A 57,671-nucleotide genomic window follows, 5' to 3' on the forward strand; every position below is an offset into this window, starting at 1 on the left:
CTTCAATTAAATATATCGAAAAACTTTTATGAATCGTCGGTTGACACTCTTAACGAGTGCCCACACAGATTGTCTTGTTATAAATTTTTAAAGAACAATTGCTAACCTCGGCTAGCCGCTTCAGCGTTTCACCCTGAAGCGGGACGCGCATTCTACGCGCTTCGTTTTCAGTGTCAACAACTTTTTGAAATTTAATTTCTCAAGTGTTTTCAGTGAAAACTGTTATAAATAACTATTATTAAGTTCTTATAACGACTTCTTCGTGGACCGTCTGACGTTCCCCGTCGAAGTGGTGCGCATTCTACGCATCAGAGATTTTTCGTCAACCCCTTTTTTATCCTTTTTGACCTTTTTCTTCGAATTCGAACTCAAACGCCTGGTTTTCCAACAAAAGTCTATTTTTCATTGGTCTTTCGTCTACTATTTCATCAGACCATTGTTCAATTTGTTACAAATGAGTAAACTATGAACAGCCTCCAACGTTTCACTAAAATAATTAAAGGTAGGTTTATGAAAGTAGGCTTTATTCAATGCGCAGTAATTAGCGCGGTATTCGCAATCGCAGGTTATCTCATCGTTTCTTCCGCTAGTCTGGAAGCGAGTCTTCCTGTCACCGTTGCAGTGTCTTTGCTTATTAGCGGTATCGTTACACCCTGGCTTGCATCTCTGCTGAGTTCGTCTTCAACGTCCTCTACAGTGAATGCTGATGTGACTTCTGATACTTCCGGAGAAACAGCCACTTTATATGTAGGTAATCTTCCATATAAAGCGAACGAAGATGCAGTGAAAGAATATTTCAAGGATTACATCGAAGTTCAGAGTGTTCGTCTTATGAAGGACCGTCGTACTGGAAAACGTAAAGGGTATGGATTTATCGAAGTCATTACCCGCGACGTAGATTCAGCTATTACGGAACTAAACGATAAAGTATTTCTGGAAAGAACATTGAAAGTACGTGCTGCAAGGGAGAAAGGAGAAACCGAGTAGTCGTACTACACAAACATAAAAGAACCCCGGCATGCCGGGGTTCTTTTTTATCTGAATATTGAATTGGGCATCACTACTTTAATAGTCCGCCCGTATCTTTCAGCTTTCGCTTGCCGGAGGCTCTACAGGCTGAGTTTTCTGTTGCTCGCCCGGCATTGCGTCAAGTAAACGCTGATTGAAACTATGGAAACGATTTATAGCTGTGACTAAATCCGGTACCTGTACATCCTTCATTTCGTTGATCAGGCCATTTATCAGAGTGTTGAAGTCTTCACCTGAAGCTAGTTGTTGTCTCGCCGAATCAAAGACGTTAAGCATCTTATTCAGATATTGTGCCACAGGCTTCGCTTCATCGCCGTGGGAACCGGACTCGCTGCCGTCACGATAATGCTGAATAGCACCGTAAGTTTTCACAACTTCCGTTTGCTGCGTTCTGTTCAGTTGCAATGCGTAACCCGTAAGTTCCTGATCATCAAATCCCAGTTCCAGCGCTTTCTCAAACGCCTTATCCAGATCGCCACCAAAGAACGTGTCAGCCAGATCGTTAACGGATTCCACTAAATCAGCAATGGCCGTTAATTCACCTTCATCCAGCTCGCCTTTCAGAGAGAAACTGATCCCCTGACGATCAAAGTACGAGTAAGAGGTACTGTCTGTAGCAACGACATTCTGAAAACCATTATCATCACCCCCCTGCCCCTGCTCAGTCGTATAAGCGACGGTTTGCTGGCTGGCATATTGATAAGCCCTCAGACTCTCAAAGCTCAACTGCACTTCATCACCATCTCTGGTACGAATTGTCAGACTGGCAGACTCTGAGTTGCTGCTGTTAACGTTCAAAGCTGATTCAACACCGCCTGCGGCAAGTTGATCTTCATTCTGAATACCGAGCAGATCAGACTCCAGTGCATTAATGCGGTTTTCGATGAGACTGCGGCTTCTGTCGATGCCCGTTGAGATATCATCATTCATCAGGCCTCCCAGATCTTTTTCCGCCATGGCAATTCCCCGGGAAACCCCTTCTCTCGCCTGCGAAAAAAGATTACCGAGTTTCTCTTCATCCGCACCACCTCTTGCAGCACCCTGAATGACCCCACCGACAAAACGCATAACGTTTTTTGCCACTTCCTCAAAATCAAATAAAGAGGTTTCCTTCTCTTTATCTGACGTATCATCTTTTGCAAACTTTCCACGCTGTCCGTCAACGGTAATCTGTTGCTCCATTGACGAACTGTAGACTTTCAGGCCAATGGTCGTCTGCGAACTACTGACGCTTACCATTGCGGTTTGCCGCTGCTGAAATTCAGCAGCCTGACGAAGTCCATCCTGCTGTAACTGCTTTTTGATTGCTTTGTTAGGGTCTTCAGGTGCCTTCTGCTCTGCAACAGCCGGCTTCTGCTCACTAACAAATGCCTTAATTTCACCCACGTTCATAATGTTGTCCTCACTAACCTCACATTAGTTATCGGCAGACTTAACGAATTGTTTAATTTTAATGCAATCTCAGAACAGTGTTTGCACAAATAATTTAAGACACTACAATGCGCAGCCCGGCAAACAAGATGAAGCAACTACCATGACAACTCAGACACACAGTCAGCAATATACCGCGCAGTTAGACGAAAAGATCTCGCGACTGTCACAACTACTTGATCAATATGGTCAAACTGAGATGTCTGTGTTTGCCTCTGAAGAAACCGGCTACCGCATGCGTGCAGAATTTCGGGTATGGCATGATGGCGATGACTTGTATCACATCATGTTCAACAGCGAGACGAAAGAAAAGTATCGCGTTGACACCTTCCCGCCGGCAAGCGATACCATCAATGCCGCTATGCAATTTTTAATGACAGCACTTCGTTCAAGCCCGGTACTGAGAAAGAAGTTATTTCAGATTGATTATCTGAGCGGACTTTCGGGTGAACTGGTGATAAGCCTTCTGTATCACCGTCAGCTGGATGATGAATGGGAAACGGCTGCCAGGGCACTGCAAGATACGTTGTCAGACACCTTCGGCACAGTGAATGTTATCGGCCGGGCACGTAAGCAGAAGAAAATTCTGGGCAATGACTTTATCATCGAATCGCTGCCGGTAAACGGACGACACTATCAATTCAGGCATATCGAAAACAGCTTTACCCAGCCGAATGCAAAAGTGAACTGCCGCATGATCGAATGGGCATTGTCTGTGTGTGAAAACACCAGCGGCGATCTGCTTGAAATGTACTGCGGAGCCGGTAATTTCTCACTGCCTATGGCCAGCCAGTTTCGCAAAGTCATCGGCACTGAAATCGCCAAACCTTCGGTTAACGCTGCGCAATTTAACATTGAAGTGAACAACATAGACAATGTGGAGATTGTTCGTCTGTCTGCAGAAGAGTTTACAGAAGCATTAAGAACCGGACGTCAGTTTTCCCGCCTTAACGGCATTGATTTATCAGAATACAACTTTACGACTGTACTGGTTGACCCGCCAAGAGCCGGTCTTGATGAAGAATCACTGAAGATGATTCAGGACTATCCGGAAATTATTTATATTTCCTGTAATCCCGAGACGCTGGCAGCGAATCTGGCGACATTGTCGCAAACCCACGATCTGGTGGCGTCTGCCTTGTTCGATCAATTCCCTTTTACGCACCACATTGAAGCCGGCGTAAAACTGGTTAAGAGAAACCGTTAATTACTCACTTTTGACTTTCCGGGGGGCGATAGACTTTTGCCCCCAACTGTACAAAACGCAATTGCGCTTTTACCCTGTGACCAATTTCCTGCCTCAACGGCACATCCACTTCTAATGCTTCAGCTCCGGCACTGAATACAAGCCGGACCATGGCTTCTGCCTGAAGACTTGCCAGTTGATGCTCTGCCCCCTGACTTTCAACAATATAATCAGCCAGTTCTTCAATAAAATGCTGAATTTCCCTCAGTACTGCCATCCGGTAAGCAGTTGAGGTGCCGGTGTGTTCACGGAGCAGTAATCTGAAGACGTTAGTATTGGCGGTAATAAATTCCATGAAGGTATCAACCGACGTATCGATAACCCCGCCGCCACTGGCGATACGGCGTCTTGCCTGACGCATCAGTTGACGGAGTGCAAGACCAGCCTCGTCCACCAGCGTCAGACCGAGTTCGTCCATATCTTTGAAGTGACGGTAAAAAGAAGTCGGCGCAATGCCGGCTGCACGGGAGACTTCACGTAAACTGATAGCAGACAAACTGCGCTGCTCATCAAGCAAACCAAAAGCAGCATTGATAATATTCTGGCGGGTTTTTAATTTTTGCTCCTGACGACTCACCGCCAACTCCTTCTTTTCATTCCGGATACCTGTAAAACGGTATCGATTGTACCTTACCCCGGCGATGACGGCACATCAGTTTCACAGAATCTGCACTATACTTAAAGCTGAAAATGTCGCTTTTCCCTTGCCTGCGCCCGGTGAAAACGATAAATTAGCGTACAGTTGTAAGCCGAGTTGTTATCATGAAAAAACCACCAATTATCCTGACCAATGTTCTGGTATTTATTATTACCGGTGCAATTGCGTTACTGGCAGTGCCCCTTTGGGCGGTCACCATGGGATTCGACACCACGGAAGTGGTGACGGCTGTCGTATTATTTTATTTCACCGGTATGTCTATTACTGCCGGCTATCACCGTCTGTGGTCTCATAAAACCTATAACGCCAATATTGTTGTACGGGTCATTCTCGCCATCGGTGGTGCAATGGCATTGCAAAACAGTATCCTGCACTGGTCTTCCGATCACCGTATCCATCACCGTCATGTGGATCAAAACGACAAAGACCCGTACTCAGCTAAAAAGGGCCTCTGGTTCGCCCATATTGGCTGGATGCTGAGAGAATATCAGTCTCATCGCTATGACGATTACAGCAACTGCCGGGATTTACAGAAAGATCCGGTGGTTATGTGGCAACATAAGTATTACCTGCCTATCGTGCTTATCGCAAACTTCGGGATCACAGGTTTGCTGGGCTGGTTGAACGGCGATGTACTGAGTATGATTCTTTTTGCCGGTGTATTCCGTTTATTCATGGTCCACCATGTCACTTTCTTTATTAACTCGCTTGCTCATTTCTGGGGCAGTCAGCCTTATACCGATAAAAACACAGCCCGTGATAACGGTATCCTGGCATTTTTTACTTTCGGAGAGGGGTATCATAACTACCATCATATTTTTGAATATGATTACCGCAACGGTATTTACTGGTGGCAGTTCGATCCGACCAAGTGGCTGATCCGTGGCCTGTCTTATATGGGACTGACTACAAATCTGCGCCGTGTACCGGAAGAACGGATTGAAAAGGCCCGTGCAGCCATGCAGCTTCAGCAAGCCAATGCCAGACTTGCCGCTCTGCCGGATGCCGATGAGCTATTACAAAAAGTGCAGGCCGAGTACGAGTTGTTAGTGCAGAAGATGTCTGCCTATTATGCCGCGAAAAAACGTCTTATGAATGTACGTAAACGGTGCCTGAAGCGCTCGGTTGAGCGACTGGAAATTGACTTTCATTATAAGGAACTCAAACACGCACTGGCCCTTCAGAAAGAAAAGTGGCTCCAGTTACAGACACTTTCACCACAGCTGGCCTGAACTCAGCCCGAAACGCCGCTATTTAGCGGCGTTTCTGTTTCTCCTTCTTGCAAAATCAATAATATAGGCAACACTTAGGTGATGGATTGCTCTTGCTGTTTTCTCTGTATTTTTTGAAATAAGACTCCTCGCTTTTCCTTTATCAGTACGGACGGATGCATGAGTGATGAACAGCTTTTTACCTTTTCCCCGGAACCTGAACCGGACGACAGTAATACTCAGTCAGGAGAATGGTTAGTTCTTAGTGTTGAAGACGATTTGGGCTATCAGCAATCCCTCAAACTGGGCTTAAGCGGCCTTAAGGTCCGGGGCAAACCGCTTAAGTTTCTGACCGCTAATTCTGCAGCTCAGGCCTCAACCATTCTGGCAGAAACCGACGATATTGCGGTGATCCTGCTGGATGTTGTGATGGAGCAGGATAACGCAGGCCTGTTTCTGGTAAATACCATCAGAACCGTGTTAGGTAATTCCCGCGTGCGGATTATCCTGCTCACCGGCCAGCCCGGTATGGCTCCCCGTCAGGACACATTTAAAGAATACGATATTGATGAGTACTGGAACAAAGTTGAGCTGACAGAAGAAAAGCTGAGAGGCATTGTTTCCAGTAACATTAAAACCTGGTCTAATCTGAATGAATTGTACGTGGCCAAGCGCGGACTGCAGATGATTGTGGATGCCTCCAGAGCCCTGACGTCAAAGCAGGATGTGGGCGAGTTTACGTACACCGTGCTCAATGAAGTATCCCGTGTCATTGGCATTCCTGAAACTGGTGGTGTGGTGTGCGCCTACCGTCCGACCATGGCGTCAATGGAACAATGCGAAGTGGTAGCATCAAGTGGTGACTTCAGTCGTTCTGATGCCACTATGCTTTCAGACTTATTAGGTGAATATCAGGCTCACGCGAGTTCCGGATTGCTGAAGGCCATCGACACCGCTCTGCACACCCATGAGCATCAATTTTATGAAACCTGGTCAATTCTCTATTTCAATACGGCAGATGTAGACAACAATCACTATCTTGTCATCGTCCAGTCCCCCATGCCTCTGGAGCAAAGCCACATTACACTGCTGATGGTGTACAGCGAAAACATCGGTAATGGTTTCGTTAACCTGGCATTGCTCAACAAACTGTCCATGCTGGCTTATTTTGACGAAACTCTGCAAATTCCGAACAAAAACTGGCTGCACCGCGAAATAGTGAATATGTCACTGTCTGACTTGCATTCAACCTCACTGGTGCTGGTGAATATGACGGATTTCTCAACCAGTGAAATCACACTGGGCACAGATTTCAGCCATGCCCTGCTTGCCGGCTGTCTGAACGAAATGAAAAAGCGCTGTCAGAAAGCGATGACAATTTGTTATCTGGGAGATGGTTTTTTTGCGCTGCTGTATAAAACGGAAAAAGTGTCTCAGGAACCTTCACTGAGTCAGTTAGCCGAGCTGTCGGTGTATGTCGATAATGTTGAGCAACGGGTCACGAATCGTATCAGCCATCTGGCAGTGAAAGATTTAGAGCTGGATGATTTACGTAAGTCGTTGAAGACGGCGCAACTGGTGCATAACTCACGGAAACGGCGGGACCATTCCGTACAGACCATTTCACGACAATTGCTGGACGAAATGGGCACCCGCCACAAGCTGCTGAAATCTTTGTCTGATGCCATTGCCGACTCTCACCCGTTCTTTCTGGTTTTCCAGCCGAAAGTGGATCTGAAAACCGGTGTGACAACCGGACTGGAAGCACTTATTCGCTGGCGCACAGGAAGTAACGAAATCATTCCGCCCAATGTGTTCATCCCTCTTGCTGAAGCATCCGGGTTAATCACCCGTCTGGACAGCCTGGTGATGGAGCTTGCTGTCTACGCTGCAAAAGTGCTGAAAGAGTCAGGGCATAACTTCTCTGTGGCGTTTAATGTGACCCATGCCGATGTAATAGCACCCAACTTCATTCCTGCACTGGAAAACGCGCTGGCTACCCATAATGTGCTGCCGGAGCAGATAGAGATAGAAATCACTGAAACTCAGGCCATGGAAGATTATGAGGATATCAACCCGATACTCAATACGTTGATGAAAATGGGGATCAAAGTCAGTATTGATGACTTTGGTACCGGCTATTCTTCGCTGGCTCACCTCAGTACATTGTCGGCCTCAGCACTGAAAGTGGATAAGAGCTTTGTCGATACACTAAATACCGCGACCCCGAACTCTCCTGATCATATTCTGGACATGGTGCACAGGCTATCTGAACAATGTCATTTTCAGGTTGTTGCTGAGGGCATTGAAACTGAAGGACAGCGGGAAGCGTTGTTAAGTAAAGGGTATGAAACCGGACAAGGTTTTCTGTTTGCCCGCCCCATGGCATTACCCGACCTTATCGACTGGCTTAACGGACAAAGGCGATGAGTGAGAAAAAACACTGGCAAAGGGCCTGCTGGTTATATCTGTGCAATTTTATTTTGTCTGTACTGACTGGGTCACTGGTGTACCAATGGTTCTATAACCAGTCGATGCAGTCACTGAGTGTTGAACATGCGTCCGTCATATCATCGGTCAACACCGCTTTCAGTCAGGAACTGGGTGATATTACCAATGTCGCCAGGCTGGCTAACGAGCACCTGGTAGATATTATGTCTGCCGGGCTACAGGATGAAACGGAAGCTCAATTGTTTCTGCGCATTGGCCGTGTGCTTAATAATGTATCCCAAATGCGATGGCTGAACCCCGAAGGGGTTGAAACGGTACGGGTTAATTTTCTTGCCGACGGCGTTCAGATTGTCCCGACGGAACAGCTACAGGATAAGTCCACCCGATATTACTTTAAGCAGGCAAAGCAAAAGCCGGCCGGGATCATGACGCTTTCTTCCATCGATCTGAATATGGAAAATGGTGTGCTGGTCACGCCCTTTCAGCCGACCGTGCGGGCAATACTGCACACATTTCCTTCTCATCCTCTTGGAGAAGGTTTCCTGGTGATTAATTTTGACCTGACGTCTTTATTCGACCACCTGAAAACCTTTGAAGAAACGCAAACGCAGCTTTTGATTTCCGAAGGTGCCATTCAATGGATGCTGCACCCTGATGCAGAAAAAGAATGGACCGCCAGCCGCGGGGTCACGCCTGCGAACATTAAGCTGGCTCAACCTGATATTCTCGGGAAACTAAAAAACAACAAAGCTGTTTCCCTGGTCTCCGGAGAAGAAGATGCGTTGTTCAGCGGTGCAGCCTTGCAGTTAAGAATGAAGCACACTCATACGGTTGACCCGTACTTCATTCTCACCCGCACACCCGCCGATTACCACGGTTTACTGGTAAAAGATGCGCTATTACCGGGATTAATTTCTTTCGTTTGCTGCTTTTTTATTGCCGGCTTACTGATTACCAGGGACCTGAAACAGTTATCCCATGTTACCCATCTGACAGATCAACTGTTAACGGAGAAACAGGATTTGAAATCCGCTCTGGATAAACAAACCCGCCTCCGTGACGAACTGGTCGAGTCAGAGAAAATGGCGTCTCTTGGGATGCTGGTAGCCGGTGTTGCCCATGAGCTGAGCACCCCCATTGGCGGCACAACCATGTGCGTATCGGCTATTGATAACCAGCTCGACGCGCTGGAAAAGAAAATCAGTACCGGACTGACCCGCTCAGATCTCGATGCTTACGTGGCATATACCAGGGAAAGCGTGGCCCTGTCTAAGCATAACCTTGAACGTGTAACCGAGCTCATTAAACGGTTTAAACGGCTGGCGGTGGACCGCGGAAGCGAAACGCCGGTGAAGTTTTCTCTGCACAGAGTAGTGGGTGATCTGGTCCGCACGCTGGAAGCTCAGGCCAGCGCCAAACGGGTAAAACTGACAGTAGACATACCGGAAACGCTGGAAATTGTGAGCTTCCCCGGCCTTTACTCTCAAATTTTACAGAACCTTATCACCAATGCCTTTGAGCATGCCTTTGCGAATAAACGTAACGGGGAAGTCTGCATCACCGCCCGTGAGAAGGGGAACAGTTTTGAAGTCAAAGTCAGAGACGATGGCTGTGGCATTCTGGATGAAATTCAGCACACTATATTCGAGCCTTTTGTGACTTCAGCGCGCAACAAAGGCAATACCGGTCTTGGTATGCACCTCGTTCACCAGTGGGTTACTAATTTGCTCGGCGGCAGGATTGTGTTTACGTCGAAAGAAGGCAACGGCACAGAATTTATCATGACGTTTCCGATGGCGTTGCCTGACGCTAAAAATGCATGATGAAACCGGAAATGGGCAACGGAAACTTTGTCTTTCTTATCAGAATGTTGCTAGACTTTGCATGACACTATTCCAGTCCAGCAACGTATCTACCGGTTCCCGCCGGTACAGCAACCATTGAGTATTTTCGACCATGACAAAGAAAACAGCGAAAGTCGCAGAACCTTCTTATCAGTTTGACGCCATTGTGATCGGCACCGGACCCGGTGGTGAAGGTGTGGCCATGCAGCTGGCCAAAGCCGGTCAGAAAGTCGCCGTTATTGAGCGCTACGAAGCCGTCGGCGGTGGTTGTACTCACTGGGGCACAATTCCATCAAAAGCTTTACGTCACTCTGTCAGCCGTTTGATTGAATACAATACCACTTCACTGTTCTCGGAAAATCAGGTTGCCCGCCACGTTACTTTTCAGGACATCATGAGTCATGCAAGCGGCGTGATTAAAAAGCAATCCCGTTTGCGTACATCATTTTATGACAGAAACCGGGTAAGCCTCATCCACGGTGAAGCCAGCTTTGTTGATAAAAATACAATACAAATTGTGCGTCCCGACGGCTCAAAGGATCTCATCACTGCACGTCAGGTTGCCCTGGCAACCGGTTCACGCCCTTACTCACCTAAGGATATAGATTTTAATCACCCCCGTATTTATAACTCAGACACCATTTTGTCGCTTAAGCATGAGCCGCAAAACATCATTATTTACGGTGCCGGGGTAATCGGTTCGGAATACGCCAGCATTTTCCGGGGTATGGGTGTGAAAGTAGATCTGGTGAATATGCGGGATCGTCTGCTGTCATTCCTTGATGCAGAGATCTCTGACGCCCTGAGCTATCACTTGTGGAACAACGGTGTGGTTATCCGTCACACTGAAACCTATAAGAGCGTACAAGGCCATGACGACTGTGTGATTATGGAACTCGAATCCGGCAAACGCATGAAAGCAGACTGTCTGCTGTTTGCTAACGGCCGTACCGGTAATACTGACATGCTCAATCTCGATGCTGTTGGGCTCAAAGCCGACTCACGGGGACAACTGCGGGTAGATGAGAATTACCGTACCGAAATCGATAATATCTTCGCGGTCGGTGATGTGATTGGTTACCCGAGTCTGGCCTCGGCAGCCTACAATCAGGGCCGCTCTGCCGCAGAAGCCATGATTTCCGGTAAAGCAAACTCTGGCCTGGTTGAAGACATACCCACTGGTATTTATACAATTCCTGAAATCAGCTCTGTGGGTAAAAATGAGCAGGAACTGACTGCTTTAAAAGTGCCTTATGAAGTAGGCCGTGCCCAGTTTAAGCACCTTGCCCGCGCGCAAATTGCATCCACCACCGTGGGCAGCCTTAAAATACTCTTCCACCGTGAAACCAAAGAAGTATTGGGTATTCACTGCTTCGGAGAGCGGGCTTCTGAAATCGTGCACATCGGCCAGGCAATCATGCAGCAAAAAGATGGCGGGAATACGATTGATTACTTTGTAAATACCACCTTCAATTACCCTACCATGGCAGAAGCATACCGGGTGGCAGCATTAAACGGGCTCAACCGGATTTTCTGAATCCGGTTTCCTAACACATCTGCCCGCTTTTGCGGGCATAAAAAAACCGGCTTCAAAAAAGCCGGTTTTTCAGTTCAGAACAAATTAGCGGTTCATTGCTAAGCTATTTTTAGCCTGAAGCGCGTCTCTGTGAGCTACGATATCGATTTGCATTTTTTCAGCATCGAAAGTCATTGTAGCAATGGCGTAGTCGCCAAAGTTTTCGCTCGCCTGCTCTGTTACTTGTTGTTGTGCATCGCGGTAACGAATGTTGTTGCTGATTTGATCAGTCATACATTGGTTATTCATTTCGAATGTTTTCGCATCCATACAATCGAAAAGCTGGCTTTCACCAGACTCCGCATGCGCAACACCAAACGACGTTAAGAGCGCGAGGCCAATAATTGTTTTACGCATGTGATTACTCCTGTGATACAGTGGATACTGTTATGATAAAGCATACTGTATAAACGGTGGTCAGTCAAATTCAGATCACATCAATATGACAGTAATGTGACACAATGAAATATTTCCGGATGTAATTAGAAGTATCAGGGGAATCCCCCGGTGGTACTGCGTTCAGCTATCGCCTGAGAAGCCTGAAGAGCAGCAAAAACAGACATCTGATAACATTATAATCACAATGTGATAAACCCGCATAAACGAAGATTAGCCGGCCCCAACCTTTTCAGAAGTGATAACCAGCCATTTCCACTCATTATTTAGTATTAATCTGAATACCAAAAATAGCGAAAATATACGTAATTTATCGTGTCACACCGGGACGATGCTATTCATCGTCACTTTCATTATTTTTAGCAATCAGAAATGCTTTCAGATCATCAAAGGGCATAGGTTTGGCAAACAAAAAGCCCTGAGCCTCGTCGCAACCAAGCTTAATCATAAAGCTGGCCTGCTCACGCTTCTCCACGCCCTCAGCAATAGTCACCAGACCAAGCTTGTTACCCAGTGTCACTATAGTCTCTGCAATGACTGCATTTTCGCCTGGCTTAATGTCTTTCACAAATGAGCGGTCGACTTTAAGCCGGTCCAGCGGCAGTTTTTGCAAATAACTCATGGAGGAGAAACCGGTACCGAAATCGTCAATTGCAATGGCAACGCCGAACTCCTTAAGCAGTGTCAGTGCGTCTATGACAATTTGCGGTTCATCCATCACCACGCTTTCAGTGATCTCCAACTCCAGTCGTTTAGGTGAACAGCCATAGCGTGTCAGTGCACTTTTCACCTTCTCTACAAACAGACGGTCTCTGAACTGAGGGATAGACACATTGACCGCTACGCGGATATCATCGAAACCACTGTCCGTCAGCTCTTTTATGCGCCGGCATGACTCTTCTACCACCCAGTGACCGATATCGACAATTAAACCGGAATACTCAGCCATTGGCACGAACTCGGCCGGCGAAATATATCCGCCCTTTCCGTCAGGCCAGCGTAGCAGGCCTTCAACACCGATGACCTTTTCACTGACCAGGTCCACCTGAGGCTGAAACCACAATTGCAACACGCGATTCTGAAAATCGGTGCGTAATTGCCTGATCATATTTAACTGGCGGGTTGTTCGCTGTTCAAACTCAGGCTGATAATACTCAAAGTTGTCTGCCAGCTTTTTCTTCGCCCGGTTGAGGGCAATATTGGTTCTCTTCAGCGTATCGATACCAATGCTCTTGTCAGAGCCAATCCGGTAGAGACCGATGGTCACATTGACAGGTAAAGTATGGTCGCCGGCGGTGAAGCTTTCAGAGAACACAGCGTTTATCGCCTGCGGTGTGACCTGCAATTCAGAACCAATTAAACCGAAAACATCTCCCCCGATACGGCTTTTAATCACCCGCTCGTCAAAACTCGCTTCCAGTCTTTCACCAATGGCCTTCAGCAGCATGTTGCCCGCTTCCTGACCCAAACCGTCGTTGATGTCTGAAAAGTGATTTACATCTACCAGCGCCACACACAGATCGGCAGCACCGGATACAGAAGGCCGGTCCAGCATGTTGATAAATTCATTCCGGTTGGGCAACCGGGTAAGCCAGTCACGGAAGGCTGCATTTCTTAATTCGTGGAAGAGGTTCACGTTCTCATAGCCAACCGAAATACTGGAAAGAAACACCTCGAGCAGTTGCCGGTCGACCTGAGTCAGCTCCTTATTCATATTCATATAAACAGCCGCTTCAAAACCCGAGCTGTTCAGATACAAAATAGAACTGTGATTTTCAAGAATGTGTTTTTTAAGGCGTAAACTTCGATTGATATTCTCAACAATGGCAGGGTCTTCAATGGTTTCTACAGGCTCATTGATAAAGCTGGCAAAGTTGCCCGCCGCACCGAGTATGTAGACACCATTGTCGTCTCTGTCGAGTACGGAGCCCGCCCTCGCGCACACCACGCCTTCAGCTTCCAGCCCGAGCAAGGAACTGATTTGGGTTACGATTCCCTCACAGAACCCCTTCACAGAGTGTTCTTCCAGCAAGTTGGAAGCAGAGGCGATGATTTTCTGCAGGCCCAGACGACTTTGGCTGATGGTCAGAATTTGCTGGTACGAGCGGACTGACGACAAAACGGTGGTCAGCAGCTTACTGCGGGTCAGCTCTGTTTTCGTTTTATAATCGTTGATGTCATAGGTGCGGATCACGTGCTCTTCCGGGGCGTACCCGGGCTGTCCGGTGCGGAGTATTATGCGGGGCTCCGGAAGATCAAGATTTTCACGGAGATATTGCACAACCTGCAAACCGGCATCATCGGTTTCCATTACCACATCCAGCAGGATAATGGCCACGTCCCTGCCATGTTCTTCAAGTAACGCTTTAGCCTGCTCACCGGAATAGGCGTGCATAAAATTCAGCTTTCTGTCACTGACAATCAAATCTGCCAGCGCCAGTCTTGTGACTGTATGAATTTCCTCATCGTCATCGACAATAAGTACATTCCACACCTTGTGGATCTGAGGCTCTAACTCCGGATGTGCTTCTTCATCTAAGAAAATAAGCTCATCATTTTCATAACCAGCCGATGACATCGAATATCTATCCTTATATATCGCCTTATTTAATCGTACTCGCTGGCTGTCTTTTTGCAAGTTATTCGACAAGTTGCTTAACCTTTGCGGCGGGCGTACAGTACCAGCAGACTTTACAAGAACGCTATCTCTATGAAAGTAACGGATTCCGGTCAATCTCCCCCGGTTCAGCCGGCTGTCACGGTGAAAACTGAAAAGCCCGGCAGAACGCAGGCAGAACCCCGTAAAAGCAGCACGGCTTCACGCTCTGCCAGTGACAATGCGCAACGTATACAGTCGCTGTTTGCCCGTGCAGGCATAGGTCACAACATGATTCTGCCGGATGAAGCTGCCCGTCAGCAGGCGATTAAACGCAGAAATGATATTCTGGCGTTGTCGCGCATAAAAAACCTGCAAGCCATCATGGATGTTGCATTGAGTGTCAGCTTAACGGAGACCAGCAATGAACCGGTTGATCCCGACTGGTTTTATGCATTTTCCCGTCTGGCAGAGAATATTCACTCCCCTGCGATGCAGGGACTATGGGGAAAAATTTTTGCTGTTGAAGTCAGTAAGCCCGGCGCGTTTTCACTGCGTACACTGGAAACACTAAAAGTGCTGACCCAACGGGATGCAGCAATGTTTACCCGAGCAGCCTCTTTGTCCTGCTTACGTCAGGGAGATACCGTGCCCCGCCTGATTACCGGCTATCACCGTAAGCCCGGTTTCTGGCGTTTATTTGGTCACCGTCAGCCCGAGCCTGTAAACCTGGCTGCCTATGGCTTGAGTTATCCGGATCTGCTTGCCCTTATCGACATGAAACTGATATTCGCCAGTGAGATTGAAAGTGGTGAATTACCGGTGTCTGAAGGTATCAAATGGCGTTGCGGTAACGACACGTTTACTGTAACCCCATCCGGTCAGGGACTTGCCTTTGTATACTATAAATTTACCAGTACCGGTGCAGAGCTTGCCAGACTCATAACCAGACATAATGCATCGGCATATGTGGATGCACTTAAGCAACGCCTCAGCCAGTCTTTCATTATTGAATAACCGGGTAAATAAAAAAGGGCGGCATACCAGCTGGCAGCCGCCCTTCCTGATCATCTGTCAACAATCAGATACCGTCACCGAATTCGTGCAGGCCACATTCCCGCTTCAATCCGAAGAAGCGTGTATCCTGCTCACTCATGCCTTCTTGCAGAGACTGAGTAGTATGCCAGTCACCAATGGACACATAGCCTTCTTCCCATAGCGGGTGATACGGCAAATCGTTATCTTTCAGATAGTAGTGCAAATCTTTATTCGACCAGTCGATGATCGGATAAACCTTGAACTGATTGCCAACTTTCTGCAGTACGGGTAACTTTTCCCGGGTATCAGACTGACTTCTGCGTAAACCGGCAAACCATGTACCCGCACCGAGCTCTTTCAGCGCCCGTTGCATCGGTTCAACTTTGTTCATCCGGTTGTATTTCTCAATGCCTTCGACACCCTGTTCCCACAAACGGCCAAATCGGGCTTCCTGCCAGGCGGAGGTCATGTCAGAACGATAAACCTTAAGGTTCAGATTGAGCTTTTCGGTAAGCTCATCAATAAACTTATAGGTTTCCGGAAAAAGATAACCGGTATCCGTCAGAACCACGGGAATATCCGGCATTGCTTTAGTCAGCAAATGCAGCATCACCGCAGACTGTGCGCCAAAACTGGAAGACAAAATCGCGTTGCCGGGCAGCATTTTCAGTGCCCGGGCAATACGGCCAGCCGCATCCATGCCTTCCAGCTCTGTATTAATTGCTGCAATCTCCGCCGCACTGGTGTCCAGTGACAGCGGTGATGTGGTGTCGATTAAGGTATCAGTCATAGAAATCTCTTGCTGAGTCAACAACAGGCGCAATGATGCCTGCTCTGACGACGTAGTCACCGAACGCTTCACCGCTTTCACGTTCTTTCGCCCAGCGACCAATCAATGTATCAAGTTCCGAGAAGATCTCATCTTCACTGATGTTCTCCTGATACATTTTCGGAATACGCGTACCTTCACGGTTACCGCCCAGGTGCAGGTTATATTTACCCGGACCTTTACCCACAAGGCCAATTTCGGCCAGCATGGCGCGGCCACACCCGTTAGGACATCCGGTAATACGGAAGATAATGCTGTCATCTGCAACGCCATGTTGTGATAACAGTCCTTCCATGCGGTCAACCGCTTCCGGCAAATAACGCTCAGCTTCAGCCATCGCCAGCGGACAGGTTGGCAACGACACACAAGCCATGGAGTCGAGCTTCTGGTTAGATGTATCGTCTTCAATCAGCTTGTGATCGCGGGCGATTTTTTCAATCACAGCTTTCTGATCCGCCGGTACACCTGCAACAATCAGGTTCTGATTTGCGGTCATCCGGAAGTCACCTTTGTGGATCTTCGCGATTTCCTTACAACCGGTTTTCAGCGGACGGCCCGGGAAGTCAAGAATACGGCCATTCTCGATGAACAGAGTCAGGTGGTACTTACCATCGATACCTTCAACCCAGCCAAAGCTGTCACCACGGGTAGTAAATTCATACGGGCGGCTGTCAGCAAAGCTCACACCTGCACGTTTTTCCACTTCCGCTTTGAAGTTTTCAACGCCCACACGTTCAAGGGTGTATTTGGTTTTCGCGTTCTTACGGTTAACACGGTTACCCCAGTCACGCTGAGTCGTTACCACTGCTGCCGCTACATCCAGCGTATTTTCCAGCGGGACGAAACCAAAATCAGTCGCTTTACGGGGATACGTAGACTTATCACCGTGGGTCATTGCCAGACCACCGCCAACAAGCACATTAAAGCCCACCAGCTTGCCGTTTTCAGCAATAGCGACAAAGTTCAGATCGTTAGCGTGAACATCCACATCGTTTTGCGGTGGGATCACAACAGTAGTTTTGAACTTACGTGGCAGATAGTTATCACCTAAAATCGGCTCAACCGGCTTCTCAGTAGATTCAACTTTCTCGCCATCCAGCCAGATCTCGGCATAAGCACGGGTTTTCGGCAACAGGTGCTCGGAAATCTTCTTCGCCCACTCATAAGCTTCTACGTGAAGCTGAGACTCTACCGGATTGGAAGTACACAGTACGTTACGGTTCACATCACCGGCAGTAGCAATAGAGTCGATACCGGTACTGTTCAGCGTCTGGTGCATCAGCTTGATATGCGGCTTCAGTACACCGTGAAACTGGAACGTCTGACGGGTAGTAAGGCGAATACTGCCGTACATGGTGTGCTCTTCAGCAAACTTGTCGATAACCAGCCACTGCTCAGGAGAAATAATACCGCCGGGTAAACGGGCACGCAGCATCACGTTATGCAGCGGCTCAAGCTTCTGTTTTGCGCGCTCAGGACGAATATCGCGGTCATCCTGCTGGTACATACCGTGGAAGCGGATCAGCTGAAAGTTATCAGCCGTGAAGCCACCGGTGAGATCGTCTTTCAGATCCTGCTCAATGGTGCCACGTAAATTATTACTTTCACGCTTCAAACGTTCGTTGTCGGCCAGTTTGCCTTCAACAATAAAAGGAGACTTTTCGTTACTCATTAATAAACATCCTTCTGATAACGTTTCGCTTTGCGCATGGCAACTAAATACTCTTTGGCGTCGTCTTCAGACTTGCCGCCGTGCTGCTGAATAATTGATAACAATGCAGCTTCAACATCTTTTGCCATGTGGGTTGCATCACCACACACATAGAAATGTGCGCCGGCTTCTAACCATTCGAATACGTCTTTACCGTTTTCGATCAGACGGTGTTGCACATAAATCTTTTCTTTCTGGTCGCGGGAGAATGCCAGTGTGATCTTGTCAACCAGACCCGATTTCACGTAGCCCTGCCACTCAACCTGATAGAGGAAATCCTGAGTAAAATTAGGATTACCGAAGAACAACCAGTTCTTACCGTCTGCACCTTGTGCGTCACGCTCTTGCATAAAGGCACGGAACGGCGCAATACCGGTGCCCGGCCCAACCATAATAACTGGCGTATCCGGGTTTTCTGGCAAACGGAAGTTGTCATTTTTCTCAATGTACACTTCCACTTCTGCGCCTTCTTCCAGACGTTCACAGAGGAAGCCGGATGCGCCGCCCTGATGGCGTTTGCCAAAGGCTTCATAATCAACATGAGCGATGGTCAGATGCACTTCGTCTTCCACTTCATCCTGACTGGAAGCAATGGAATATAAACGGGGCGTCAGCGGACGCAATGCATCAGTCAGTACCTGCGCATCAACCTTTGCAGGATGTTCCCGTACGATATCGATGATCTGACGCTCAGCCAGATAAGTCCGTAACTGAGCAGGATCGTCAATCAGCGCAGCCAGAGCATCAGAGCCGGTAGCCTGCTGATAAGCCTTGACGAAAGTCGGATAACTCAACGTCAGTTCCAGCTTCCCGGCGAGGGCATCTGCGATAGTCGTTGTAGCATCAGCCACTTTCACTTCTTCACTGCCGCTTAAGCCGGTGAGAGATAACATCTCTTCAACCAGTGCCGGAGCGTTTTTAAACCACACGCCCAGTGCATCACCAGCACGGTACTGAATACCGGAATCTTCCAGGCTGATTTCGACATGACGGATGTCTTTAACAGAATCGCGGCCGGTAATTTTTTGCGACTCGATAAGCGTAGCTGCAAAAGGCGCCTTTTTCGTGTAGGTCTGCTCTGCACTGCCGGCGACTGCCGAACCTGACTGCACAGCAACCGCAGCGCCTGCCGGTGCACCGGCGAAGTCGTCCTTCAACGCAGCAATTAATTGCTCACCCCAGCTCTTCGCTGAATCTTCGTAATCAACATCACAGTCCTGACGTGCAACAACAGCCGAACCGCCTAGCTTGCCTAAACGCTCGTCAAAGTCTTTGCCTGTCTGACAGAAGAACTCGTAGCTGCTGTCACCCAGACCCAGTACCGCATATTTCAGACCATCCAGCTTAGGCGCCTTTTTGCCACCTAAAAATTCGTGGAATTCCACTGCATCATCAGGAGCATCACCTTCACCGTGTGTGCTGACAAACACAGCAACGTGGCTTTCTGCTTTGATCTGGCGGGGCTTGTAATCAGCCATGCTAATCAGTTTGCTGGTATACCCTGCTGCTTCGGCCTGCGCCTGAAACTGCTGGGCAACACCTTTTGCATTACCCGTTTGCGAGCCATAGAGAATGGTGAGCACCGGGCCATTGCCCGCTGCCGCCGGCGCTGCTAACTGAGGTGCAACAGCACCACCCTGCGCGGCTGCCATTCCTGCTGCGTAACCACTTACCCAGGTAAGCTGATCACGGTTTAAGCCTGCAATGGCCTGCGTAATCGCATTCCATTGTTGCTCATTGAGCACCGCACCGGGTGCCTGATTTTGATTCGAATTCGCTGACATAACTCATAAGCCTTATTGAGATAGCGTAAAGGTATCGACTTTTTTTGAGAAGAGAAAAGAATAAATCACACTTTTTTATGCTCTAAAGTTTTTAAAAAGCACTCTTGAAATGTGATCACCCTCTAAAAGACAACTGCCGCAAGCAATGCTTACGGCAGTTTTACAATCGCAGATTAGTCCGGCGGTTTTATCTGACCAGCCGGTCAGCGGGATCAGAAGTGGATTTCAATACCCGCAAACGGACCATCCCAGCTCATATCAGCATAGGCACCGTCAAGATCATCCAGATCCACTTCCACATTCCGGTAACCAGCCTGAATCGTCATGTCTACTGCCAGGCTTTCAATAAAGGAATACGTCAGCGCAATCTGATAGTCACTGAAGGTATGATCGCCAACCGACAGATAATTCCCTTCGGCATAAGCGCCCAGACCGGTAAACGGCAGGCCTACAGCAACCCGTGAATAAGCCATGGGGATAACACCGGAAAAAGGCAGCTCGCCGCTGGTCTGTGTATCAGCATCATTGACAAACAATGTACCGTCGATGTATTTGCCTGTCAGACCCAAATCAAAACTGACCAGGTCGTTGTCAAACAGCTCGTAATACAGTGTCAGATCGGTGGTGGACATTTCTACCTGCGTATAAATATCACTGCCGGTGGTGTACAAGTCGCCATCAAAGGTGAAACTGGTTTGCAGCGCAGTGGTGCCATCTGAGTCCAGCGTAGTGTAGTTCACCTTGACGTTTGGCAAAAACGGCACCGGATGTTCAACAGCGATATATAAGGAAGAGTTTGCCTGACTGTCAAAGTTGAAGTCAGCCATCGTGCTGTCATTGGAAAATGTGCCGTCATCAGCGAAGCCGCCTGACGTACTTGTGCGCCATCCCTGACCACCGAGATAAAGACCGGCCAGTGTGTCTGCCATTACAGGCGATGCAGATAAAGCTGCAGCGGTTGCTACTGCCATAATGCATTTTTTCATGAATTATCCTTGATTGAGAAGTTCAGTCAGTTCGATTAGTGCTGCATTAGCACGGGAAATATAATTCGCCATTACCAGAGAATGGTTCGCCATCATACCGAAACCATCCCCGTTTAAAATCATCGGACTCCACACTGTTTGTTGTGTAGCTTCCAGTTCACGGATAATTTGACGCAAACTGACCAGCGCGTTTTTGTCTTCCAGTACATCCGCAAACTCAATTTCCACCGCTTTTAAGAAGTGTAGCATTGCCCAGGTAGCACCGCGGGCCTCATAGAAATTATCGTCCAGCTTCCACCAGCTGGTTCTCACCACTTTTTCATTTACAGTCGGTGTAGATTGTCTGGCATTTTTATCACCGGCAAGGTCTGTATTCATCCGCGACGAACCTACACTGGCGCTCAGACGCTGTGAGTAAGAACCCAGACGTTTTTCAACTTGCTTCAACCAGTCCCGCAGGTTATCGGCGCGGGTATAGAACTGACCGTCGCCGCGGGTCGGGTCTACCAGTTCTGCTCTGTAGGCTTTTAATGCCTTGATACCGTTACGGTAAGATGACTCTGCAGACGGTAACGCCCAGCTCCGGCTGTTTACGTTAAATTCCGGCTGTGCTTTTGTCAGATTCGGGCTTTCAATAGACTGGGACTGAGAACGGCTGAAATCCTTACGCATGGACAACGACAAATCACGGATCATTTCCAGCGCCCCGTATTCCCAGGCAGGCATGTTGTCTAAAAAGAGGCCGGGGGGCATAACATCATTTGACAGATATCCGCCCGGCTTATCCAGCATATGTTCAGTTACCAGAATCAACGTGGTCGTTACAGTGTATCCGGGCACTTCAGTTTGAGTGGGGTTTTCTGCCGTTGCAGCGACAGACTGTCTTACATCAAATGTGTCAGGCTCGACACTCCAATACACGCCAATTAACCAAAAGAGTAAAAACAGGATCAGCACGGTTGCTGAAATCGTTTTGGTGTTTAAGTATTGTTTAATGCTCAACGTTAATATCCTTTTCTAATGACAAAATGGGCGTTGTAAACGCCCATTTATTACCATGTACCTGCACTTTAGCATCATGACGGCGAATTTTCGCCTTAATTTACTTCGCTTTTCCATCACTTAATGATTCGGATACACCGTTCGGGATTGACGGGGACGGCGGAACAGCCAGATGACGGCTGCCACCAGTAACACCGGCCATAGTGCACTCAGCCCCGTCACCAGCAGCGCTGCTACACAGGCAAAGACAGCCAGAGCAAGCGTCCCGAACACACTCAGTGCGACAATGAACCCGATTGCAACAAACACCAGACCCACCGCCGATGCAGCGGCAAAATTTTCTAACGGCGACAACATATCGTCACCCATCATCAAATGAATACCCCACCAGTCATTAAACAGATTGCCAAAGGCGTAAACAAGGATCAGTGCAATGATGACAGCCATAAATGCATTTTTCATTACGCCCACCTTGGTAACAGAAATGTTGCTGCGATATAAGCTATTAATACCGGCACATGAAACAGGATCAATCCGGTAACAGCGGCGACTCTTACCCAGGTCGCATCCACATCAAGGTATTTTGCCAGGCCTGCACAGACGCCACTTATCACGCCGTTGCTGGTATCGCGGTAGATTCGTTTATCAGTTTGCGGAAATTTCATCATATTCTCCTGTATGGCCGGTACGCGCCATCCGGCACGTAGCCGTATCAATTTCAGTTATCGTTCAGGCAGCGCGTTTTTTCTTCATGGCCGCCAGTTCAGCATCTATGGCATCGCTGGTCTCCAGCGCTTTAAACTGAGCTTCCAGAGACTGCCCGCTGCCATCGGTGACATCATAGGCATCAACCTGCGCTTCCAGGTGCTCAATACGCTGTTCGTAGCTGTCGAAACGCGCCATTGCCGATTCAATTTGCTCGCTGTGAGTAACACTGCGGGCTTTCAGACGCACGCCGGCATTCTGTTTTCTTGCCACCAGACTCTTTTGCTTCTGACGGGCTTCAGCCAGTTTTGCGTGCAGACGACCGGTGTCTTCCTGAATACTGCTTAACATTTCAGTTAACTGCACTTTTTGAGATTCAATGGCTGCCAGCTTGTCGCTGAAAGCGTTTTTCTGTACCAGCGCTGCCCGCGCCAGATCATCCTTGCCTTTATCCATCGCCAGCTCAGCTTTTGCCATCCAGCCGTCAACATCCTTCTGAAGCTTTTCAGCCTGACGATCGAGATACTTTTCTTCAGCCAGATACTTCGCTGCCACGGAGCGCATTTCCACCAGCGTTTCTTCCATTTCCTGAATGATCAGGCGAATGACCTTCTCAGGATCTTCCGCCTTATCTAACATGGCATTGATGTTCGCCTGTACGATATCTGACATTCTTGAAAACATACCCATTGTGTTTCTCCTTTAACTGTCTTGTTTGTTCGGTTACACAATAGTTATTACAATGCCCGTGCCAGATGTTTAAGATGTTGTTTTAAATGAGATTTTATTATTCCGCGAAGGATTGGAGAGGTGCTCGGCACGGTCGTATATAAATATTTAGTCATTTTGACCAGCCAGATTGGTTAAAATGACGATCTTCAAATTTCGATTTTCAATTGCACATAAAAAAACAGGCAACCGTTTAAGATTGCCTGCAACTTCGCACTGATAATGTTTGATGCTGAATTCGCATCTTACAGCAAGCCATAAGCTTACTCTTCTTCAGATTCAGCGTGTTCAGATTTTGATTGTGTCCCGCTTGCAGCAAGATCAGTCACACTCACTGACCCCGTCTTTGTTTCATCCGACAAACTGAAATTATACGTTGCGTTTGCAACAGACTGGCGTACGCCGTTACTGATTTCTTCGCCCGCCATAGACACGGCCTGATCAATCATCCGGCCAAGGAACGATTCAACAGCACTTTCCTGCGCCATCGCCTGTGAACTTAACATCGCAGCAGTTAATACAAGGCTGGTTAATAGTTTTTTCGCTTTCATGGTGTTTCCCTCTGGTAATGTTTTAAATAAAGCCGTACTCACTGCGACGACAAGTTACCTGAGAGATAGCGAGAGACGTGCCAACCTCTAAAATTTTTTATGCCATTGATTTATATGGAATTAAACTAATCATCGAAAAAACCGGCAAGCTCAAAAAACGAACAGGACTACAAGTTAGCGAAATAAACCACCTACGTTGGTCTATTCCGCTACCCGTTCTGACAGAGATTCAATATCTCTGTCACCAGGGCTTATTGCTGGAAACCGGAGTTAAGCGATTCGCTTACCGGCCATATTCTGAAGCATGTCAGGATGGCTTTTTAAATATGCCGGGCGCTGCCGCAAACGGGAGATATAAGCTTGTACCTTACGAGACGGAGTAAACCACCCCACTTTAGATGCAAAGTCCAGCAAACCGCCAAAGATCACATCAGCCGCAGTAAATTGCTCACCGGTTGCCCAGTCAGAATCTGGTGTTAATGCTTCGATTGTATCGATGATCCTCGGCATGTCACCCCAGCCGGCCATGGAAGCATCGGGATACTCAATATTTGCAGCGGCCAGCGTAAACGCCGGTTCAATAGCGCAGCCTGAAATAAACAGGATCCGGTAATACAATCCGCGTTCAGCAGACCCGGCAACCGGCGCCATATCCTTCTGCGGATATTTATCCGCCAGGTAAGCGCAAATAGCAGCGGCTTCTGTAACAACAGTATCGCCATCAACCAGTACAGGCAGTTTCTTCATCGGATTGATACGGTGCAGCTCATCCAGTTGCGAATTCTGTATGCCAAAATCAATACAAACCCGCTCGTGCTTAACGCCCAGTTCTGCAAGCATCCAGTCGGTTATGGCACTTCTGCTTCTTGAATTATAAAAATGTTTCATGATTTACCTTCCCTATAATGTGATTAAACGGCTACCAAACTCTGGCCTCATTACGCGGCCTGAAGGCCCCGCACTCGCCATACCGGAAAGTGTATAGATAATTATGCCGTTAAATGGCATATTAAAAATATGACGAATAAAAGCTTCACAAACCGGACTGACAGGCGGAGCCGCCTGATTGGCTTATTGCAGTCTGAGGAATACTGGAAAACCGCAGATTTACGGGAACAGTTGGGGGTCAGTCAGCGCACGCTTATGCGGGAACTGGCAGAACTCAGGGAGGCCGGTTACCCGGTGGAATCCGACCGCGGACGGGGCGGCGGCATACGGTTGTCTGGTCGCTGGGGCATAGACCGGCTGAATCTGACTCACCGTGAAGTCATTGAACTTATCCTCGCGCTGGCCATTATGGAGAACCTTCAGTCGCCATTGCTCACAGGAAATTTAAAACACATCAAACAAAAACTGTTTCAGGCGTTTCCGCAAAAGCAGCGTCATGTGGTCAGTGATATCCGCAAAAGAATTATGGTGGGAAACAACGCAGCAGCTAATATTGCGACGCATTATGGCGCACCGGCGCCTGACATGTCGGAAGACATAGCAGAAGCGTTTCTGGGTCGCCACTTACTGGAAATCGACTATCAGGCTGAAAGCAGCGACATGACCAGGCGGGTTATTGAAATCCACTACGTTCTGCTGAACTGGCCAATCTGGTATATCATCGCCTGGGATCATTTAAGGGATGCCACCCGTGTATTCCGCATCGACCGGATAAAACGGGCCGGCCTTGTAAAAGGTCATTTCAGGCCCCGACCGAAGGATACCTTCGCGACCATTTACGCGCCGTTTTTTAAAACCATTTAGTACTACTGTTCCGTAACACGGGAATCGTTAAAGGCTTTCGCGTTGGCCTGCGCCTGCTCTACCTGCTCCAGCGCATTCATCAGAAGGTTTGGATCACGCTCTTTGCCCGTACCATTCTGACTCAAATAACGACGCCAGATGCGCCCGCCGGCCTGTCCCTGGTACAAACCCAGCATATGACGGGCAACGTGCCAGGGTTTAAACCACTCATCGGTTTGACGTTCAATGTACTGCTGCATAATGTGAACAATTTCGCTGCGGGATTTCACCTGTGCATCATCGCCAAAAACCAGTTTATCAACCGACGAAAGCAAATAGGGATTCGAATAGGCTTCCCGCCCCATCATCACGCCATCAACTTTGTTTAAGTGATCCAGAGTATCGTCCAGGGTTTTCACCCCGCCGTTAATGCTGATATTCAGATTGGGGTGTGTTTCTTTAAGCTGATAAACACGAGGGTAATTCAGCGGTGGAATTTCACGGTTTTCCTTGGGGCTCAATCCCTGCAGCCAGGCTTTACGGGCGTGCACAATAAAGGTATCACAGCCTGCATCTGCAACAATATCAACAAACCTGGCAAAACCTTCGTATTCGTCCATATCGTCTATGCCAATACGGCATTTAACCGTTACCGGAATATCCACTGCCGCCTGCATGGCTTTCACACAATCCGCCACCACTTCAGGTTGCGCCATCAGGCATGCGCCAAACGCACCGTTCTTAACCCGGTCAGACGGACACCCTACGTTGATATTGACCTCATCATAGCCACGTGCCTGTGCCATTTCAGAACACCGTGCCATATCGGAAGGATCACACCCGCCCAGCTGCAGCGCCACCGGATGCTCTTCTTCGTTAAACGCAAGATAGTCGCCTTTACCGTAGATCAATGCACCGGTAGTGACCATCTCGGTGTACAGCAAGCTGTGTTTTGAGATCTGACGCAGGAAGTACCGGCAATGTTGATCAGTCCAGTCCAACATAGGTGCAATCGAAAACCGGCGGTGGGTAGATAGCATAGAAAAACCTGTAATCTTTTAACGAATATAGAACTGGTTTTTCAGCGGTCCTGCACTCCAAACCATCAATAAGCCCTTTGCTAACTCTCAGGTTCTCACTGAGAACCTTCGCATGGGCCGGATGACTGTGATTTTAACACAGAATCGCGCCCCGTGAACAAACCGGATATGACTACAATCCGGAGAAATTTACGATTCGAACGCCCGTTCAGCCGGCATAACCGTTTTCTTTCTGCGTTTAGATTGCCCCAGCACCACACCACTGAGAATAAGGCCACATGCCATTAATTGGGTTTGCGTGAGGGTTTCGTCCAGCAGCCAGTACGCAAAGCCAATGGTGTATACGGGAATGAGGTTACTGAAAATGGTCGCTTTGCTTAAATCCATTTTGGTAATGGCAATGTTATACAGCAGATAGGCGCCTAAGGTCACGCATACGCCAAGGAAAACAATAGCGTAAAGCGCTGGGCCGGCATGTAATGGCGGCACATCCTGACTGAATGCCAGCGGCATAAAGAATATGGCACCGGAAAACGCCTGTAAAGACGTCAGTACCAGCGGAGAGTAGCGGGTGGACAGTTTCTTCACACAAACACAGTACACCGCAGAACATGCCATTGCAGCCAGTTCAAGGGTATTGCCCAGCACAGGATTACTGGCATGAACATTTTCTTCAGCCGCCCAGCTAAGCCAGACTAAACCGGCAAAAGCGACCACAAAACCTGCCTGAGCCGTGATAGTCATGCGTTCCTTTAAAAAGATAAACGCCAGTGCTGCCGCCATAGGCGGTAAAACCGCTGTGACCATACCGGCTTGTGCAGCCGAGGTGTACTGTAGTGCCATGGCTTCAAAAACGAAATATAAACAAGGCTCTGCAGCAGACATCAGCAGCAGTAACTTCCAGTCGCCTTTCTGATAAGTGAATCGGCTCAGGCCCTTCCACATCAGCAGAAAACAAATGCTTGCCACCACCATACGCAGAAAAATTACCCACATAGGCGAGTATTCGGCAAACGCGATTTTCAGCGCAATGAAAGAGCTACCCCACAACATGGTAGCAATGAGCAGCAGAATAAATGGAAGCATAGAGAAACAGTCCGGTAAAAACAGCGGCAAGTTTAACAAAGGACGAAGATAAAACCTCTACCCGGACCGCAAATATTAGCAGTAAATAGTTACGGTTTCTGTGTCAACCGGAACTGCATATTCACCTGCAAACCACCTTTATCTGACAAGCTGAATGACATATCGCCGTCGTTCAGACGAACAGCTTCTGCGGCAATAGCGAGGCCAAGACCCAAGCCGCCGGTGTCGCTGTTACGGGCGCTGTCAGTGCGGTAGAACGCATTGGTCAGTTTTGATAAATCTGCCGGTTCCACACCCGGCCCGTCATCTTCGATTACGATAGTCAGTTGACTACCGGCAACAGTGCAAGCCAGGGAAACGGACGAGTTTGCGTATTTAAATGCGTTTCGCACCACATTCTCAATGGCGGTGAGGAATGGCTCTTCGTAAATACTGAGCGTGCCGTCTGCAAGAGTATGTTGCCAGGCGATCCCCAGTTGTTGCGCCTCAAATGCAGCATCTTCACACAAGTCATCCAGTAATGCTTTTACAGTAATGTCTGCTTTGCCCTGCGAGATAGCCCGGGATTCCATGGTGGTGAGATCGGATAAACGCTGAATATGCAGGTTGAGCAGCTCATTTTCTTTTTCTGCCCGTTCCAGCAGCGGGATCAACGAGGGGTCCGCGCATTTTCGGCGTACCAGTGCCAGTGTCATTTGCAGCCGGGTAAGCGGGGTGCGTAACTCATGAGAAATGTCGGCGCTCTGGCGTTTCTGATTCTGAATGAGCGCTGCTATTTTACCGGTCATATCATTGAACTGGGCAAACAAGCGGGTAAAAGGTGATTCCCCGCTTCGACGGCCGCCTTTTTCCACAGACTGACTGTATTCGATGCGGTGATTCAACTGCCCCTGCCCCACCGCAGTGAATGCGTCACCCAACCGGTTCAGCGGACGGGCAATAGAACGTACCAGTAACCAGCTCATCAAGCTGGTCACTACCATAAAAATACCCAGCATCAGCCACCACGGTACGGCTCTGAAAACATCCAGAGGCCGTGGTCGTTCCGGACGCCACAACACCAGTTTCCAATCTGGCCTGGCGGTCAGAGAGACCGGACCTACTAGCCGGGTCCACTCCAGATTAATTTCCCTTTGCTGTTCTTTTTGAATGAAATACCAGAAGCGCTTGCTGTTGAATTCTTCGGTGAGGGAGCGCCGCAAAGGCATACTGCTTTGCACCACGTTAAGCTGTTTATCAACAATGAGCCATTGATAAGATGTGCGGGTTTCCAGTTGTTCCAGTTGCCGGGGGATACCATGAGGATCTGCCGGGCGGCTGAGAAGAATGGTATCAATTCTCTGTGCCACATTATTCAACAAACGACTGTCCCTGCCGGACAGGGGCTCGTTTTCATTGATTTCCTGCAGGATAAACGCCGGTATGGCAATGGACAGAATACACACCAGCAGAGTAAGCCAGAACCAGCCCAGTACTTTCAGATTAAAATTGCGAACAGCACCGGTCATCAGGCAAAAATCCCGTAACCGCGCCCGCGCTGACTTTTAATGTCTACCTGTGAATTTGCGGCAGTGAGCTTTTTACGCAGGTTACTGATATGGGTGTCGATACTGCGGTCGAAGGCCTGCAGGCGTCGTCCCAGACACGCCTCGGAGAGCTCTTCTTTAGTGATGAGTTCTCCGGGCTGCAAGCTCAGATGCTTCAGTAATGCATATTCGCTGCCGGTGAGATCCAACACTTGCGACTGACAGGTCACCACCATTTTCTGCACATCAATGCTGATATCGCCAATCGGGATAACAGACTTTTTCGACAAACTGGCCGGTTCGTCTGTTGCGGCTTTATCGCCGGTACGACGGATAATTGCCCGGATACGTGCCAGTAATTCGCGGTCGTTAAACGGTTTCGCCAGATAATCGTCAGCACCCAGTTCCAGCCCGAGTACTTTATCAAGGTCGTCCCCCCGTGCTGTCAGCATGAGCACCGGTAATTCACTTTTCTGGCGGATGGCTTTAAGTACGTCCAGCCCGTTGAGGCCGGGCAGCATTACATCCAGCAAAACCAGCTCGATATCGCTGCGGGCCAGAGCTTCCGCAAGACCTGACTCGCCATCAGCACAGTGAGTCACGTCGTAGCCGGACATGCCGAGAAACTCAGTGAGTAACTCTGCCAGCCCTTTATCGTCTTCGATTAATAGAATGCTCATGTCAATACGTCGTCTGTCAATGCTATGTCAACTTGCTTATTACAGGGTCAATAATGCCTGACTTTTCATATGTTCACACCAGATTTGCACTTCTTAACGTTACGTGACATTCAGCGCGATAGTATGTATTCGTCCTCATTGTGAGGTAGCAGATTTTCAGGAGAACTTTATGAAACGTTCGATTAAAAAATTAAGCATTGTAGGCGTTGCCGCTCTTTTCATTGGTGCGGGTGTAACAGGCTTCGCGTTAGCAGCAACCGGCGCAGCAGCAAAAACTGAGCGAATGGAGAAAATGGATCCCCCGCTGGTACCGCCGCAAATGCACAGAATGATGAAAGATGTCGAGTTAACGGCTGATCAGGAAGCAAAACTTGAAGCGCTGAAAGAAAAGCAGAAAGCATTGCGTGATGAATTCTGGGCTGTATTCACAGAAGAACAGAAAACACAGATGCTGCAGGATATGATGCACAGACCACATAAAGACATGCGCGGACCCCGTGGCGACAAACGTGGTAGTGACAAGTTTGACAGAGGCGACCGTAAAAAACGTGGCGAAGGTAAAGAGGTTGAAGCACCGGCAGAGCCGCAATAATTCCCCCTTTATCATGAATTGAGAGGTCGCGGTTGCGACCTCTTTCATTTCAACTTCTTAAATAAGAATTATTCTCAACCTTTCACTTCATGCCCGGTGCAGGTAAACTGCATGTTCTTCATTTACAGAGTCCCGCCACTGACATGGAAAAAATCTTTATTATCGCAGCGCGCATTGAAGCATTTACCTGGTTCGGTCTGATCACCGGTATGTACTTCAAATACAATCTTGAAGTCACCGACCTGGGTGTCTGGTTATTCGGCCGTCTCCACGGTATCGCCTTTCTGATTTATTTTGTGGTTGCCATTGTTGCAGCGGTCCGCCTTCGCTGGAGCGCGTGGCACAGTATCCTCGCTATTCTTGCTGCTATTCCGCCACTGGCAACTTTGCCACTGGAAGTCTGGTTTACAAAAAAGGGCATTTTATCCGTACCTATAGCAGAAGATCAGGCCACATAATTCGGGTATCATTTCGTACCAACCGTTTTTCACAACGGTACAAGTTCAATTTCCAGGCTTTGGTTCTCTTCCGAAATGCGATGCCAACTGCGTTTCGTATGGTATCCGTTTGCACTGACTTCAATTTCATAGTTACCGGGGGCCAACAACATTTTTTCCCGGTATATCGGTTTGATATTCATGATACGGATTTTTGCTCCCGCTACATTCGATACAATTGTCAGAGTAACCGGTGTATTCGTTGCATCTGAAGACAATTGCTCAGAGGCTCCATGCACTATTGGCAACTTTACATCTAGTGCTGCAAGTTTGTGGGTTAACGGTTCGACGTTTCTATAAATGCCGGTATTCGTTTCAAACGCCAGCCCCAAAGGATGAAGAACAGGTTGAGCATGTAATGTCCATCGTAAGGCCATTGATATAACGGGATTACTATTAGTTTCGACCTTTTCAAGAAAATAGTTAACCGGACTGTCGGAACTGGCAGTAAATTGGCTTTGCACCAGAAGAAAAGGTAAAGTACATAGCAAGAAAACAGGCATATTTTTGATGCCAATCCTAACCAATAACGACTTATTTTTCTGCCAATCCGGCCTCAAAACTTCGTAAGTCTTGATGGGTAATTTTATTATGGTCAGACAGATTAAAAACAAACTCAAAAACATCGAAATTGGCGGTATGAGTACTGAACGCAGCGCTTGTTTACCTGCTTCAGCATATTGACGACCATCTTCAAAGTGTACTCTTGCGCCTGAAATCATATCAAGGTAACGAAGCGTTCTTTTTTCTATATTTGGATCGAGAACATATTGTTTAAAATTTGCCTGGCTCCAATCAGCTTGTACGTTATTAACATACATATCTCCCATTTTATCAGCAATCTTTCTTTGAACACTGGGGTGAAGCTGAAAATCATGCCATTGTAAATTAACCGGAACTGAAAGCCCTTCGCGCTGCATCGCTTCGTTCCAACTTGCATCAGCTTCAGTTTTAACTTTATTAAAAACGGCTTGAGAAAATGCTAAACGTTGCTCAACCCGCCATTCCTCAGAGAGCACTAACCCTTTAACTTTAAGAGAATTTCGGACTCGTTGTTGTGTTTCATCATGATTCCGAAATGCTTCCAAGTCCTGTATATCCATAGGATATCCAGTATCTTTTTGGAACTGAGTCTGAAAATTAGGATGTGCAAGTATTAATCGCTGGTAATGAGAGGGATCATCAGTATATTTATAGCGTTTATTCCTTATTCCTCCATCTCCCCCTGTAGCCCAGCTCAGCAATTGCAAAGCCGTAGAAACGCCCCCAGTGATAACACCAGCGATAGCTGTGTTAGCCGCATTTTCAAGTCCGCTAACATCTTCTTCAATGAGCCAGTAACCAGGCTCGACATATCCCAGTCCGGCTTTGTCTATTTCAGATTTATATCGTACATGTAACCGATCAACACACTGGACTCTGCGTTCTTTTTGTGAAGATTTCTGAAAGCGCTCCTGGCAGCCATTTACCTGTTTATGATATTTAAAAATCCCAGGCCCATATTTCTGTGCTCTGGCCTCGGCACGAGCAATATATGATTTCGTTGCTTGCTGATAATCTTGCCAGCCCTGATTGATTTTTTGTTCTATTGCTTGCCAGTACTCCAGCTCTTGTTTTGGAATGTCAGCCAGTTTTTGATTATAGGTATTTGAACCTTTTGCGTAGTCTTTGTAACTCTCCGACAATTGTACATACAGGCTCGAAAAGTCCTGATAATGTCGATCAAAATCCTTATAAGCTTTTTTTTGTACAAACTGCTTAACAATCTGATGTTTGTAGCTCTCTAAATTACCCGCTAGTTTATCGTCGGCATACAGCAGGCCTCCAAATAGCGCTAAAAAAGTAAGGTTTTCAGAACTGTCCTGTATCGCGGTATCGTATTCAAGACCAGCCACGGCAACAGCATTTAACGCCAATGCGTCCCTTAAAGCGGCACTAAGCACAGCATGTTCACGTTCTTCCGGTGAAGATGACGCGATAAATCTCTCTACAATTATTTTTTGACCGAAATAGACCGTTGGCCATACGAAACAAGCTACACAGACTAACGTCATTAAACCTCGTCCGGCTGAACAATAGAATCTACCGGGAAGCAGGTCAGCCAGCAATAAAGTAGCACCAATTCCTGAAATAGCACGACCATACACTTCTAATTGTTCTAACTGGCTATCTTGAGGTGTACCAAGGCCTATCAGGGAAACAAGTTGCGCGTTGAAGATTGCTTCCGGAACTAAATAGGCTGCACTTAAAATGAGTAAGAATAGCCGCCACGGTTTGGGTTTATAAGAAGGGTGCATCATTTGAATCCCTTAGCTCAACTTCAATTGCCCTGTCAGTTTTCAGATTGACTTCGCGCTCCCGCTCTTTAGGGCCAGCTTCAAGATTCAACATAACAGGGATGAAGGCAGGGCTTGTCACATTTTTATCTATATTTTTAAGCAGACCACCCAACGCGGGATAAAGACCGTTGTCAAAGTATGTATCCACTTCGTCAAGGCGCTCTAAATCAAGATCTACAGGCAAGATTGCGATACGTTTGGTTGAGGCAGTTGAACCGGTATATGCCCGCATATCCGGCAATCCATATTGGGTACAAAACCCATAAAGAGTATCATCAATAATGACTGAATCGGGCCGTGACCTTGCCTCTACTTTTAACAGTGCATTTGCATGATATACGTGATCATTGATCGTATATGTAGCGACAGGTATCTGGTAGCCAGTAACTAAAGGTTTGATGCGACCAGCCTGACCAATGTACTGGCGAATATCAATTGCCATTCCGAAATTTCTTTTAAGAGCTTTTCTAAGAGTATTAATCCCTGCGTGAGAATCGTAGCGCTTCTCTTTGTAGCGACGAAAAGCAACCCCCGCGATGTTCTCAATCCTTTCCTGATTATCCTGATAGAGGTTATCACTCGACGCCCCCTTTTCGATTTGAGCTTTTAAAAGCTTCATTGATTGTTCTGCCGGACTCTGGATAAAAGATAAAAAAACCTGAGAATTAATATTGCGCATCCGTTCGAGGGTTCTGAGTGACAAACTGGAATAGTAGTAGCGACCTTGCCCGATTGTTGTAAATGCCAGATAATCCAGCATTTCCAAATCTCCCGATGGGGCATCGGATTTAATTTCAATATTCAGTTTCTTTCCTGGACCTGCATTTGATGCAAAAGCTTTAGACATAGCACGAAAATCAGGCGGTACTGTATCTGATAACTGTCCCGAATTTCGATCACGGGTGCGCAGGTAGCCCCATTCTTTTGAATAACGTATACGTTCAATTTTCCTTTGAACATTATCTACAGTTCCCGTTTCTCTTCCGGTCCGTTTGTCATGATGAACAACCCAAACCCCATCCCGGGTAACCTGAACATCAATTTCGACAACGTCAAACCCGTTATCTAAAGCATCGACAACTGCGTTTATTGAATTTTCAGGATACCGTACCGATCCACGGTGACTCTGCAACTGATAGTTACCGCATTGCTTTACATTGAGATAATTAATGTTATTAGCAGAAGATAAATAAAAACCGCGAGCCTCAAATACCTCATTAAGGGCTATTCTCTCAGAACTTACGGTTTTTGTGTCGTGAGATAGTGCAGGTGGAGTACTGTTACAACCACTCAGAAATATTATAAAAACGTTGACAACAAATATAAATTTGCGGCTGATAAAATCCATTTTGAGTCGCAATACTACAGAAAAGAGGAATTTATAACAGAAACATAAGGGAAAATGCAATTAAATCTTACATTTATACCTTTCTAATCATTTGGTGCAATTACTCAAATTACCATCTCAGAAAAAAGCCAGCTCCTGATATGAACAAAAAAGCCCCAGAGGATATCCGTTCGTCTGAGAAGAAAAAAATAGCCGCATAAAAGCGGCTACATAAAATATGGCATTTATATTGTCCGCTGAAATCAGCCTTTAGCGACCCGCTCAGCGTCGAAAATTTCAATCCAGTATCCGTCCGGATCTTTAATGAACGCGATATTGTTCATCTTTCCGTCAGACAACCGCTTCTGAAACGCAACACCCAGTGACTCAAAACGCTCGCAGGCAGCCTCCAGATCCGGTACGTGAAAGCCTATATGACCAAAACCGTGGGGATCGCTGTTACCATTGTGATAGGTGGTTTCTCCGGCGGTGTCGCCCCAGTTGTGTGTCAGTTCGAGCATGGCCGGACGACCGAAAGTTTGTGCTGTGCGTCTGGTGTCATCCTCGCTGATATCAGAGAAGTCTTCCCCGTGGGTCAGGAAGTACAGGCTGAACTCCATGTCGGGGAAATCGAGCTTTTTGAGTAAAGTCATACCCATAACGCGGGTATAAAAATCCAGCGAACGGACCGGATCCGCGATGCGCAACATAGTCTGATTAAATACAAATCCGTCAGTTGCGGGATCTTTACGTTCACACAATCCGTCTGCCTGTTCGAAATGTCGGCTCATAGCAGTATCCTTAATTTACCGGTAATTGAAGTATTCAAAAGTGGGGCTGCGACACGGTTTACCAAGGGGCAGTCACCGCAATTTCAAGTGCATTCAGCATCACCACCACTTACTGGTTTACGGGATAACTGGCCAGCAGTTCACCTACAAGTTCAGTCAGGGATTGCTGAATAGAAATACTGTCACTTTTCTCCAGTTCGGCGCTGCCGGTGGCGCTGTAAATAAATTGCCCGTCTTTAATCACATCAATCTGCAAATTCTGATAAACAGACACCTGTTCACCTACAGGCACAGTAAAAATACTGCCCAGGGATATTCCCCCTGAACGGCCAAACGAACCGGTTCCCAATCCGAAACTCACAGACTTACCGTCCTCCTTTCTGGCTGTGGAAGGCAGAAATGCGACTTTGACGTCAGCCTCATCCGGGCTTGCCGCTGTCAGTCCTTTTGCGGTCATCACATCAGTAATAGTGGTACGCAGATAATTCTCTATAGTGGGATTCACAGTGTTCAGCGGCGGTTCAACAGAAAAAGTGCGGATAGCAGAAAAGTTCTGTTCTTCGTCCATGTTGATTTGCGGTTTATTGGATGCACAACCCGACACCAGAAATACAAAAGCGGCACAAAGTAGAAAACGAAGTGCCGGATAACGACTTATTAAGGATTTATCCATATGGACTCTGCCAGTTAACCATTTTAAATTTTAACGTGTGCGGTATAAAAACCGATCGCTTTTACGACCCGCTTTGCCGGCAGTTGACTTAACACCGCCAGACGAAATCAAACAGAAACAAGACGAACGGTATCCGCTGACCGGCGTGATGCTGTATGTTTTCATTAGCCCGGCAGACAACGAGCTTAAGGCTTGTACCGTTGCCGGTATAATCATAAGAACGACAAGGAACTCACTATGCTCATTCGTCCATTCGCTCTCGCAGGCGGTCTGGTTTCGGCGTTGACCTTTACTGCACATGCAGCGCAACTGCCCGACACACTGCAATATAAAGACACCTTCAATCTTGAATACGCAGCGTCTCCGTTTTTCAGCAAAGACGGTAAGTCAGTTTACTACGAACGCCGTGCTATGGATATTATGAAGGACCGCACACACAGCACACTGTGGGAGGTCAGCACGGACGGTAAAAGGCATCGTCCGGTGATTGCCGGCAGCGCGAATGTGCGTCAGGTTACATTGTCCCCTGACGGCACCATGCTGGCTTATCTTTCGGATGAAGATGGCAGCAATCAGCTTTATGTGCGCTATCTCGACTCCGGCCAGCAGGCCAGACTCACAGAAGTATCAAAGGCCCCCGGAAACCTTACCTGGTCCCATGACAGCAAACATCTGGCGTTTACTATGTTCACACCGGTAAAAACCAAACCGCTGTTTACTGCTATGCCGGAAAAACCCAAAGGTGCAGACTGGGCACCCGCCGCCAGCATCATTCAGAAAACAGGATACCGTGCTGACGGCAAGGGATATTTACCTGACGGATTCAGTCAGATTTATATTCTGCCGGTATCCGGCGGTACGCCCCGCCAGCTGACTACGGGTAATTACCCTAATGACGGTCGCCTGGCATTCACCCCCGACAACTCGGGGATCTATTTTTCTGCCAACCGTTCAGAAGACTATGAATTGTCTCCTTTTGACAGCGACATATACCGTGTTGATATTCAGTCTGCTGACGTCACAGCGGTTACAGATATGGCCGGACCGGAAGAGTCTCCAATGCTCAGCCCCGACGGCAAATATCTGGCCTTCAAACAAATTAATGATAATAAAAAAGCTTACCAGTTCAGCGACATTGTAGTTTTGAATCTGGAAAGCGGAAAACTGAGCCGTCTGACGGGCTCTCTTGACCGCTCAGTTCAGCAGGTCGAATGGTCAGATAACAACAAGTCACTGTATTTCTCTTATCTTGATCACGGCGAAACCCGCCTGGCCAGTGTCAGTCTGAAAGGTGATGTTACCCGTTTCGATGCCACCACCGGCGGTCAGTCCCTGGGCAGACCTTATACGTCAGGGGAATTTGCTGTTTCATCCAACGGAGAGCTGGCGTTTACTCAGGATGACCCGCTAAAACCGGCGGATCTGGCACTGCTTAAGAAGAAAAAAATCACTACCCTGACTAATCTGAACGATGATGCGCTGGGACATCTGAAGCTTGCGCAGGTAGAGGCATTACCGGTGAAGTCATCTGCTGATGGCCGTGATATTGATGCCTGGATTGCATTGCCTCCGGATTTCGATAAAAGCAAATCTTATCCACTGATCCTGGAAATTCACGGTGGCCCCCACGCTGCTTACGGCCCGCACTTCTCAATGGAAATCCAGCTCATGGCAGCACAGGGTTACGTTGTTGTGTGGTCGAATCCCCGTGGAAGTTCGTCTTACGGTGCAGAGTTCGGCAACCTGATTCATCACGACTACCCGTCTGACGACTTTACCGATCTGATGGATGTCACCGATGCTGCAATTGCAAAAGGTTTTATTGATGAAAAGAACCTCTTCATCACCGGTGGCTCCGGCGGCGGTGTACTCACAGCGTGGTCAGTAGGAAAAACCGATCGGTTTGCTGCAGCCGTGGTGGTCAAGCCGGTGATCAACTGGATCAGTTTCGGCCTGACTGCTGACGCGTATCCGTATTTCACTCAGTACTGGATGCCGGGCAAACCCTGGGAAGCATTTGACCATTTATGGGCACATTCACCGTTGTCTCTGGTGGGCAACGTGAAAACCCCCACTATGCTGCTTACCGGCGAATCAGACTACCGTACGCCAATCAGTGAATCAGAGCAGTTTTATCAGGCACTGCGCCTGCAAGGTGTAGACTCTGCGATGGTCAGGTTACCGGGGGCATCTCACGGTATCGCTTCCCGTCCTTCACGCCTGATCCAGAAAGTGGGTAACATTCTGGCCTGGTTCGACAAATACCGTAGCGGCAAACCTCAGGAATAAACGCCTGCGATTAACGGTTAAACACGCCCGGCTCGCCGGGCTTTTTTGTCTTTTTTAGCCGCTTTTAAAGAACAATTTAACGGGAAATCACGTATTGTAACTTCTGATAGTCATACTAATGATTTATAAAGACTTATTACATTGATATGAAACATAGGTTTAGTTAAATTCTGTGATACCCGACGTTTTCCTTTTTAGCCTCTGAGAGCACCATGGCAGCAACAAAAGACTTACGCCGCACCAAAACGCTTCTGTTTGATATTTTAAAGCCGGAAGCAGGCTTTTTTTACCTGGCTATCGCATATGGCCTGATGATTGGTTTACTGACCCTCGCCGTACCGTTTGCAGTACAAACCCTTATCAACACCGTGGTTTATACCGCTTCAGTCAGCGCGGTTCTGGTGATCAGTACAATCCTTTTCTGTACCTTGCTGCTGTACGGATTATTCAGTGCCCTGAGAACACGGGTTATGGAATATTATGAGCGCCGGATCTATAGCCGGCTGACTGCCGATCTTGTACTGAAAACCATTCAGGCCCCTCATCAGTTTTTTGAAGGCCGGAAAAACAGCACGATAACTCATCGTTTTTTTGAGGTAATGACCTTTCAGAAAAATATGCCATCACTGATGGTAGACGGTTTCGCACTTCTGCTTCAGATGCTGGTAGGTATCACACTGGTTTCTTTCTATCACCCGTTTTTGTTTGTCTTTAATGTGGTGATTATCATTTCTATGTACTTTATCTGGCGGATGTTGAGTACGCCAGCGAAAAATACAGCCATCGATTTGTCTGATTCTAAATATGCCACCGCAAAATGGCTCAGCGAAATTTCCTCTGCTCACGTATTTTTCAAATCCAGCCGGCATCTTGACCATGCTGCTGAGAAAACGGAGGCAATCATCAGTCGTTATGTGAATTGTCACGCCGGACATTTCACTTTTACCTTTTCCCAGACCGTACTCTTCCTGATTGTCTATGCGCTGGCCAGCTCCGCCCTTCTGGGACTGGGTGGTGTACTGGTTGTGCAGGAGCAATTATCTGTCGGTCAGCTTGTTGCAGCCGAACTGATCATGTCTGCGGTGTTTCTTGGTATTTCACGGTTCAGTGTATACCTGAACCTGTATTATGAATTGTATGGTGCGGCAGAGAAGCTCAATGCCGCACTGAATATTCCTCAGGAAGATGTACAGTCTTCCGATAACGAAACCTTTACCCGTAACGATCTCCACTTCCGTCAGACTGTGCTGGTTCAGCAAAACGAGTCTGTGGAAATTGATATGGCCTTGCGGGAAAACGGAAAATACTACGTCGTCACCGGGCAGGCATGGCAACAACGAAAACTGATGACGGTACTTAAACGTTATGAAACGCCGGAGTCTGGCTGGGTAGAACTGGGAGGCCTTGCATTAACGGATTACCAGACCAGCGAGCTGCGTCAGGCCATTGCCATTGTTGACCGCTCTCTCATTATTGAGTGTTCAATTCTTGAATATTTGCGCATGGATGCGCCGGATGCTTCCGAAAAAGCGATTCGGGAAATCTTTCGCGAACTGCAACTGGAGCCGACACTGGCGAGACTGGAAGACGACTTGCAAACCAGTCTGTCGCAGTTGGGCCATCCCCTTCAGCCCATGGAGTTTTTGTTATTGAAACTGGCTGCCGCCCTGTTGTCGAAACCGGGGGTAATTGTGCTGAACCAGCACTTTGATGCCATTCCTGAAGCATACAGATATAAAATTCTGAAATACCTCGATACCCAGCCGGTCACGGTGATGTACTTTACCAGCAGTCCGATTCAGGAAGTCTTTGATGCCACCATTGTGTTAAATGGTGATTCACAGTTGCTTTCCCATGATGTGCTCGCTGACAAGGAGGAATTGTGATGAATTACTCTGATCAGCAGGAATTCATGAGTAAAATGAAGACGCTTTCGCAACAGACTGTGCCGACCTGGTACAGAAAAGTGGCGTATATGCTCTTTCTTCTTATCGCAGTCACCGCCGCAATATTGTACTTTGCGCCCTGGCAACAAACGGCTTACGGTACGGGAACTGTAAGCACGCTTAATCCGGCTGACCGCGCTCAACCCATATCCGCACTGGTCCCCGGGCAAATAAAAACCTGGCACGTAAGGGAAGGACAAAAAGTAAAAGAAGGCGATCCCATTGTAACCCTGGTCGACACAGATAAAGCGCTGGTTGAACGCCTTCAGGCCCAGGTAAAAGCCGCGGAGCTGAAACTGGATGCAGACCTGATGGCTGTGGAAAATGCCCGCATAAACCTGGATCGTCAGAAACGGTTAAACAAAGAAGGTCTGGTTTCGGTCCGCGACATTGAAGTGGCGGAAAATACGTTACAGGAAAGACTGGCGACAGCCGCTCAGTCTGAGCAAAGCCGGAACTCGCTGAACTCGTCGCTGGCAAGGCAATCTACTCAGACCAAGTACGCACCTCAGGATGGTACTGTGACCCAGTTGCACTCCGGTGGTTTATCCACGCTGGTCAGTGCGGGCGCAGTACTCGGGTATTTTATTCCTGATGGTGTCGAGCGCATGGTAAGAGTGAAAGTAAATGGACTGAATGCACCGCTGGTCACAAAAGGCCGGAAGGTGCGTCTGCAATTTGAAGGCTGGCCAATCTTCCAGTTCAGCGGCTGGCCGGGCACATCAATAGGTACATTCGGTGGCAGAGTGGCGATTGTTGAACCGGTGGCAGACCGCAACGGACTGTTTAATGTATGGATTGAACAGGATCCGCAGGAAAAGCCCTGGCCGGAAGAAACCTTTGCCCGTCTGGACAGCAGGGTCAATGCCTGGATCTTGCTGGAAGAAGTCAGTATTGGCTACGAACTCTGGCGACAGCTGAATAACTTCCCGCCTGAAAATGTCAGGTCAGATACAGAACAAACACCACGGTAAGTATGCATGTTGAGGTATTTTTCTTTTTTTACTGCCAGTTTTCTGCTGCTGTGCCTGAACGCTCAGGCGCAACAACCACCACCGACTGCAGAAACAGTTCTGCAGTCTATTCTGCACAATCATCCTAAGCTGCTTGAGCTTGAAGCCAAAGGTGGTCAGCGCCGGCAGGAGCTGGCTTACGCTGAAGCGGCATTTGATGTGCAACTCGAGCAGGATACAGCCCTCCGCACCAGTGGTTACTACAGCGGTGACTATCTGTCTCAGCGGGTTGTCAATCCGCTGGGAACCGCCAATGCTAAGGTGAAAGCCGAATACCGTATCGGTAACGGTACCTTCCCCTATTACGAGCGTTACTATGAAACGCTGACCGGTGGTGAGGCCAGTATCGGTTTTGCCATGTCATTGTTGCAAAACCGGGAGACGGATAAAAAACGGATGGCCATCGAAGATGCCAGAGTGAGTATGTCTCAATGGGATGCAGAAGCCGCCCTGGCCCTGAATGAACTGGTTTACAACGGCTTATCGGCTTATCTGGACTGGTACGAAAGTCATCTGAATGAGCAGATATACGCAGCCCTGGTGAAGACCACCGAGACCCGTGGAAACGCTATTAATACCCGGGTTGAAGAAGGAGATCTTGCGCGCATCACCCAGACAGAATTTGAGGTCACGGTGATGCAGCGTAATCTGGCTTTACAAGATGCCAGAAGGAAGGCCGCACAGGCGAGAGAGAAGCTGGCTTATTATTACCGCGATGCGCAATTCCGTCCGGTCAGCACGGCAACTCTGAATACTGTCCCCGGTGATATTCAATGGCCCTGGATGAGTGCTGCGGTTAAGCCCGCGTTGCTGCAGAGCCTGATTGCACAGCACCCTGCTCTCACCAGTTTGCAGGCAGAAATGCAATTGGCGAAAAACAAGCTGCGACTGGCAAAGAACGCGCTCTTACCCACGCTGGATATTGAAGCAAAGCTGGCGCGGGATATCGGCAGCGGGCCGGAGAACCTGACCGGTACAGAAACAAAAGTCGGCCTGCAATTTTCCATGCCGCTGGGCCGTCGCCAGGCGAAGGCTGATGAGGCAAAGGCTTCGTTAAAGTTGCGTGAAATTGAAGCCGTGGTTCAGACCACACAGGATGCACTTGAACGGGATATGGCAGTGGGTTTACAGGCACTGCAGTACGGCAAAACCATGGCTGAACTGCAACAGCAGCAGGCGGTATTAACGGAAAAGCTGTTCAGTCAGGAACAGAAACGGTTTGAGATGGGGGACAGTGACCTGTTCTTACTAAACAGCCGTGAATCACAGGCAATATCAGCACGTCTTAACGCGGTGAAAGCAGAAATAGAAATTAAGCGGATTGTACTGGGAATCTACTACCAGACCGGTTTGCTCGCCCAAACGCCTGATACATCGCTGTAAAAAAGAAAAGCCACCCCGCAGGGTGGCTTTGAGGTTGCAGGAAGAAGGGCATCACTTCCTGCAAGAGGTTACTGTACAGACAGCTCCCTCAACCGTGGTGCAGGATTCATCGCTACACTCACTTTTTCAGCCACTACAGGCGAGTCAAGGGAATAACTGGCACCAGACTGAATATTGTCAGAGGCAGCGCCAACGTGGATATTGTATTCACCCGCATCGGCCACCCATGCCCGTTGTGCTTCATTAAATGAAGCCAACAGCTTAGGTGTTATTGCAAACTCAAGGGTTTGCGACTGTCCCGGTGCAAGCTCGTTTGTTTTCTCAAATCCCTTGAGCTCTTTGACCGGTTTTTCACTGCCCGGCGCAGAGATATAAAGCTGAACCGCTTCCTTCCCTGCTACTTTTCCTGAATTAGTGATGGTCACCGAAACGGTGAAATCACCAGCGTTCTTTCCGGCCTTCACAACGGCATCGCCATAGTCAAAACCGGTGTAAGATAAGCCGTAACCGAAGGCATAAGCCGGTTTCACATTGAATGCATCGTAATAGCGGTAGCCGACATAAATGCCTTCGTTATAGTCGAGTTGTGACTCTTTACCCACGAACAGACCAATGTAAGGGTCTTTCACGTCGTCTTCAGATGTGGGGGAGCCCGGAAATGTGCTGGCTGATGCCAGGTCGGCATATTTAACCGGAAAGGTCGTTGCCAGTTTACCTGACGGATTGACTTTACCGGTGAGCACATCAGCCAGTGCATTACCGGCTTCCTGACCGCCCTGCCAGGGCAACACAATCGCGTCGGCCTTGTCACGCCAGCTGGCCGTTTCAATAACGTTTCCGATATTCAGCGCGACAACCACTTTCTTGCCTTTAGCATGAAACGCAGCGGAAACACGGTTTATCAAATCCTGTTCAGTCGCATTCAGGTCAAAATCGTTATCAACGATACGGTCCTGGAACTCACCGGAATTCCGGCCAATGGTGATAAGCGCCACGTCGTTTGACTCTGCCATGCTGGCAATCTGTGCATCAGACGGCGTGTATTCCGGTAACGGAGGTTGCAACTCGAAGAAATTTTTCTTCGGCGGACGTTTGGCGTCTTCCGCTTTCATGAAGGCTTCGTAGTCTGCCTGTAATACTGCATCTACTTTCAGAGAGCTGTTTGCCAGCCCTTCCACCAGCGATACGGTATACGCTTCGTTCACATCGCCGCTGCCCGTGCCGCCGGCGATAAAGGCATAAGACGTGTTACCGAATGCGGCTACATTCTGAGCACCGGTAAGCGGTAAGGTTGCCTGCTCATTTTTAAGCAGAATAACCCCTTCTGCAGCAGCACGGCGGGCCACTTCAGCATGCGCTTTCAGATCAGGCTTATTGCTGTACTCATATTCATTAAAGGTGGGAGACGACAGCATTACAGTAAAGATTTTGCTGAGATTGCGATCAAGCACGGCTTCTTCAAGCTTGCCACTTTCCACCGCCTGTTTAATGTTTTCACGCTGATCCGGCATGCCGGGCATAATCAAATCATTGCCCGCCTGCATTTGCGCTGCAGCGTTATCACCGGCGAACCAGTCAGTCATAACCAGGCCTTCGAAGCCCCACTCTCCGCGCAAAATATCTGTCAGCAGCTTTTCGTCCTGAGAGGTATAGACGCCATTCAATTTGTTGTAGGACGTCATGATTGCCCATGGCTGCGCCTGCTCAACAGCGATCTCAAATCCACGCAGATAAATTTCGCGTAATGCACGTTCATTGACGTGGGAATCCATCCACATCCGGCTGGTTTCTCCACTGTTCGCCACAAAGTGCTTGATGGTTGCACCTACACCATTCGACTCAATACCATTCACAATCGAGGCAGCCATATTGCCGCTCAGATACGGATCTTCAGAATAATATTCAAAATTCCGGCCACCCAGCGGGTTATAGTGAATGTTCATTCCCGGTGCGAGAAACAGGTCAATGCCATATTCTTTAACTTCCTCACCCATGGCCGTGCCAACGGCGTTCAGCAGCTCTTTGTCCCAGCTGGAAGCCAGCAGAGTTGCAATAGGAAATGCAGTGGCGTAGTACTTATTTTCATCCCCTTCACGCTCGGGAGAAATACGCACACCGGCAGGCCCGTCAGCCAGTACCAGTGCGGGAATACCTAATTCATCGATGGCGAACGTTGAACCGGCAGCGCCGGGCACTTTTTCCGATCCGCCAATATTGTCTACTCTGAAGCCCGTGCCGGTAACCAGCCTGATTTTCTGATCCAGCGTCAGCCTGCTGATCAAATCAGCCACACGCTGTTCAACGGGCAGACTGGCATTTTCATAGATGTCCTTCTGACCGTTACCATTTAAATCACGGAATGCTGCCGTTGTTGACGTAGAGTCTGCAGGTTGCTCATTTGCACAACCTGCTAAAGCCGCAATTGCACATGCCAGCACAGTTTTCTTCAGATTTATCTTCATTTCACTCACTCATGGTTAAAAAAGGGAGCTGCGGAACAGCCCCCGGTTAGCCATTACTGAAACTTGTACCCGAAGCGGACCCCAACAAGACGGGGATCAGCAAAGGTTGCTGTTCCTGTGTTGAAATCGCCGCTCGGGCCAACGTTTGACAAAGTAATGTTGTTTTCAAGATTCTTGACAAAAGCCTGTGCATACCAGTCTCTGTCAGGACTGTTGTATGTCATGGTCAGGTCTGTTTTGGTAAAGCCGGGCTGGCGGAAATTCGCGCGCAGTGCACTGCTTAATATTTCATACTCTGCACTCCAGCGGGTGTTCAGAGCGAAACTCAGCTCACCACCGCTTTGCATTTCCATGGTGTACTGATAACCGGCAGTAACGGTCCATTCAGGAGAGCGCGACAAACGTTCGCCGGCGAAGCTCACACCGGCTTCCTCATCTAAAATCCACTCATCATAAGAAGCATCAAGTAATGTCACTGCTGCATTAAAACGGTGATTTACATCCGGACGATAGAAAGTATCCAGTTCGGCACCGTTGATGGTGGCTTCTGCCGCATTAGTGGTTACCTGACAAGGGCCGCCACATACATAACTTAACTGCGAAAGCTGCAGATCCTGATAGTCGTAACTAAACACGTTGGCATTAATAGTCATCTTGTTGTTCAGCACGCGGGTTTTGATACCCAGCTCTGTAGACGTCAGCGTTTCCGGGTCATAGTAGACTGCGGCTTCAGGCAGCGGACTGTTACAACCTGTTGCGCCTTCCACACAGCCGTCATTAAATCCGCCGGCTTTGTAGCCTGTGGCAATACTGCCGTAGAGCATGGTGGCATCACTGATGTCGTAATCTACGCCAAGCTTCCAGGTAGTTTTTGAATACTCACGGTCTGCGTAATTAAGCGAATCAGGTAGCGGATTGTCGTCGCTGGCCTGGAAGTTCAGCTCTTCGCCAAGGTTTTTGTGGAAAATCGTGGCACCGGCACGGGACTTTTGATCCTTCGTTGTGCGGATACCGGCAGTCAGGCGTAAGTCATCAGACACGTTGTAAGTCGCCTGACTGAAAAAGCCCAGCGAATCGGCTTTGGTAGGGTTTTGCGGAAAGCCGAAAATATAGCCGTCTTCACCCGGTGTCGGGTTGATCAAACCGATAATGTCGAGACGGATCCCGGACTGTTCTTCAAAATAATACAAACCCGCCTGCGCCAGCCACTTGTCGCTGTTATACGCTATACGGAATTCGTGAGACTGCTGCTCATAAGTACCTGAGAAAGGCCCGTCAACCCAGTAATCGGTTTTGCTTGCCGAATCGCCACCCAGCAATAGAGGTAACATTTCGTCACGGTCAAACTCGCGGTAGCTGCCAAGATAGTTGAAGGTCAGCGCATCGTTTAACAGCCAGGTGAAATCCCCCATCACACCCCAGGTAGAGTTATCTGCATACACATCAGGGAAGTATCCGGCAGCCAGTGTTTGCTGATTATCTGAGCCGCGGTTTACATAGACAGGCGATACTCCCTCGCCGGTTTCTGTCGTCGACGGGTCGGTGAAGGGTGTTTCAAAAAAATTGTGTACCGGTACAGATGCCATATTGTTGCCTTTCATCTGCGAGTAATCACCGCGAACCAGCAAGGTCATATCTTCGGTGAAGTTGAACAACCCTGACAGACGGATTGACCGGTTATCTTTGAAATCGGAGATATCGACAGCCTCAGTACCATCAAATGCTTCGTATTCGACATAGTTGTCGCGTTGATCGATATTCACTGCAGCACGGAAAGACACGCTGTCGTTTACCGGCATATTCACAATGCCGGTGAACTGGCGGGTATTATAATTACCCAGCGTCATATCTGCAGAGGCTTCAAAAAACTCATGGGGTTTGGCCGAAATAACATTTACGAGACCGGCAGTGGTGTTTCGTCCGTAAAGCGTGCCCTGCGGACCACGCAGTACTTCTACGCGATCTATATCGAAGAACGACACTTCCTGCGCCTGAGGTCTGGCAATGTAAATGCCGTCAAGCATAAATGCTGCAGAAGGATCTCCCTTCTCGGTGTTATCCGTACTGGTAACACCACGGATAGTAATTTGAAGTCCGTTGGTCCGGTCAATAGAAACGTTCGGAACCGTTTCTGCGAGCTGTGTAGGGTTGGTTATCCCCTGATCACGCAGTTGTTGCGTGCCTAATACCGACAACGCTACCGGCGTTTTTTCTGCGGCAGTAGCGGTACGGTTCGCTGTAACCATGATTTGTTCGTATTCAGGCTCTTCCTCTGCGGCTGCCGGCGCTTGCTGTGCAAACACCTGGGAATGGAATAAGCCGCCGGCGATAACTAAGCCAAGTGTTATTTTGTTTAATTGTTGTGGTTTCATTGTGTGTCCCTCAATCCTGTAACGGTTGTTTGATTGAGCAACGGCAGGAACGCTGACCGGCAGTTTGACTACCCATAACACTTTGCCGGTTGAAATCACTGCTGTTCTGCGCCCGATATCCGCAGCCAGTGAGCATTTCCCGAGTCGTTGCCCTGAATAAAATACCACCAAAACAGACATCGATGTCAACATTGAAAATAACATTTTTTTAACCAAAAACGATTGAATTAAACATTATTTGTGTGCAATAAATAACAACATATCGCGCCACGACGCTTATACATCGCAGATTATGCAGTATTTTACATTCACATTCATTCTTTAAAAAATACGATTGTAAATTTTTTTAAAGAATTATGACATCGATAGACATTCAACTCCCGGCTAATACCGGAAGCAAGAAATAGGGAGAGTTCATGTTAAACCGCATCTTACTGCTGGCATGTTTGCTGGTCATTCCTGCCGCACAGGCTGATGTACCTGAAACCCTTAAGCAGGATGCTATCTGGTACGGGGTAGCATATTACGATGAGTACATGCCCTACTATCGTCTGATGAAGAAAAGCGTTAAATTTTGCCCTGAATGCGCTTACAATTGCTCAGAACAATAAGAAAAGTGGTCGGGCGCATTGTTTTCCGGGGCATCCCGTACCCTACACGCGGAAGTGCAAAAGATGAGTAAAGCGACAATTGGTGATGTGGCAAAAGCCGCCGGTGTTTCAAAGAAAACGGTCTCCAGGGTGTTAAATAACGAACCCGGTGTGCGCAAAGAAACCCGTGATGCCGTTACCACCGCGATCAAAAAATTAGATTACATTCCTAACCTGAATGCCCGCAGGTTAAGAACCAATCAATCTTATCTGATTGGTGTACTTTATATCGATTATCCTACCAACTTTTACGGCAGCCTCATCCTGAACGGCGCGATAAAAGCCTGCGATAAACTGGGCTACGATTTATTGATACGCCCTTTTGCATCAGAAAATCCCGCAGGTGAAATTACCACTACCTTGCGGCACATGGTTGAACGTTCCAATGTTGACGGATTTATTGTCGTACCACCTTTGTGTGAAGATCAGGCTGTTATCGCAGCACTGGAAGAAACAGGCACGCCTATTGTAAAAATCGCTTCTCTGGACGATATATCCTCGTATTGCCTGCACAGTGATGAGGTAGAAGGAGCGCAACTGGCTGTGGAACACCTGATTAACCTGGGCCACAGCAAAATCGGCTTTCTCAACTACCTGGTAGGCCACGCAGCCGGTAAATGGCGTTACGAGGGCTATCAACAGGCGCTGACAAAATACGGCATCGAAGAAAATCCGGACTGGGTTGCACAGTTTGTATATGGTGAGAACACGTTGGAACAGGCCTGCCGGAAATTACTGTGTCAGGAAAACCGCCCCACCGCTATTTTTACCGCCAACGACGCTTCTGCGGCCGTGGTGTACCGGATTGCCTCCCAGCTGAAATTGCGTATCCCGTATGATCTGAGTGTGGTGGGTTTCGATGACGACCCTGCAGCCCTCAACCTTTGGCCGCCGCTTACCACCATTAAGCAACCTGTTGCCGAACTTGGCTACAATGCGGCGACTATACTGATTGAACAGATCATCCGTCACCAGGCGAAACGGGAATTACCCCTTTCACCTTCCGAACTCGTCGTCCGCAATTCAACCGGGCCGTTGCTGGAGTGAGCACAATCAGACAACAACCTTCGGAACTGGAAAATGCATTAAGCCGTAAGTCCCGCTGTCAGTACCGGCTGATATGGGTTCAGCTATTTACGTTACTGACTCTGGCGGTAGTGTTCGGTTATACCTGGCTGAATTTTGATGATTTGTATGTGCCTTACCGTAGCGCCTACCCCAATCTCAGCACGCTTTTTTCACCTCTTAACATGGTAATAATCACCCTGCTGGTTGCGGTAAACGGATTTGCTGTCTATCAAATCCGCCATGCCCGTGAGCAACTGGCGATCAGCGCTTATGTTTTACTCAATAAAATGGATGAACCGCAACAATCGTCGCATCCAGACTGGCTGAATGCTTTTCTTGCCGCCGCAGGACTTCCAGCAGACTATTCATTTGTTCTGCTTAAGAAAATGAAAATGCGGCATTTTATGACGATGTCCGGCGCTATCAATAAGGCGGTCAGCGAACACAAAGCCGCCTGGATTGCACTCAGCCGCCAATATTGACGTCGTCTGACCGTCTCAAACTTATCCATTAGACCAATATATTGCTACCGGTGGGCGATGCTGCTGGATCAGGTTTTTCTTTCAGGGTACATTTGTACCAGGTAAGGACGCCGCACTGTCAGGAGGAGCGGACAAATGGCAAAAGATAAGAATAATGATGCACCTCAGGCATCAACAGCTGACAAATCAGAATTAGGTCAGCTCCGTGAAATTTTGTTCGGCCAGTCCAGCCGGGATTTTCAGCAGCAACTCGCATCTCTGGATGAAAAACTGGAAAGTAGTTTTTCAGCATTGAATCAAAAACTGGAAAATCATGTGGCTTCGCTGAATAAAACCATTGAAACACAGTTTACTGCACTGTCTGAACAACTCTCAGCCGACAATTCGCAACACCAGCAAGCCCAGGAAAACCTGAAAGGCCTTCACGATACGCTGAAATCTGAGCTTGAGATGGCTGAAGCCGCCGCGCAGGACGACACCAGTAAACTGGAAAGCAAGCTATCCAAAGAAATGGATGCCATGGAAACCTTGTTCAACAAACGTCACGAAGCGCTGTTAGAGCGTTTGCAGCAAGTGACCGAAGAATTGTCTTCCAGCAAAACCGACCGCAAAACCCTGGCAAGCCTGCTGTCTACCATGGCCTCGAATCTTGCCACTGATCAACCCTGACGCCCATGAGCAATTTTGTGCCGCCAACGGATGAGGATGCGCACACAATGGACGACGTCAGGTCGTTAATCATTGGTGGGGATGAAAAATTCGTAGAAAATATTGTCAGACGCAATGCAAAAGGCATGGTGTCTGATGTGGTATCTGAAGCACTGAATGAGCGTGAGAGTCAGGATGGCTCAGTGAACAAAGTGCTGGTCCCCCTGATCGAAAAATCACTGCACCGCTCAGTGGAGGCTAACAGTGATAAAATTGTCGGCGCACTCTACCCTCTTGTCGGCTCGCTGATCAGAAAAGCCGTATCAGCGTTTCTCATCGAATTCATTGAGCGTACAAACACCCTTATTGAACACAGCTTTTCAGCTAAAAGTGTGAAGTGGCGCTTTAAAGCGTGGCGCTCAGGTGTCCCCTATTCTGATTATGTTGCTTCGCAAATTTATCAATATCAGGTGCATCAGGTTCTGGCTATTCACCGTGAAACCGGCACCCTGTTAAATAGTGTCACCAGTCATCCGGGAAATGCGAAAGACGGTGACCTGATTTCTTCCATGCTGGTTGCTATCAGCGATTTTGTCGCTGATGCATTCAGTCAGGATAATCAGGCAGAAGAAACCGAACTGGGAGAAATTAAAACCGACGATTTTACCCTGCTTATTAAGGTCGGTCCCCAGGTGATTCTTGTCGCTGCTGTCAGCGGCCATGTGTCGCCACGCATGCGACATAAACTGCAGGACACTCTGGAAGAGTTTCATCGCTTTTATCAGTCACCACTGCAAAAATACCAGGGCGACAACGGTCCGTTCGCCACCAGCGATGCCATGCTGCAGGAATGCCTGATCAGTGAGCAAAAAACGACGCAGGAAAAGAAAAAACAGGCCGGTGCCGGTGCATTTATTCTCGCCGGACTATTGGTTGTTGCCGGCTATCTGGCATTTTTACGCATCGACCTTGCCATCACGTCATCCACCATCGCTAAGAGTGAGCCTCCGGCCGGCATTGTGATGCTGAACACACAAACAGACGGAAATCAGATTATTCTCTCAGTATTAAGAGATCCGGCTGCCACCGGGGTCGCGCAATGGCTTGCAGGGCTCGACATTGACTCTTCCGTTGTCGATATTAAAGAAACGCCGTTTGAGTCAAAAGATGACCGTCTTATCCCGGCGAAAATACAACAGCTGGCCTCGCGTTTTCCTGCACTGACGTTCACCAACAATGAACAGCCGGCACTGTCCGGCACGATCAGCAGCAGTGACTGGCAACAATTCCTCCGCGCTCTGCACAGCATTGCGGGCATTGAAACCGTATTCCCCGATACCACCAAAGTAGTTCTGGAAGAAAGTACTCCCGTTAATGACGCGTTAGCACTGAATGCTCTGGCCGGGTCTCTGGCAACCACACTGTCAGGTTACACGCTGTTCTTTGACATGAACCAGTCCCGGTGGTCGAAAGAAAATGATGCGACTATTGGCGATATTGCCCAAACCATCATTAACCTGCAAAATATCGCTGAACAATCAGGGCAAACCCTCAGTGTATTTATTCTCGGTGGCAGCGATAATTCGGGTACATCAGTCAAAAATATGCTATTGAGTGAATCACGTGCCCAGTCAGTGAAGCAAGCTCTGACTGAAGCGGGCGTGGAACACTCTGTGCTGCACACCAAAGGTTTGGGACAACTGGATTTAGCCCGCGGCAGTAATAGCCGGATGGTATTCTTTCATGCTCTGTTAACACCTGCAGAGGCTGGTAAAGGGAAGAAAACAGGATCAGAAGAAGGTAACCGTCAGTGATACAAAAAAAGATCTGTCTGCTAGGCCCGACCGGAGTGGGTAAAACCAGCCTGGTAAGACAGTTCGTCGATGGCATTTTTTCAGAGAAATATCTCACAACTATCGGCGTAAAAATCGACAAAAAAGAAGTCTCCGCGGGCGATAAAACGGCCCAGCTTCTTATCTGGGATATTGAAGGCGTTGACCGCTATTGTGGTTTTAATCCACGCTACCTGCGTGGTGCCGCAGCCTTTGTCATTGTGGTTGACCAGACCCGCTCCCAGTCGTTGCTTGAAGGTATGGATATTTATGAGTCGGCGCGGGCAGAATTTCCTGATACGCCGGCCTTTTTTGTCGTCAATAAAGCAGACCTTCCCAGTGAATGGTACTGGAGTGAAGACGAAGTCGCTGAACGGGAGAATTTGTTCAGTGCCGCCATTAAAACCAGCGCCAAAACCGGCGAAAATGTTGAGCGACTCTTTCAGGAGTTAGCGGAACTTACGGTGTAGATATGGACATTTTCCACCTCAATGCACTTGGCATCACGGACTGTGCAATATTTGAGCTGAATGAGCGTGATGAGCTGAATTGCCTCACACCAACGGTGCATTGGGTAACCGACCTTGTGAAGGTCAATGAACTGTCACTGGATATTGAATCCGTTCGCAGTCTGTTTCTCGAAGATTTTCTTATTGATGCCGGCGATTGCTGGTCAACTTCCCTTCCTGCAAATCTGACTTCAGGCTTCTGGACCGAAACCACAGAACATGAATCCCTGCGCCTTGAGGCTATCGCTATCAACGATGGAAAAGGCGGACGATTCCTGGCCATCAAGAACGTCAATAAAGAATTTGCCTACCGCCAGCAATCCCTGCAATCTGCCAGAGAATTACTGCTGACCCACCATGCGGTGATCAGCCAGCAGGATTACCTTACTGAAAAATTACAGAAAGCGCTGAAAGAAGCGCGGGAATGTAAGGGCCAGCAGCAGGCCATACGCCAGACAATTCACCATCTCAGTACAGGCGTGGTGATACTGGACGCTAACAAACAACTGTTTCTGGATAATGGTGTGGCACGGCAGTTTTTCCGTGCACAAAATGCAGATGTCTGTGTTCACCGTTTGTTGCAACTGATAAAAGATGTTCAGCTGGATGAGATGTTTTTATCGACGCTGGAAGAAAGACAAACCGCCTGGCGCGGCGAAGTATTCTGGATGAACTCTCCTGATGGTGGCCGGTGGCTGCAACTTACCATCGCCCCTGTGATGCAGCATATTCATGTTTCTCACTGGGTATTTTTGCTGACCGACATGTCACATATCCAGCACACCAGTCAGTACAGTCCGGTGCAGCTGGACAAAGATTCACTCACTCAAACCCTTTCCCGTCAGGCATTGAAAAAAGAAATGACAGCCTGGGTCGAAAAGGACGAAAACTTTGGCCTGTTTGTCATTGATATCTGTGAATTCAGAAAGGTCAATGAAAGCCTGGGCTACCGCTCCGGCGACGATATTTTAAAGAGTGTGGCAAAGCGTTTACACGGCTTTGTTGGTGAAGAAGGCCGTCTGGCCAGAATTGGCGGCAACGAATTTGCGGTGATGACACCGGTGAGCGCAGGTAATGAGACTGCGTTGTACGATATCGCCAGAGGCATAACCGGTGTTCTCGAACACACCTACCTGTCTTTAGGCAGTATTCAAACCACCTTATCCACCAACATTGGCATGGCGACGTTCCCTGAACATGCCAAATCGCCCGAAGGTTTGATGCAGAACGCCGGCTACGCTCTGCAATTTGCCAAATACGCAGGTAAAAATAAAGTCACACTGTTCCACCCCATGCACAAGCAAAAACAGGTTGAACTGGCCGAAATGGAAGCCGCGTTTGCCAGAGCGATTGCAGAAGATACGCTGGATATTTACCTTCAGCCTATTGTCGACTTATCTTCCGGCAAGCTGCTCAAGTATGAAGCCCTCGCCCGCTGGAAGAGAAACGATGAATATGTGCCGCCGGATGTATTCATTTCGCTGGCGGAACGTTCTGAGCTTATTTTCCCTTTTGGTGAATGGTTGCTGGATAAAGTGTGCAGCACGGCCAGACGAATGATTCGCTATGTGCCTGATGTGCGTATTGCCATGAATATTTCCGGCCGCCAGATCATATCGCAGGATTTCACCGGCAACATTCAGGCAGCGATTAAAAGACACGGTATTTCAGCATCTAACCTGGCCATCGAGATTACTGAAACCTCGTTCATCAACAATTTAAATACTGTTGCAGCGGTGCTGAAAACGTTGCGGAATATGGGTGTTACCATATCGATTGACGATTTTGGTACAGGATTCAGTTCGCTAGTTTACTTAAAACAGTTGCCTCTGGATGAGCTGAAAATTGACCGCTCATTTATCCAGGATGCCATGACCAGTGAAGGCGACAGGGCGATAATCAAAGCCATTTTAGGGCTTGCCGGTAATCTGAATTTGCAGGTGGTGGCTGAAGGTGTGGAAACCGGCGAACAACAACACTTCCTGCTTGATGAACAGTGCGTGTCCGGTCAGGGCTATTTATTCGACCATCCCTTACCGGTAGAAGAGATTGAAAAGCGCTTCGCAGCCGGCTGATCCGCCTGCTGCGAAGAACTGATTATACCTCTTTATAACCCGCCTATGCCCAAATGGCTGGCATGAAATTGCAGGTGTTCTTCGATAAAAGACGCGATGAAGAAATAGCTGTGGTCATAGCCTTCATGCATATTCAGCGTCAGTTGCGTATCACTCTTCTGAGCTGCATTAATTAGCGCCTGAGGCTTTAATTGTTCTTCAAGAAACTGATCGGCACGTCCCTGCTCCACCAGTAACGGAATGTAGTGTTGCTTCTCAGCAAGCAGAATGGCTGCATCATAAGCTTGCCATGCTGATTTATCGTCACCCAGATAGCCGCCCAGCGCCTTTTCACCCCATGGGCAATCTGACGGATTCGCAATCGGACTGAACGCTGATACAGACACATACTGCTGCGGATTACGCAAGCCGATAACCAGTGCGCCATGTCCGCCCATGGAATGCCCGCTGATGGCCTTCTCACGTGTCACCGGCAGGTTTGCTTCAATCAGAGCGGGTAACTCCTGCGTGACATAGTCATACATCTGATAATGTTCATTCCAGGGTGCCTGTGTCGCATTTACATAAAAGCCGGCCCCTTTACCCATGTCATAGGCTTTGTCTGCATCGTCAGGCACATCATCTCCCCTGGGGCTGGTGTCCGGTGCCACAATCGCCATACCCAGCTCAGCAGCCATCTTCATTGCACCGGCTTTCTGCATGAAGTTTTCATCAGTACAGGTTAACCCTGACAGCCAGTATAAAACCGGAACGGGATTTTCTGCGCTGGCAAAAGGCGGCAGATAAACCGCAAAGGTCATTTCACAATTTGTTGTTTTTGCAGCATGGCGGTAACGGCAATGACGTCCACCAAATGCGCGATTTTCACTGATTAATTCCATATTTTTCTCTATTGTGCTGCCAAATTACGTGTAAATCCTTATTTCCCGGTATAGGGTGTATCGGATTTTAGATCAACATCGTTTACACTAAGCACCAAAATTCAGAGGTGAATGACGATGCTTAAAGCTGTTGGCTATCATTTGCGTGGCACTGTGTCAGTGCTGGGCTATTTTTTCAATACGGTTTTCTGGTTTATCCCTATTTTTATACTATCCCTGTTAAAACTGCCACCGGTGCAGTGGTGGCGGCGAATTGTATCTTATCCTCTGGATGCCTGTGCGACAGCATGGATAACCGTTAACAATCTCAACCAGCGTCTGCTCAGCCGCACCCGCTGGTCTGTTAACGGGATCAACAGCCTGGCCCCTGACGACTGGTATCTGGTGATCGCCAATCATCAGTCCTGGGTCGACATTCTGGTATTACAGCGTATTTTTAACCGTAAAATACCGTTTCTCAAATTCTTTCTGAAACAGGAACTTATCTGGGTTCCGGTACTGGGTCTGGCCTGGTGGGCGCTGGATTTTCCGTTTATGCGCCGCTACAGCAAATCGTTTCTGGCGAAAAACCCGCACCTTAAAGGCAAAGATATGGAAACCACCCGTAAAGCCTGCGAGAAGTTTAAGTCGAAGCCGGTAAGCATCATGAATTTTGTAGAAGGCACCCGTTTTACAAAAAGTAAGCATGACAGACAAGCCTCGCCTTTTACCCACCTGCTCAAGCCAAAAGCCGGTGGTGTTGCCTTCGTACTCAGCGCCATGGGCGAACAACTGCACAAGCTGATCGATGTCACTATCGACTACCCTGCAGGCGTACCAAGTTACTGGGATTTCGTGTGCGGTAAAGTAAAAGAAATTCGCGTAAATGTGTCGGTAATGCCTATCAAAGATATTGTGCAGGGCGGATTTTTCAACGACACCTACTTCACTGATCCCGCGCAAAAAGCTCGTTTTCAGCAATGGCTGAATGAACGCTGGCAACAGAAAGACCAGCACCTGGCTGCATTAAACTCAACACAGGCTCCGCTATGAGAAAGTTACTGGCGCCCCTGATATTTGTTATTCACACGCCGTTGCAAATTATCAATCTGGGGTTCTGGGCGTCGATCATTATCAGTTGCGGACTGCTCAAGCTGGTGCTTCCGGTACCGGCCATACGTCATTTGCTGATGGGCTTTATGCATTTTGCTATGCAGTGTTTTGGTTACATCAGTGTGTTACTGATCAAATTGTTTAATCCGGTAAAAGTGATTTACCGCATCGACGGCACATTATCAGTGGAGAACTGGTATCTGCTGATTGCTAATCACTTAAGTTACCTCGATATCATTCTGCTTATCGACTTTTCCCGTAAACGTATTCCGCCGCCCAAGTTCTTTCTTAAACAGGAACTGATTTGGCTGCCTTTCGTCGGTCTGGGCGCATGGGCGCTGGATATGCCGTTTATGAAACGGTATTCGCGGTCTTATCTGGAGAAATATCCTCACAAAAAAGGGCAGGATATTGAAACCACCCGCCGCTCCTGTGAGAAGTATAAAACCTCGCCCACAACGGTCATCAATTTCGTCGAGGGCACACGCTTCACCCGCGCGAAACACCAGCTCAGAAAAAGCCAGTTTGCCCATTTGCTGCCACCAAAAGCCGGGGGAATTGCCTTTACACTTGCTACCATGGGCGATCTTTTTACCAATCTGCTGGATATATCGTTATTGTACCCTGATAACGAAGCCCATCCGATGATGTCCATGCTGAGCGGCCAGATGACCCGCATCATTATAGACGTCAACGTACTGACTGTACCGGTGGAAGCGCAGGGAGATTACTTTGCCGACGATTCATTCCGGATCCGGTTTCAGCACTGGCTGAATGAGTTGTGGACAAATAAAGACAGCAGGATTAATCAGTTACTGGAGCCCTGAACGTGCAGATTGCATCTTCAATCAGAGATACCTTTGTACACACTGTAAAAGACATATTTCCGGACCTCACCACAGATACCCTTTTAT

At 48.2% G+C, this 57,671-nt stretch carries 49 protein-coding genes (1 of these 49 running past the window's edge); 24 read left to right on the forward strand and 25 right to left on the reverse strand.

The genetic code is table 11. The features are described 5' to 3' along the window. Positions 1–510: 510 nt before the first annotated feature. The gene (locus ACXAGC_RS17940) at positions 511–987 is read left to right on the forward strand and encodes an RNA recognition motif domain-containing protein (RefSeq protein WP_474845994.1); all 477 of its coding nucleotides are present in this window, start codon (positions 511–513) and stop codon (positions 985–987) included. Positions 988–1,086: 99 nt separating this feature from the next. Here the strand turns inward: ACXAGC_RS17940 and ACXAGC_RS17945 are convergent, their stop codons facing one another. Further along, entirely contained in the window at positions 1,087–2,421 is a 1,335-nt protein-coding gene (locus ACXAGC_RS17945) for a DUF5610 domain-containing protein (protein WP_474845996.1), read from the reverse strand. Between the two features lie 142 nt (positions 2,422–2,563). On the opposite strand from ACXAGC_RS17945, the gene trmA reads away from it, so the two are divergent. Continuing rightward, positions 2,564–3,667 (forward strand): tRNA (uridine(54)-C5)-methyltransferase TrmA, encoded by a 1,104-nt coding sequence (gene trmA, locus ACXAGC_RS17950; protein WP_474845998.1) that lies wholly within the window; start codon positions 2,564–2,566, stop codon positions 3,665–3,667. Between the two features lie 4 nt (positions 3,668–3,671). On the opposite strand, the gene fabR is transcribed toward trmA, so the two are convergent. After that, complete coding sequence (gene fabR, locus ACXAGC_RS17955) at positions 3,672–4,283, reverse strand: HTH-type transcriptional repressor FabR (RefSeq protein ID WP_474846000.1); 612 nt, start codon at positions 4,281–4,283, stop codon at positions 3,672–3,674. A gap of 185 nt (positions 4,284–4,468) precedes the next feature. Between fabR and ACXAGC_RS17960 the strand changes: the two genes are divergently transcribed. The 4 genes from ACXAGC_RS17960 to sthA all read left to right on the forward strand — a co-directional run bounded on the left by ACXAGC_RS17960 (position 4,469) and on the right by sthA (position 11,407). Further along, positions 4,469–5,596 (forward strand): acyl-CoA desaturase, encoded by a 1,128-nt coding sequence (locus ACXAGC_RS17960; protein ID WP_474846002.1) that lies wholly within the window; start codon positions 4,469–4,471, stop codon positions 5,594–5,596. A gap of 159 nt (positions 5,597–5,755) precedes the next feature. Beyond that, positions 5,756–8,005, forward strand: coding sequence for an EAL domain-containing protein (locus tag ACXAGC_RS17965; protein WP_474846004.1), 2,250 nt, complete (start codon positions 5,756–5,758; stop codon positions 8,003–8,005). Continuing rightward, complete coding sequence (locus ACXAGC_RS17970) at positions 8,002–9,849, forward strand: sensor histidine kinase (RefSeq protein ID WP_474846006.1); 1,848 nt, start codon at positions 8,002–8,004, stop codon at positions 9,847–9,849. Before ACXAGC_RS17965 ends, ACXAGC_RS17970 begins: the two co-directional genes overlap by 4 nt. A gap of 133 nt (positions 9,850–9,982) precedes the next feature. After that, a complete protein-coding gene (sthA, locus tag ACXAGC_RS17975) occupies positions 9,983–11,407 on the forward strand; it encodes a Si-specific NAD(P)(+) transhydrogenase (RefSeq protein ID WP_303574822.1) in 1,425 nt (474 codons plus the stop codon). An 84-nt stretch (positions 11,408–11,491) separates the two neighbouring features. Here sthA and ACXAGC_RS17980 read toward each other — a convergent pair whose 3' ends face one another. Continuing rightward, positions 11,492–11,803 (reverse strand): pyridine nucleotide transhydrogenase, encoded by a 312-nt coding sequence (locus tag ACXAGC_RS17980; RefSeq protein WP_119502505.1) that lies wholly within the window; start codon positions 11,801–11,803, stop codon positions 11,492–11,494. Positions 11,804–12,176: 373 nt separating this feature from the next. After that, the gene (locus ACXAGC_RS17985) at positions 12,177–14,420 is read right to left on the reverse strand and encodes an EAL domain-containing protein (protein WP_474846009.1); all 2,244 of its coding nucleotides are present in this window, start codon (positions 14,418–14,420) and stop codon (positions 12,177–12,179) included. A gap of 132 nt (positions 14,421–14,552) precedes the next feature. Between ACXAGC_RS17985 and ACXAGC_RS17990 the strand changes: the two genes are divergently transcribed. Continuing rightward, the gene (locus ACXAGC_RS17990; protein WP_474846011.1) at positions 14,553–15,455 is read left to right on the forward strand and encodes a TIGR03899 family protein; all 903 of its coding nucleotides are present in this window, start codon (positions 14,553–14,555) and stop codon (positions 15,453–15,455) included. 64 nt (positions 15,456–15,519) lie between these two features. Here ACXAGC_RS17990 and ACXAGC_RS17995 read toward each other — a convergent pair whose 3' ends face one another. The 10 genes from ACXAGC_RS17995 to ACXAGC_RS18040 all read right to left on the reverse strand — a co-directional run bounded on the left by ACXAGC_RS17995 (position 15,520) and on the right by ACXAGC_RS18040 (position 24,661). Further along, on the reverse strand, positions 15,520–16,266 hold the full coding sequence (locus tag ACXAGC_RS17995) for a phosphoadenylyl-sulfate reductase (protein ID WP_303574826.1): 747 nt from the start codon (positions 16,264–16,266) through the stop codon (positions 15,520–15,522). After that, on the reverse strand, positions 16,259–17,977 hold the full coding sequence (cysI, locus tag ACXAGC_RS18000; RefSeq protein WP_474846013.1) for an assimilatory sulfite reductase (NADPH) hemoprotein subunit: 1,719 nt from the start codon (positions 17,975–17,977) through the stop codon (positions 16,259–16,261). The genes ACXAGC_RS17995 and cysI overlap by 8 nt, the downstream gene beginning before the upstream one ends. After that, positions 17,977–19,800, reverse strand: a complete 1,824-nt coding sequence (locus tag ACXAGC_RS18005; RefSeq protein ID WP_474846015.1) for an assimilatory sulfite reductase (NADPH) flavoprotein subunit — start codon at positions 19,798–19,800, stop codon at positions 17,977–17,979. Before ACXAGC_RS18005 ends, cysI begins: the two co-directional genes overlap by 1 nt. 212 nt (positions 19,801–20,012) lie before the next feature. After that, positions 20,013–20,786 carry a TIGR04219 family outer membrane beta-barrel protein gene (locus ACXAGC_RS18010; protein WP_119502511.1) on the reverse strand — a complete coding sequence of 258 codons (774 nt, stop codon included), beginning with the start codon at positions 20,784–20,786 and terminating at the stop codon, positions 20,013–20,015. A 3-nt stretch (positions 20,787–20,789) separates the two neighbouring features. After that, complete coding sequence (locus tag ACXAGC_RS18015; protein WP_474846299.1) at positions 20,790–21,782, reverse strand: DUF2333 family protein; 993 nt, start codon at positions 21,780–21,782, stop codon at positions 20,790–20,792. Between the two features lie 126 nt (positions 21,783–21,908). After that, positions 21,909–22,250, reverse strand: a complete 342-nt coding sequence (locus tag ACXAGC_RS18020; protein ID WP_474846017.1) for a hypothetical protein — start codon at positions 22,248–22,250, stop codon at positions 21,909–21,911. After that, positions 22,250–22,456, reverse strand: a complete 207-nt coding sequence (locus ACXAGC_RS18025) for a PspC domain-containing protein (protein WP_474846019.1) — start codon at positions 22,454–22,456, stop codon at positions 22,250–22,252. Before ACXAGC_RS18025 ends, ACXAGC_RS18020 begins: the two co-directional genes overlap by 1 nt. A gap of 61 nt (positions 22,457–22,517) precedes the next feature. After that, positions 22,518–23,183 (reverse strand): phage shock protein PspA, encoded by a 666-nt coding sequence (gene pspA, locus ACXAGC_RS18030; protein ID WP_474846021.1) that lies wholly within the window; start codon positions 23,181–23,183, stop codon positions 22,518–22,520. Positions 23,184–23,485: 302 nt separating this feature from the next. Next, positions 23,486–23,773, reverse strand: coding sequence for a hypothetical protein (locus tag ACXAGC_RS18035; protein WP_474846023.1), 288 nt, complete (start codon positions 23,771–23,773; stop codon positions 23,486–23,488). A gap of 270 nt (positions 23,774–24,043) precedes the next feature. Beyond that, a complete protein-coding gene (locus tag ACXAGC_RS18040) occupies positions 24,044–24,661 on the reverse strand; it encodes a glutathione S-transferase family protein (RefSeq protein ID WP_474846025.1) in 618 nt (205 codons plus the stop codon). A gap of 129 nt (positions 24,662–24,790) precedes the next feature. Between ACXAGC_RS18040 and ACXAGC_RS18045 the strand changes: the two genes are divergently transcribed. Next, a complete protein-coding gene (locus tag ACXAGC_RS18045; RefSeq protein WP_474846027.1) occupies positions 24,791–25,525 on the forward strand; it encodes a helix-turn-helix transcriptional regulator in 735 nt (244 codons plus the stop codon). Positions 25,526–25,527: 2 nt separating this feature from the next. Here the strand turns inward: ACXAGC_RS18045 and dusA are convergent, their stop codons facing one another. From dusA to ACXAGC_RS18065, 4 genes are all read right to left on the reverse strand, one after another. Next, positions 25,528–26,544 carry a tRNA dihydrouridine(20/20a) synthase DusA gene (gene dusA / locus ACXAGC_RS18050; protein ID WP_474846029.1) on the reverse strand — a complete coding sequence of 339 codons (1,017 nt, stop codon included), beginning with the start codon at positions 26,542–26,544 and terminating at the stop codon, positions 25,528–25,530. Between the two features lie 189 nt (positions 26,545–26,733). After that, positions 26,734–27,630 (reverse strand): DMT family transporter, encoded by an 897-nt coding sequence (locus ACXAGC_RS18055; protein WP_474846031.1) that lies wholly within the window; start codon positions 27,628–27,630, stop codon positions 26,734–26,736. 89 nt (positions 27,631–27,719) lie between these two features. Then, positions 27,720–29,138, reverse strand: coding sequence for an ATP-binding protein (locus ACXAGC_RS18060; RefSeq protein ID WP_474846033.1), 1,419 nt, complete (start codon positions 29,136–29,138; stop codon positions 27,720–27,722). Further along, positions 29,138–29,836: a response regulator gene (locus ACXAGC_RS18065; protein ID WP_474846035.1), complete on the reverse strand. Its 699-nt coding sequence runs from the start codon at positions 29,834–29,836 to the stop codon at positions 29,138–29,140. The genes ACXAGC_RS18060 and ACXAGC_RS18065 overlap by 1 nt, the downstream gene beginning before the upstream one ends. A gap of 169 nt (positions 29,837–30,005) precedes the next feature. Between ACXAGC_RS18065 and ACXAGC_RS18070 the strand changes: the two genes are divergently transcribed. Then, positions 30,006–30,428, forward strand: a complete 423-nt coding sequence (locus ACXAGC_RS18070; RefSeq protein ID WP_474846037.1) for a hypothetical protein — start codon at positions 30,006–30,008, stop codon at positions 30,426–30,428. 143 nt (positions 30,429–30,571) lie between these two features. After that, a complete protein-coding gene (locus tag ACXAGC_RS18075) occupies positions 30,572–30,886 on the forward strand; it encodes a DUF3817 domain-containing protein (protein ID WP_474846039.1) in 315 nt (104 codons plus the stop codon). A gap of 29 nt (positions 30,887–30,915) precedes the next feature. Here ACXAGC_RS18075 and ACXAGC_RS18080 read toward each other — a convergent pair whose 3' ends face one another. The 4 genes from ACXAGC_RS18080 to ACXAGC_RS18095 form a co-directional block, all read right to left on the reverse strand. Continuing rightward, positions 30,916–33,225 (reverse strand): peptidase associated/transthyretin-like domain-containing protein, encoded by a 2,310-nt coding sequence (locus ACXAGC_RS18080; RefSeq protein ID WP_474846041.1) that lies wholly within the window; start codon positions 33,223–33,225, stop codon positions 30,916–30,918. Continuing rightward, entirely contained in the window at positions 33,206–34,612 is a 1,407-nt protein-coding gene (locus ACXAGC_RS18085; protein WP_474846043.1) for a glycerophosphodiester phosphodiesterase, read from the reverse strand. Before ACXAGC_RS18085 ends, ACXAGC_RS18080 begins: the two co-directional genes overlap by 20 nt. Positions 34,613–34,854: 242 nt before the next feature. Further along, a complete protein-coding gene (gene gloA, locus ACXAGC_RS18090; RefSeq protein ID WP_474846045.1) occupies positions 34,855–35,382 on the reverse strand; it encodes a lactoylglutathione lyase in 528 nt (175 codons plus the stop codon). Between the two features lie 109 nt (positions 35,383–35,491). Next, positions 35,492–36,055, reverse strand: a complete 564-nt coding sequence (locus ACXAGC_RS18095; protein ID WP_474846047.1) for a DUF4136 domain-containing protein — start codon at positions 36,053–36,055, stop codon at positions 35,492–35,494. Positions 36,056–36,292: 237 nt separating this feature from the next. Between ACXAGC_RS18095 and ACXAGC_RS18100 the strand changes: the two genes are divergently transcribed. The 4 genes from ACXAGC_RS18100 to ACXAGC_RS18115 all read left to right on the forward strand — a co-directional run bounded on the left by ACXAGC_RS18100 (position 36,293) and on the right by ACXAGC_RS18115 (position 42,686). Then, positions 36,293–38,344: a S9 family peptidase gene (locus ACXAGC_RS18100; protein WP_474846049.1), complete on the forward strand. Its 2,052-nt coding sequence runs from the start codon at positions 36,293–36,295 to the stop codon at positions 38,342–38,344. A gap of 212 nt (positions 38,345–38,556) precedes the next feature. Next, positions 38,557–40,230, forward strand: coding sequence for an ABC transporter transmembrane domain-containing protein (locus tag ACXAGC_RS18105; RefSeq protein ID WP_474846051.1), 1,674 nt, complete (start codon positions 38,557–38,559; stop codon positions 40,228–40,230). Beyond that, positions 40,230–41,264: an efflux RND transporter periplasmic adaptor subunit gene (locus ACXAGC_RS18110; RefSeq protein WP_474846053.1), complete on the forward strand. Its 1,035-nt coding sequence runs from the start codon at positions 40,230–40,232 to the stop codon at positions 41,262–41,264. The genes ACXAGC_RS18105 and ACXAGC_RS18110 overlap by 1 nt, the downstream gene beginning before the upstream one ends. Positions 41,265–41,270: 6 nt before the next feature. Next, positions 41,271–42,686, forward strand: coding sequence for a TolC family protein (locus ACXAGC_RS18115; RefSeq protein ID WP_474846055.1), 1,416 nt, complete (start codon positions 41,271–41,273; stop codon positions 42,684–42,686). A 68-nt stretch (positions 42,687–42,754) separates the two neighbouring features. Here the strand turns inward: ACXAGC_RS18115 and ACXAGC_RS18120 are convergent, their stop codons facing one another. Together ACXAGC_RS18120 and ACXAGC_RS18125 are read right to left on the reverse strand one after the other, a co-directional pair. Next, positions 42,755–45,148, reverse strand: a complete 2,394-nt coding sequence (locus tag ACXAGC_RS18120; protein ID WP_474846057.1) for a glycoside hydrolase family 3 N-terminal domain-containing protein — start codon at positions 45,146–45,148, stop codon at positions 42,755–42,757. A gap of 53 nt (positions 45,149–45,201) precedes the next feature. Further along, positions 45,202–47,520 carry a TonB-dependent receptor gene (locus ACXAGC_RS18125; RefSeq protein ID WP_474846059.1) on the reverse strand — a complete coding sequence of 773 codons (2,319 nt, stop codon included), beginning with the start codon at positions 47,518–47,520 and terminating at the stop codon, positions 45,202–45,204. Positions 47,521–47,936: 416 nt separating this feature from the next. Between ACXAGC_RS18125 and ACXAGC_RS18130 the strand changes: the two genes are divergently transcribed. From ACXAGC_RS18130 to ACXAGC_RS18160, 7 genes are all read left to right on the forward strand, one after another. Further along, positions 47,937–48,131: a hypothetical protein gene (locus ACXAGC_RS18130; RefSeq protein WP_474846061.1), complete on the forward strand. Its 195-nt coding sequence runs from the start codon at positions 47,937–47,939 to the stop codon at positions 48,129–48,131. Positions 48,132–48,194: 63 nt separating this feature from the next. Further along, positions 48,195–49,217 carry a LacI family DNA-binding transcriptional regulator gene (locus ACXAGC_RS18135; protein WP_474846063.1) on the forward strand — a complete coding sequence of 341 codons (1,023 nt, stop codon included), beginning with the start codon at positions 48,195–48,197 and terminating at the stop codon, positions 49,215–49,217. Continuing rightward, positions 49,214–49,720, forward strand: coding sequence for a hypothetical protein (locus ACXAGC_RS18140; RefSeq protein WP_474846065.1), 507 nt, complete (start codon positions 49,214–49,216; stop codon positions 49,718–49,720). Before ACXAGC_RS18135 ends, ACXAGC_RS18140 begins: the two co-directional genes overlap by 4 nt. 135 nt (positions 49,721–49,855) lie before the next feature. Then, the gene (locus tag ACXAGC_RS18145) at positions 49,856–50,389 is read left to right on the forward strand and encodes a hypothetical protein (RefSeq protein WP_474846067.1); all 534 of its coding nucleotides are present in this window, start codon (positions 49,856–49,858) and stop codon (positions 50,387–50,389) included. A gap of 5 nt (positions 50,390–50,394) precedes the next feature. Next, on the forward strand, positions 50,395–52,182 hold the full coding sequence (locus tag ACXAGC_RS18150; protein WP_474846069.1) for an OmpA family protein: 1,788 nt from the start codon (positions 50,395–50,397) through the stop codon (positions 52,180–52,182). After that, a complete protein-coding gene (locus tag ACXAGC_RS18155) occupies positions 52,179–52,670 on the forward strand; it encodes a Rab family GTPase (RefSeq protein WP_474846071.1) in 492 nt (163 codons plus the stop codon). Before ACXAGC_RS18150 ends, ACXAGC_RS18155 begins: the two co-directional genes overlap by 4 nt. A gap of 2 nt (positions 52,671–52,672) precedes the next feature. Continuing rightward, positions 52,673–54,784 (forward strand): putative bifunctional diguanylate cyclase/phosphodiesterase, encoded by a 2,112-nt coding sequence (locus ACXAGC_RS18160; RefSeq protein WP_474846073.1) that lies wholly within the window; start codon positions 52,673–52,675, stop codon positions 54,782–54,784. Between the two features lie 32 nt (positions 54,785–54,816). Here the strand turns inward: ACXAGC_RS18160 and fghA are convergent, their stop codons facing one another. Continuing rightward, positions 54,817–55,665, reverse strand: a complete 849-nt coding sequence (gene fghA / locus ACXAGC_RS18165; RefSeq protein ID WP_474846075.1) for an S-formylglutathione hydrolase — start codon at positions 55,663–55,665, stop codon at positions 54,817–54,819. A 117-nt stretch (positions 55,666–55,782) separates the two neighbouring features. On the opposite strand from fghA, the gene ACXAGC_RS18170 reads away from it, so the two are divergent. The 3 genes in view from ACXAGC_RS18170 to ACXAGC_RS18180 are tightly spaced (at most 2 nt apart) and all read left to right on the forward strand, a layout consistent with a single transcriptional unit that may run on beyond the window. Continuing rightward, positions 55,783–56,697, forward strand: coding sequence for an acyltransferase (locus tag ACXAGC_RS18170; RefSeq protein WP_474846077.1), 915 nt, complete (start codon positions 55,783–55,785; stop codon positions 56,695–56,697). Then, positions 56,694–57,584 (forward strand): acyltransferase, encoded by an 891-nt coding sequence (locus ACXAGC_RS18175; RefSeq protein ID WP_474846079.1) that lies wholly within the window; start codon positions 56,694–56,696, stop codon positions 57,582–57,584. Before ACXAGC_RS18170 ends, ACXAGC_RS18175 begins: the two co-directional genes overlap by 4 nt. A 2-nt stretch (positions 57,585–57,586) precedes the next feature. Continuing rightward, positions 57,587–57,671 carry the beginning of a mechanosensitive ion channel family protein gene (locus ACXAGC_RS18180; RefSeq protein ID WP_474846081.1) on the forward strand. The gene runs 1,265 nt beyond the window's last position, so 85 of the gene's 1,350 nt are visible here — the first part of the coding sequence; it begins with the start codon at positions 57,587–57,589; its stop codon lies beyond the right edge, outside the window.

The organism is Alteromonas sp. AWJ4_197, assembly GCF_056160285.1.

Coding starts and splice junctions, on each gene's coding strand:
- ACXAGC_RS17940 (WP_474845994.1), top strand. CDS start 511: ATGAAAGTAGGCTTTATTCAATGCGCAGTAATTAGCGCGGTATTCGCA.
- ACXAGC_RS17945 (WP_474845996.1), bottom strand. CDS start 2,421: ATGAACGTGGGTGAAATTAAGGCATTTGTTAGTGAGCAGAAGCCGGCT.
- trmA (WP_474845998.1), top strand. CDS start 2,564: ATGACAACTCAGACACACAGTCAGCAATATACCGCGCAGTTAGACGAA.
- ACXAGC_RS17960 (WP_474846002.1), top strand. CDS start 4,469: ATGAAAAAACCACCAATTATCCTGACCAATGTTCTGGTATTTATTATT.
- ACXAGC_RS17965 (WP_474846004.1), top strand. CDS start 5,756: ATGAGTGATGAACAGCTTTTTACCTTTTCCCCGGAACCTGAACCGGAC.
- ACXAGC_RS17970 (WP_474846006.1), top strand. CDS start 8,002: ATGAGTGAGAAAAAACACTGGCAAAGGGCCTGCTGGTTATATCTGTGC.
- sthA (WP_303574822.1), top strand. CDS start 9,983: ATGACAAAGAAAACAGCGAAAGTCGCAGAACCTTCTTATCAGTTTGAC.
- ACXAGC_RS17980 (WP_119502505.1), bottom strand. CDS start 11,803: ATGCGTAAAACAATTATTGGCCTCGCGCTCTTAACGTCGTTTGGTGTT.
- ACXAGC_RS17985 (WP_474846009.1), bottom strand. CDS start 14,420: ATGTCATCGGCTGGTTATGAAAATGATGAGCTTATTTTCTTAGATGAA.
- ACXAGC_RS17990 (WP_474846011.1), top strand. CDS start 14,553: ATGAAAGTAACGGATTCCGGTCAATCTCCCCCGGTTCAGCCGGCTGTC.
- ACXAGC_RS17995 (WP_303574826.1), bottom strand. CDS start 16,266: ATGACTGATACCTTAATCGACACCACATCACCGCTGTCACTGGACACC.
- cysI (WP_474846013.1), bottom strand. CDS start 17,977: ATGAGTAACGAAAAGTCTCCTTTTATTGTTGAAGGCAAACTGGCCGAC.
- ACXAGC_RS18005 (WP_474846015.1), bottom strand. CDS start 19,800: ATGTCAGCGAATTCGAATCAAAATCAGGCACCCGGTGCGGTGCTCAAT.
- ACXAGC_RS18010 (WP_119502511.1), bottom strand. CDS start 20,786: ATGAAAAAATGCATTATGGCAGTAGCAACCGCTGCAGCTTTATCTGCA.
- ACXAGC_RS18020 (WP_474846017.1), bottom strand. CDS start 22,250: ATGAAAAATGCATTTATGGCTGTCATCATTGCACTGATCCTTGTTTAC.
- ACXAGC_RS18025 (WP_474846019.1), bottom strand. CDS start 22,456: ATGATGAAATTTCCGCAAACTGATAAACGAATCTACCGCGATACCAGC.
- pspA (WP_474846021.1), bottom strand. CDS start 23,183: ATGGGTATGTTTTCAAGAATGTCAGATATCGTACAGGCGAACATCAAT.
- ACXAGC_RS18035 (WP_474846023.1), bottom strand. CDS start 23,773: ATGAAAGCGAAAAAACTATTAACCAGCCTTGTATTAACTGCTGCGATG.
- ACXAGC_RS18040 (WP_474846025.1), bottom strand. CDS start 24,661: ATGAAACATTTTTATAATTCAAGAAGCAGAAGTGCCATAACCGACTGG.
- ACXAGC_RS18045 (WP_474846027.1), top strand. CDS start 24,791: ATGACGAATAAAAGCTTCACAAACCGGACTGACAGGCGGAGCCGCCTG.
- dusA (WP_474846029.1), bottom strand. CDS start 26,544: ATGCTATCTACCCACCGCCGGTTTTCGATTGCACCTATGTTGGACTGG.
- ACXAGC_RS18055 (WP_474846031.1), bottom strand. CDS start 27,630: ATGCTTCCATTTATTCTGCTGCTCATTGCTACCATGTTGTGGGGTAGC.
- ACXAGC_RS18060 (WP_474846033.1), bottom strand. CDS start 29,138: ATGACCGGTGCTGTTCGCAATTTTAATCTGAAAGTACTGGGCTGGTTC.
- ACXAGC_RS18065 (WP_474846035.1), bottom strand. CDS start 29,836: ATGAGCATTCTATTAATCGAAGACGATAAAGGGCTGGCAGAGTTACTC.
- ACXAGC_RS18070 (WP_474846037.1), top strand. CDS start 30,006: ATGAAACGTTCGATTAAAAAATTAAGCATTGTAGGCGTTGCCGCTCTT.
- ACXAGC_RS18075 (WP_474846039.1), top strand. CDS start 30,572: ATGGAAAAAATCTTTATTATCGCAGCGCGCATTGAAGCATTTACCTGG.
- ACXAGC_RS18080 (WP_474846041.1), bottom strand. CDS start 33,225: ATGATGCACCCTTCTTATAAACCCAAACCGTGGCGGCTATTCTTACTC.
- ACXAGC_RS18085 (WP_474846043.1), bottom strand. CDS start 34,612: ATGGATTTTATCAGCCGCAAATTTATATTTGTTGTCAACGTTTTTATA.
- gloA (WP_474846045.1), bottom strand. CDS start 35,382: ATGAGCCGACATTTCGAACAGGCAGACGGATTGTGTGAACGTAAAGAT.
- ACXAGC_RS18095 (WP_474846047.1), bottom strand. CDS start 36,055: ATGGATAAATCCTTAATAAGTCGTTATCCGGCACTTCGTTTTCTACTT.
- ACXAGC_RS18100 (WP_474846049.1), top strand. CDS start 36,293: ATGCTCATTCGTCCATTCGCTCTCGCAGGCGGTCTGGTTTCGGCGTTG.
- ACXAGC_RS18105 (WP_474846051.1), top strand. CDS start 38,557: ATGGCAGCAACAAAAGACTTACGCCGCACCAAAACGCTTCTGTTTGAT.
- ACXAGC_RS18110 (WP_474846053.1), top strand. CDS start 40,230: ATGAATTACTCTGATCAGCAGGAATTCATGAGTAAAATGAAGACGCTT.
- ACXAGC_RS18115 (WP_474846055.1), top strand. CDS start 41,271: ATGTTGAGGTATTTTTCTTTTTTTACTGCCAGTTTTCTGCTGCTGTGC.
- ACXAGC_RS18120 (WP_474846057.1), bottom strand. CDS start 45,148: ATGAAGATAAATCTGAAGAAAACTGTGCTGGCATGTGCAATTGCGGCT.
- ACXAGC_RS18125 (WP_474846059.1), bottom strand. CDS start 47,520: ATGAAACCACAACAATTAAACAAAATAACACTTGGCTTAGTTATCGCC.
- ACXAGC_RS18130 (WP_474846061.1), top strand. CDS start 47,937: ATGTTAAACCGCATCTTACTGCTGGCATGTTTGCTGGTCATTCCTGCC.
- ACXAGC_RS18135 (WP_474846063.1), top strand. CDS start 48,195: ATGAGTAAAGCGACAATTGGTGATGTGGCAAAAGCCGCCGGTGTTTCA.
- ACXAGC_RS18145 (WP_474846067.1), top strand. CDS start 49,856: ATGGCAAAAGATAAGAATAATGATGCACCTCAGGCATCAACAGCTGAC.
- ACXAGC_RS18150 (WP_474846069.1), top strand. CDS start 50,395: ATGAGCAATTTTGTGCCGCCAACGGATGAGGATGCGCACACAATGGAC.
- ACXAGC_RS18160 (WP_474846073.1), top strand. CDS start 52,673: ATGGACATTTTCCACCTCAATGCACTTGGCATCACGGACTGTGCAATA.
- fghA (WP_474846075.1), bottom strand. CDS start 55,665: ATGGAATTAATCAGTGAAAATCGCGCATTTGGTGGACGTCATTGCCGT.
- ACXAGC_RS18170 (WP_474846077.1), top strand. CDS start 55,783: ATGCTTAAAGCTGTTGGCTATCATTTGCGTGGCACTGTGTCAGTGCTG.
- ACXAGC_RS18175 (WP_474846079.1), top strand. CDS start 56,694: ATGAGAAAGTTACTGGCGCCCCTGATATTTGTTATTCACACGCCGTTG.